The sequence below is a fragment of the Clostridium sp. SHJSY1 genome (genome assembly GCF_031626875.1).
Lineage (GTDB): Bacteria > Bacillota > Clostridia > Clostridiales > Clostridiaceae > Clostridium.
The window spans coordinates 1-55,721 of sequence record NZ_JANDMF010000030.1 but is presented as its reverse complement, the minus strand read 5'-3'; the positions used below and the strand labels follow the sequence as shown (position 1 = coordinate 55,721).

At 32.6% G+C, this 55,721-nt stretch carries 72 protein-coding genes, 1 tRNA gene and 2 other annotated features (1 of these 75 running past the window's edge); of the genes, 69 read left to right on the top strand and 4 right to left on the bottom strand.

Annotation, left to right across the window (positions count from 1 at the left end):
- The 3 genes in view from trxB to NNC19_RS14185 are tightly spaced (at most 16 nt apart) and all read left to right on the top strand, a layout consistent with a single transcriptional unit that may run on beyond the window.
- Positions 1-713 carry the 3' portion of a thioredoxin-disulfide reductase gene (trxB, locus tag NNC19_RS14195; protein ID WP_310939320.1) on the top strand. It extends 211 nt beyond the left edge of the window, so the window shows 713 of its 924 coding nt (coding positions 212-924); its start codon lies off the left edge, out of view; it ends in the stop codon at positions 711-713.
- A gap of 16 nt (positions 714-729) precedes the next feature.
- A complete protein-coding gene (locus tag NNC19_RS14190) occupies positions 730-954 on the top strand; it encodes a glutaredoxin domain-containing protein (RefSeq protein ID WP_310939319.1) in 225 nt (74 codons plus the stop codon).
- Between the two features lie 15 nt (positions 955-969).
- Entirely contained in the window at positions 970-2,430 is a 1,461-nt protein-coding gene (locus NNC19_RS14185) for an NADP-dependent glyceraldehyde-3-phosphate dehydrogenase (protein ID WP_310939318.1), read from the top strand.
- Between the two features lie 41 nt (positions 2,431-2,471).
- On the opposite strand, the gene NNC19_RS14180 is transcribed toward NNC19_RS14185, so the two are convergent.
- The gene (locus tag NNC19_RS14180) at positions 2,472-2,699 is read right to left on the bottom strand and encodes a glutaredoxin family protein (protein ID WP_310939317.1); all 228 of its coding nucleotides are present in this window, start codon (positions 2,697-2,699) and stop codon (positions 2,472-2,474) included.
- 430 nt (positions 2,700-3,129) lie between these two features.
- On the opposite strand from NNC19_RS14180, the gene radA reads away from it, so the two are divergent.
- Both radA and disA read left to right on the top strand, forming a co-directional pair.
- Positions 3,130-4,497 carry a DNA repair protein RadA gene (gene radA / locus NNC19_RS14175; RefSeq protein WP_310939316.1) on the top strand — a complete coding sequence of 456 codons (1,368 nt, stop codon included), beginning with the start codon at positions 3,130-3,132 and terminating at the stop codon, positions 4,495-4,497.
- A 13-nt stretch (positions 4,498-4,510) separates the two neighbouring features.
- Positions 4,511-5,575, top strand: coding sequence for a DNA integrity scanning diadenylate cyclase DisA (disA, locus tag NNC19_RS14170; protein WP_310939315.1), 1,065 nt, complete (start codon positions 4,511-4,513; stop codon positions 5,573-5,575).
- A gap of 59 nt (positions 5,576-5,634) precedes the next feature.
- Here disA and NNC19_RS14165 read toward each other — a convergent pair whose 3' ends face one another.
- The gene (locus tag NNC19_RS14165) at positions 5,635-6,030 is read right to left on the bottom strand and encodes a DUF1573 domain-containing protein (RefSeq protein WP_310939314.1); all 396 of its coding nucleotides are present in this window, start codon (positions 6,028-6,030) and stop codon (positions 5,635-5,637) included.
- Between the two features lie 281 nt (positions 6,031-6,311).
- On the opposite strand from NNC19_RS14165, the gene NNC19_RS14160 reads away from it, so the two are divergent.
- The 62 genes from NNC19_RS14160 (at position 6,312) to rpsI (ending at position 52,173) form a co-directional block, all read left to right on the top strand.
- Positions 6,312-7,406 carry a PIN/TRAM domain-containing protein gene (locus NNC19_RS14160; protein WP_310939313.1) on the top strand — a complete coding sequence of 365 codons (1,095 nt, stop codon included), beginning with the start codon at positions 6,312-6,314 and terminating at the stop codon, positions 7,404-7,406.
- Positions 7,407-7,425: 19 nt separating this feature from the next.
- Positions 7,426-8,103, top strand: coding sequence for a 2-C-methyl-D-erythritol 4-phosphate cytidylyltransferase (ispD, locus tag NNC19_RS14155; protein ID WP_310939312.1), 678 nt, complete (start codon positions 7,426-7,428; stop codon positions 8,101-8,103).
- 44 nt (positions 8,104-8,147) lie between these two features.
- Positions 8,148-8,328, top strand: a binding site (T-box leader).
- 56 nt (positions 8,329-8,384) lie between these two features.
- Complete coding sequence (locus NNC19_RS14150) at positions 8,385-10,100, top strand: proline--tRNA ligase (protein WP_310939311.1); 1,716 nt, start codon at positions 8,385-8,387, stop codon at positions 10,098-10,100.
- 17 nt (positions 10,101-10,117) lie between these two features.
- Positions 10,118-11,515 (top strand): cysteine--tRNA ligase, encoded by a 1,398-nt coding sequence (gene cysS, locus NNC19_RS14145; RefSeq protein ID WP_310939310.1) that lies wholly within the window; start codon positions 10,118-10,120, stop codon positions 11,513-11,515.
- Positions 11,516-11,570: 55 nt separating this feature from the next.
- Positions 11,571-11,984, top strand: a complete 414-nt coding sequence (locus tag NNC19_RS14140; protein WP_310939309.1) for a ribonuclease III domain-containing protein — start codon at positions 11,571-11,573, stop codon at positions 11,982-11,984.
- Positions 11,985-12,003: 19 nt separating this feature from the next.
- A complete protein-coding gene (gene rlmB / locus NNC19_RS14135; RefSeq protein ID WP_310939308.1) occupies positions 12,004-12,804 on the top strand; it encodes a 23S rRNA (guanosine(2251)-2'-O)-methyltransferase RlmB in 801 nt (266 codons plus the stop codon).
- 18 nt (positions 12,805-12,822) lie between these two features.
- A complete protein-coding gene (locus NNC19_RS14130) occupies positions 12,823-13,335 on the top strand; it encodes an NYN domain-containing protein (RefSeq protein WP_310939307.1) in 513 nt (170 codons plus the stop codon).
- A 100-nt stretch (positions 13,336-13,435) separates the two neighbouring features.
- Positions 13,436-14,056 (top strand): RNA polymerase sporulation sigma factor SigH, encoded by a 621-nt coding sequence (gene sigH, locus NNC19_RS14125; protein ID WP_310939306.1) that lies wholly within the window; start codon positions 13,436-13,438, stop codon positions 14,054-14,056.
- A gap of 76 nt (positions 14,057-14,132) precedes the next feature.
- Positions 14,133-14,208, top strand: a tRNA-Thr gene (locus NNC19_RS14120).
- A 57-nt stretch (positions 14,209-14,265) separates the two neighbouring features.
- Complete coding sequence (gene tuf / locus NNC19_RS14115; protein ID WP_310939297.1) at positions 14,266-15,459, top strand: elongation factor Tu; 1,194 nt, start codon at positions 14,266-14,268, stop codon at positions 15,457-15,459.
- Between the two features lie 175 nt (positions 15,460-15,634).
- Positions 15,635-15,784 carry a 50S ribosomal protein L33 gene (rpmG, locus tag NNC19_RS14110; RefSeq protein ID WP_027099171.1) on the top strand — a complete coding sequence of 50 codons (150 nt, stop codon included), beginning with the start codon at positions 15,635-15,637 and terminating at the stop codon, positions 15,782-15,784.
- A gap of 51 nt (positions 15,785-15,835) precedes the next feature.
- Positions 15,836-16,066: a preprotein translocase subunit SecE gene (gene secE, locus NNC19_RS14105; RefSeq protein ID WP_310939305.1), complete on the top strand. Its 231-nt coding sequence runs from the start codon at positions 15,836-15,838 to the stop codon at positions 16,064-16,066.
- Positions 16,067-16,098: 32 nt separating this feature from the next.
- Positions 16,099-16,620: a transcription termination/antitermination protein NusG gene (gene nusG / locus NNC19_RS14100; protein ID WP_310939336.1), complete on the top strand. Its 522-nt coding sequence runs from the start codon at positions 16,099-16,101 to the stop codon at positions 16,618-16,620.
- Positions 16,621-16,700: 80 nt separating this feature from the next.
- Positions 16,701-17,126: a 50S ribosomal protein L11 gene (gene rplK, locus NNC19_RS14095; protein ID WP_143318568.1), complete on the top strand. Its 426-nt coding sequence runs from the start codon at positions 16,701-16,703 to the stop codon at positions 17,124-17,126.
- 53 nt (positions 17,127-17,179) lie between these two features.
- Positions 17,180-17,869, top strand: coding sequence for a 50S ribosomal protein L1 (rplA, locus tag NNC19_RS14090; RefSeq protein ID WP_310939304.1), 690 nt, complete (start codon positions 17,180-17,182; stop codon positions 17,867-17,869).
- Positions 17,870-17,911: 42 nt separating this feature from the next.
- Positions 17,912-18,040, top strand: a sequence feature (ribosomal protein L10 leader region).
- A 36-nt stretch (positions 18,041-18,076) separates the two neighbouring features.
- A complete protein-coding gene (gene rplJ, locus NNC19_RS14085; protein ID WP_310939303.1) occupies positions 18,077-18,571 on the top strand; it encodes a 50S ribosomal protein L10 in 495 nt (164 codons plus the stop codon).
- Between the two features lie 47 nt (positions 18,572-18,618).
- Entirely contained in the window at positions 18,619-18,984 is a 366-nt protein-coding gene (gene rplL / locus NNC19_RS14080) for a 50S ribosomal protein L7/L12 (protein WP_310939302.1), read from the top strand.
- A 296-nt stretch (positions 18,985-19,280) separates the two neighbouring features.
- The gene (rpoB, locus tag NNC19_RS14075; RefSeq protein WP_310939301.1) at positions 19,281-22,988 is read left to right on the top strand and encodes a DNA-directed RNA polymerase subunit beta; all 3,708 of its coding nucleotides are present in this window, start codon (positions 19,281-19,283) and stop codon (positions 22,986-22,988) included.
- Between the two features lie 21 nt (positions 22,989-23,009).
- Entirely contained in the window at positions 23,010-26,543 is a 3,534-nt protein-coding gene (gene rpoC, locus NNC19_RS14070) for a DNA-directed RNA polymerase subunit beta' (protein ID WP_310939300.1), read from the top strand.
- Between the two features lie 153 nt (positions 26,544-26,696).
- Positions 26,697-26,933 carry a ribosomal L7Ae/L30e/S12e/Gadd45 family protein gene (locus NNC19_RS14065; RefSeq protein ID WP_310939299.1) on the top strand — a complete coding sequence of 79 codons (237 nt, stop codon included), beginning with the start codon at positions 26,697-26,699 and terminating at the stop codon, positions 26,931-26,933.
- 57 nt (positions 26,934-26,990) lie between these two features.
- A complete protein-coding gene (gene rpsL / locus NNC19_RS14060) occupies positions 26,991-27,368 on the top strand; it encodes a 30S ribosomal protein S12 (RefSeq protein WP_143318561.1) in 378 nt (125 codons plus the stop codon).
- 146 nt (positions 27,369-27,514) lie between these two features.
- On the top strand, positions 27,515-27,985 hold the full coding sequence (rpsG, locus tag NNC19_RS14055; RefSeq protein ID WP_143318560.1) for a 30S ribosomal protein S7: 471 nt from the start codon (positions 27,515-27,517) through the stop codon (positions 27,983-27,985).
- A gap of 77 nt (positions 27,986-28,062) precedes the next feature.
- Entirely contained in the window at positions 28,063-30,129 is a 2,067-nt protein-coding gene (fusA, locus tag NNC19_RS14050; protein ID WP_310939298.1) for an elongation factor G, read from the top strand.
- Positions 30,130-30,303: 174 nt separating this feature from the next.
- Entirely contained in the window at positions 30,304-31,497 is a 1,194-nt protein-coding gene (gene tuf, locus NNC19_RS14045; protein WP_310939297.1) for an elongation factor Tu, read from the top strand.
- Between the two features lie 475 nt (positions 31,498-31,972).
- A complete protein-coding gene (gene rpsJ / locus NNC19_RS14040) occupies positions 31,973-32,281 on the top strand; it encodes a 30S ribosomal protein S10 (protein ID WP_143316941.1) in 309 nt (102 codons plus the stop codon).
- An 80-nt stretch (positions 32,282-32,361) separates the two neighbouring features.
- Positions 32,362-32,991 (top strand): 50S ribosomal protein L3, encoded by a 630-nt coding sequence (gene rplC, locus NNC19_RS14035; RefSeq protein WP_310939296.1) that lies wholly within the window; start codon positions 32,362-32,364, stop codon positions 32,989-32,991.
- A gap of 25 nt (positions 32,992-33,016) precedes the next feature.
- Entirely contained in the window at positions 33,017-33,637 is a 621-nt protein-coding gene (gene rplD / locus NNC19_RS14030; protein ID WP_310939295.1) for a 50S ribosomal protein L4, read from the top strand.
- Positions 33,637-33,936, top strand: coding sequence for a 50S ribosomal protein L23 (gene rplW, locus NNC19_RS14025; RefSeq protein ID WP_310939294.1), 300 nt, complete (start codon positions 33,637-33,639; stop codon positions 33,934-33,936). The genes rplD and rplW overlap by 1 nt, the downstream gene beginning before the upstream one ends.
- Positions 33,937-33,998: 62 nt before the next feature.
- On the top strand, positions 33,999-34,832 hold the full coding sequence (gene rplB, locus NNC19_RS14020) for a 50S ribosomal protein L2 (protein ID WP_310939293.1): 834 nt from the start codon (positions 33,999-34,001) through the stop codon (positions 34,830-34,832).
- Between the two features lie 68 nt (positions 34,833-34,900).
- Positions 34,901-35,179, top strand: coding sequence for a 30S ribosomal protein S19 (rpsS, locus tag NNC19_RS14015; RefSeq protein WP_310939292.1), 279 nt, complete (start codon positions 34,901-34,903; stop codon positions 35,177-35,179).
- Positions 35,180-35,207: 28 nt separating this feature from the next.
- A complete protein-coding gene (rplV, locus tag NNC19_RS14010) occupies positions 35,208-35,543 on the top strand; it encodes a 50S ribosomal protein L22 (RefSeq protein ID WP_310939291.1) in 336 nt (111 codons plus the stop codon).
- Positions 35,544-35,561: 18 nt separating this feature from the next.
- Entirely contained in the window at positions 35,562-36,227 is a 666-nt protein-coding gene (rpsC, locus tag NNC19_RS14005) for a 30S ribosomal protein S3 (RefSeq protein WP_310939290.1), read from the top strand.
- Positions 36,228-36,243: 16 nt separating this feature from the next.
- Positions 36,244-36,678 carry a 50S ribosomal protein L16 gene (rplP, locus tag NNC19_RS14000; protein WP_143316949.1) on the top strand — a complete coding sequence of 145 codons (435 nt, stop codon included), beginning with the start codon at positions 36,244-36,246 and terminating at the stop codon, positions 36,676-36,678.
- Positions 36,678-36,887, top strand: a complete 210-nt coding sequence (gene rpmC / locus NNC19_RS13995) for a 50S ribosomal protein L29 (protein WP_310939289.1) — start codon at positions 36,678-36,680, stop codon at positions 36,885-36,887. The genes rplP and rpmC overlap by 1 nt, the downstream gene beginning before the upstream one ends.
- A 22-nt stretch (positions 36,888-36,909) precedes the next feature.
- Positions 36,910-37,164, top strand: coding sequence for a 30S ribosomal protein S17 (gene rpsQ / locus NNC19_RS13990; protein ID WP_310939288.1), 255 nt, complete (start codon positions 36,910-36,912; stop codon positions 37,162-37,164).
- 29 nt (positions 37,165-37,193) lie between these two features.
- On the top strand, positions 37,194-37,562 hold the full coding sequence (rplN, locus tag NNC19_RS13985) for a 50S ribosomal protein L14 (RefSeq protein ID WP_143316952.1): 369 nt from the start codon (positions 37,194-37,196) through the stop codon (positions 37,560-37,562).
- 18 nt (positions 37,563-37,580) lie between these two features.
- Positions 37,581-37,895, top strand: a complete 315-nt coding sequence (gene rplX, locus NNC19_RS13980) for a 50S ribosomal protein L24 (RefSeq protein WP_310939287.1) — start codon at positions 37,581-37,583, stop codon at positions 37,893-37,895.
- A 23-nt stretch (positions 37,896-37,918) separates the two neighbouring features.
- Positions 37,919-38,458, top strand: coding sequence for a 50S ribosomal protein L5 (gene rplE, locus NNC19_RS13975; protein ID WP_310939286.1), 540 nt, complete (start codon positions 37,919-37,921; stop codon positions 38,456-38,458).
- A gap of 15 nt (positions 38,459-38,473) precedes the next feature.
- On the top strand, positions 38,474-38,659 hold the full coding sequence (locus NNC19_RS13970) for a type Z 30S ribosomal protein S14 (RefSeq protein WP_209796879.1): 186 nt from the start codon (positions 38,474-38,476) through the stop codon (positions 38,657-38,659).
- A 30-nt stretch (positions 38,660-38,689) separates the two neighbouring features.
- On the top strand, positions 38,690-39,088 hold the full coding sequence (gene rpsH / locus NNC19_RS13965; RefSeq protein ID WP_310939285.1) for a 30S ribosomal protein S8: 399 nt from the start codon (positions 38,690-38,692) through the stop codon (positions 39,086-39,088).
- Between the two features lie 60 nt (positions 39,089-39,148).
- Positions 39,149-39,691 carry a 50S ribosomal protein L6 gene (gene rplF, locus NNC19_RS13960; protein ID WP_310939284.1) on the top strand — a complete coding sequence of 181 codons (543 nt, stop codon included), beginning with the start codon at positions 39,149-39,151 and terminating at the stop codon, positions 39,689-39,691.
- 18 nt (positions 39,692-39,709) lie between these two features.
- A complete protein-coding gene (gene rplR / locus NNC19_RS13955) occupies positions 39,710-40,069 on the top strand; it encodes a 50S ribosomal protein L18 (RefSeq protein WP_310939283.1) in 360 nt (119 codons plus the stop codon).
- Between the two features lie 19 nt (positions 40,070-40,088).
- On the top strand, positions 40,089-40,586 hold the full coding sequence (rpsE, locus tag NNC19_RS13950) for a 30S ribosomal protein S5 (protein WP_310939282.1): 498 nt from the start codon (positions 40,089-40,091) through the stop codon (positions 40,584-40,586).
- A gap of 13 nt (positions 40,587-40,599) precedes the next feature.
- Positions 40,600-40,779 carry a 50S ribosomal protein L30 gene (gene rpmD, locus NNC19_RS13945; RefSeq protein WP_310939281.1) on the top strand — a complete coding sequence of 60 codons (180 nt, stop codon included), beginning with the start codon at positions 40,600-40,602 and terminating at the stop codon, positions 40,777-40,779.
- Between the two features lie 21 nt (positions 40,780-40,800).
- Positions 40,801-41,241, top strand: coding sequence for a 50S ribosomal protein L15 (gene rplO, locus NNC19_RS13940; RefSeq protein WP_310939280.1), 441 nt, complete (start codon positions 40,801-40,803; stop codon positions 41,239-41,241).
- Position 41,242: 1 nt separating this feature from the next.
- Positions 41,243-42,517 (top strand): preprotein translocase subunit SecY, encoded by a 1,275-nt coding sequence (gene secY / locus NNC19_RS13935; protein WP_310939279.1) that lies wholly within the window; start codon positions 41,243-41,245, stop codon positions 42,515-42,517.
- A 23-nt stretch (positions 42,518-42,540) separates the two neighbouring features.
- Entirely contained in the window at positions 42,541-43,188 is a 648-nt protein-coding gene (locus NNC19_RS13930) for an adenylate kinase (protein ID WP_310939278.1), read from the top strand.
- Positions 43,188-43,937, top strand: coding sequence for a type I methionyl aminopeptidase (gene map, locus NNC19_RS13925; RefSeq protein WP_310939277.1), 750 nt, complete (start codon positions 43,188-43,190; stop codon positions 43,935-43,937). Before NNC19_RS13930 ends, map begins: the two co-directional genes overlap by 1 nt.
- A 71-nt stretch (positions 43,938-44,008) precedes the next feature.
- Positions 44,009-44,290, top strand: a complete 282-nt coding sequence (locus NNC19_RS13920) for a hypothetical protein (protein WP_310939276.1) — start codon at positions 44,009-44,011, stop codon at positions 44,288-44,290.
- Positions 44,291-44,297: 7 nt separating this feature from the next.
- Positions 44,298-44,516: a translation initiation factor IF-1 gene (infA, locus tag NNC19_RS13915; RefSeq protein ID WP_310939275.1), complete on the top strand. Its 219-nt coding sequence runs from the start codon at positions 44,298-44,300 to the stop codon at positions 44,514-44,516.
- 46 nt (positions 44,517-44,562) lie between these two features.
- Positions 44,563-44,676 (top strand): 50S ribosomal protein L36, encoded by a 114-nt coding sequence (rpmJ, locus tag NNC19_RS13910; protein ID WP_039312872.1) that lies wholly within the window; start codon positions 44,563-44,565, stop codon positions 44,674-44,676.
- A gap of 208 nt (positions 44,677-44,884) precedes the next feature.
- Positions 44,885-45,253, top strand: coding sequence for a 30S ribosomal protein S13 (gene rpsM, locus NNC19_RS13905; RefSeq protein WP_310939274.1), 369 nt, complete (start codon positions 44,885-44,887; stop codon positions 45,251-45,253).
- A 15-nt stretch (positions 45,254-45,268) separates the two neighbouring features.
- Positions 45,269-45,664, top strand: a complete 396-nt coding sequence (gene rpsK, locus NNC19_RS13900; RefSeq protein ID WP_310939273.1) for a 30S ribosomal protein S11 — start codon at positions 45,269-45,271, stop codon at positions 45,662-45,664.
- 27 nt (positions 45,665-45,691) lie between these two features.
- The gene (rpsD, locus tag NNC19_RS13895; RefSeq protein ID WP_310939272.1) at positions 45,692-46,312 is read left to right on the top strand and encodes a 30S ribosomal protein S4; all 621 of its coding nucleotides are present in this window, start codon (positions 45,692-45,694) and stop codon (positions 46,310-46,312) included.
- Positions 46,313-46,409: 97 nt separating this feature from the next.
- Positions 46,410-47,357 carry a DNA-directed RNA polymerase subunit alpha gene (locus NNC19_RS13890; RefSeq protein WP_310939271.1) on the top strand — a complete coding sequence of 316 codons (948 nt, stop codon included), beginning with the start codon at positions 46,410-46,412 and terminating at the stop codon, positions 47,355-47,357.
- A 12-nt stretch (positions 47,358-47,369) separates the two neighbouring features.
- Positions 47,370-47,711: a 50S ribosomal protein L17 gene (rplQ, locus tag NNC19_RS13885; RefSeq protein WP_310939270.1), complete on the top strand. Its 342-nt coding sequence runs from the start codon at positions 47,370-47,372 to the stop codon at positions 47,709-47,711.
- Between the two features lie 195 nt (positions 47,712-47,906).
- Positions 47,907-48,746, top strand: coding sequence for an energy-coupling factor transporter ATPase (locus NNC19_RS13880; protein ID WP_396136433.1), 840 nt, complete (start codon positions 47,907-47,909; stop codon positions 48,744-48,746).
- Complete coding sequence (locus NNC19_RS13875; RefSeq protein WP_310939268.1) at positions 48,731-49,591, top strand: energy-coupling factor transporter ATPase; 861 nt, start codon at positions 48,731-48,733, stop codon at positions 49,589-49,591. Before NNC19_RS13880 ends, NNC19_RS13875 begins: the two co-directional genes overlap by 16 nt.
- Positions 49,592-49,603: 12 nt before the next feature.
- On the top strand, positions 49,604-50,407 hold the full coding sequence (locus tag NNC19_RS13870) for an energy-coupling factor transporter transmembrane protein EcfT (protein ID WP_310939267.1): 804 nt from the start codon (positions 49,604-49,606) through the stop codon (positions 50,405-50,407).
- A gap of 12 nt (positions 50,408-50,419) precedes the next feature.
- Complete coding sequence (gene truA, locus NNC19_RS13865) at positions 50,420-51,154, top strand: tRNA pseudouridine(38-40) synthase TruA (RefSeq protein ID WP_310939266.1); 735 nt, start codon at positions 50,420-50,422, stop codon at positions 51,152-51,154.
- 165 nt (positions 51,155-51,319) lie between these two features.
- Entirely contained in the window at positions 51,320-51,754 is a 435-nt protein-coding gene (gene rplM, locus NNC19_RS13860) for a 50S ribosomal protein L13 (RefSeq protein ID WP_310939265.1), read from the top strand.
- 26 nt (positions 51,755-51,780) lie between these two features.
- Positions 51,781-52,173 carry a 30S ribosomal protein S9 gene (rpsI, locus tag NNC19_RS13855; protein WP_310939264.1) on the top strand — a complete coding sequence of 131 codons (393 nt, stop codon included), beginning with the start codon at positions 51,781-51,783 and terminating at the stop codon, positions 52,171-52,173.
- 125 nt (positions 52,174-52,298) lie between these two features.
- On the opposite strand, the gene NNC19_RS13850 is transcribed toward rpsI, so the two are convergent.
- The gene (locus NNC19_RS13850; protein ID WP_310939263.1) at positions 52,299-53,093 is read right to left on the bottom strand and encodes a tyrosine-type recombinase/integrase; all 795 of its coding nucleotides are present in this window, start codon (positions 53,091-53,093) and stop codon (positions 52,299-52,301) included.
- 111 nt (positions 53,094-53,204) lie between these two features.
- Here NNC19_RS13850 and NNC19_RS13845 point away from each other — a divergent pair, with 111 nt between their 5' ends.
- Positions 53,205-53,483, top strand: coding sequence for a GH25 family lysozyme (locus NNC19_RS13845; protein ID WP_310939262.1), 279 nt, complete (start codon positions 53,205-53,207; stop codon positions 53,481-53,483).
- Between the two features lie 22 nt (positions 53,484-53,505).
- Positions 53,506-53,670, top strand: coding sequence for a hypothetical protein (locus NNC19_RS13840; protein WP_310939261.1), 165 nt, complete (start codon positions 53,506-53,508; stop codon positions 53,668-53,670).
- A 260-nt stretch (positions 53,671-53,930) separates the two neighbouring features.
- Here NNC19_RS13840 and NNC19_RS13835 read toward each other — a convergent pair whose 3' ends face one another.
- The gene (locus NNC19_RS13835; protein ID WP_310939260.1) at positions 53,931-55,541 is read right to left on the bottom strand and encodes an IS1182 family transposase; all 1,611 of its coding nucleotides are present in this window, start codon (positions 55,539-55,541) and stop codon (positions 53,931-53,933) included.
- Positions 55,542-55,721 lie beyond the last annotated feature (180 nt).

The window sequence follows — 55,721 nt, the reverse complement described above, 5'->3', positions numbered from 1 at the left end:
AACAAGCAGAACAAGCAGGAGCTTTAATTGATGAGTTTGATCCAATATTAAATCTAGATTTATCTGAAGATAAAAAAATAATAGAAACTGAAAATTATATTTATAATACTAAGTCAGTTATTATAGCAACAGGTGCAACACCTAAAAAGTTACCTATTCCAAGTGAAGAAAAATTTTCAGGAAAGGGAATTCATTATTGTGCTGTTTGTGATGGGGCAATATATTCAGATAAAATTGTAGGGGTTGTAGGTGGTGGAAATGCAGCCTTAGAAGAAGCTGTGTTTTTATCAAAATTTGCAAAGAAAGTTTATATAATAAGAAGGTATGATTATTTTAGAGGTGAGAGATCTGTATTTGATGAAGCTGTAAATAATCCTAAAATAGAAATTTTGTACAATGAAGACCTTGTAGATGTTACAGGTGAAAATTTTGTTAAGAAAGCAATATTAAGAAATACTCTTACAAATGGAGAACGAGAGATAGAAATAGATGCTGTATTTGGATATATTGGAACAGAACCTAAGACTAAGGAAGTAGAAGAATACATTGATTTAACTTCAAATGGATATATTATAACAGATGAAAGTATGAAGACTAATATACCAGGTGTATTTGCAGCTGGTGATGTTAGAGATAAAGTGTATAGACAGATAACTACTGCAGTGGCAGATGGAACTATAGCAGCATTAGAGGTAGAAAAATATATAAAGTAGATTAGGAGAGCATATTATGATAAAAATTTATTCAACATCTTGGTGTCCATGGTGTGTAAAATTAAAGAAATATTTAGATATCAAAGGGGTAAAATTTCAGGAAATAAATGTTGCAGATAAACATGAAGATAGAGAGGAAGTATTTAAAGTCTCAGGACAAAGGTCTGTACCAGTTATGGAGTATAATGGAAAAGTTGTGGTTGGCTTTGATAAAGATAAAATAGATAAAATTTTAGGTTAAGATTGAGGTGAAAAAATGTTTAATAATTTATGTAGCAAAGATAAAATTTATAAAAATTTAATTGGAGGAGATTGGGTAATTGCAGATGATAGTAAGTTGATTGAAATTAATTCACCAGTTGATGGAAGCTTGGTTGGAAAAGTTGGAGCTATGAATACTGGGGAAGTTGATAAAGCTATCAGAGTCGCAAAAGAAGCACAAAGGGCTTGGAAATTGGTTCCGATAAGTGAAAAGGCAAAAGTTCTCCATAAGGTTGCAGATATTTTAGAAGATACAGTAGAAGAGTTAGCTAATATAATGATGCATGAAGTTGCAAAAGATAAAAAAAGTGCTAAGTCAGAAATTATAAGAACTGCAGATTTTATTAGATTTACTGCAGATACAGCTAAAAATATTGCAGGAGAAAGTTTGCCTGCTGAAAGTTTTCCGGGATATAAAAGAGATAAGGTATCTGTAGTAACTAGGGAACCTTTAGGAGTAGTTCTTGCTATATCTCCATTTAACTATCCTCTTAATTTGGCAGCATCTAAAATAGCTCCAGCACTTATGGCTGGGAATACAGTAGTATTAAAACCAGCAACACAAGGGAGTATTACAGCTTTACATTTAGTAAAGATATTTCAAGAGGCAGGTCTTCCAAGTGGAGCGTTAAATTCCATAACAGGTAAAGGAAGTGAAATTGGAGATTATGTTGTAACTCATCCAGAAATAAATTTTATAAACTTTACAGGAAGTACTGAAGTAGGAAAAAGAATTTCTTCTATAACTAATATGGTTCCATTACTTATGGAACTTGGAGGAAAAGATGCTGCAATTGTTTTAGAAGATGCAGATCTTGAATTAACAGCTAAAAATATAGTAGCAGGTGCATTTTCTTATTCAGGACAAAGATGCACAGCAGTTAAGAGAATTTTAGTTATAGATACAATTGCAGATAAGTTAGTTGATATTTTAAAGAGAGATATTAAAAAACTTAAGGTAGGCAACCCTCTTGAAGGTGATGCTGACGTTGTCCCTTTAATTAATGAAAAAGCAGTTGATTTTGTAGAAGGACTTATTAAGGATGCTAGAGAAAAGGGAGCAACTCTTGTGGTTGGTGGGAATAGAGAGGGAAATATAATATATCCTACACTATTTGATAATGTAACAAGAGAAATGAGATTAGCTTGGGAAGAACCATTTGGCCCCGTTTTACCAATAATAAGGGTAAAGGATAAGGATGAAGCAATAGAAATAGCCAATCAGTCAGAATATGGGCTTCAATCAGCTGTTTTTACTAATAACATAAATGAAGCTTTTTATGTTTCAGATAGATTAGAGGTAGGAACTGTTCAAGTGAATAATAAAACAGAAAGAGGGCCTGATCATTTTCCGTTTTTAGGAGTTAAAGCATCAGGATTAGGGACTCAAGGTATTAGGTATTCTATAGAAGCTATGTCAAGACCTAAGGCAGTTGTAATAAATATTAACAATTAAAAAAATAAGACTAGAGCAATAACGGCTCTAGTCTTATTTTTTTATTTATCTAATGCTGTATCAATAGCTGGTTTATCAAAACCAATAATAACAGTCCCATTTATGTCTAAAACAGGTACTCCCATTTGCTTAGATTTTTTTAGCATTTCTTCTCTTGCAGACATATCTTCGCCTACATTATATTCTTCAAATGCTATATTCTTTGATTTTAAATAATTCTTAGCCTTAACACACCAAGGACAGGAATTAGTAGTATATACTTTTATCATATTAAATACCTCCTTAATTACAATTATTATTTAATAATAGATTACTCTTTTTTTTTGACTTTTACAATATATAATATGTATATTAATAACTTTTGACATGTTATTAATAGAATTTTTTTAATGTGAATAAAAATTAATTATATTTTTTTATTATACCTTAGAAATTTAATAATATTTCTATAAATAGTAATATCATTCTTTAGTATTTGTTTGTAATTTAATTTTTATTCTATTTAATGTATATTAACTTATTGAAAGAATATATTGATATTTTAATAATTTATGGTAATATATAAGAAATTTATTTTATTATTTAATAATATTTAAATAAATTGATGTAATAACTATTAATGGTTTCAGAATTTATGTTATTATTAAAGGGAAAATAATGTTATAGTTTTCTTAGTTTTATTAGAGAAGAGGAGTATTAATGGCAAAAATTAAATCAATATTTACATGTCAACAATGTGGATATGAGTCACCAAGATGGCTTGGGAAGTGCCCTTCTTGTAATGCTTGGAATACCTTTGTTGAAGAAGTTAAAGAAAATTTAACAAGTAATAAAGCTAAGGTAACCAAAAAAATTCTTCCAGAGAATATGCCAAAAAGCATTATGGATATCAAATCTGGAAATAAAGAACGATTCAAAACAAATTTAAAAGAATTAGATAGGGTTTTAGGTGGAGGACTAGTAAAAGGATCATTGACTCTTATATCAGGAGATCCTGGTATAGGAAAATCAACATTGCTACTTCAAACTGCCAATAATATAGCAACTAGTTATGGTAAAGTATTATATGTATCAGGTGAGGAATCAGAAGAGCAAATAAAAATTAGAGGAGATAGATTAGGGGCAACATCTAACAACTTATATATAGTATCAGAAACGAATTTGGATACTATAGAAGCATATATAGATGAAGTTAAGCCTATATTTGTAATAATAGATTCTATTCAAACTATATATAAAGAAGGGGTTACATCTGCACCAGGAAGTGTCTCTCAAGTAAAAGAGTGTTCAAATCAGATTATGAGAATAGGAAAGAATAATAATATACCACTTTTTATAGTAGCTCATGTAACTAAGCAAGGAGAATTGGCAGGACCTAGGGTTTTGGAACATATGGTTGATACTGTTTTATATTTTCAAGGTGAAAGAACAGAAGAATTTAGAATACTAAGAACGATGAAGAACCGTTTTGGAACAACAAGTGAAATAGGGGTGTTTGAAATGCAACAAGAGGGACTTGTTGAGATATATGATCCTTCTAAAATGTTCTTAGAAGATACTACCTTTAATCAAGAAGGTTCTGTTGTAATAGGAATTATGGAAGGAACTAGGCCTATATTAGTAGAAATACAAGCATTAGTTACTCAAACTAATGCACCAATGCCAAGGCGAACTGCAGTAGGGATAGATAATCAAAGGTTAAGTTTAATACTTGCAGTTTTAGAGAAAAAATTAAGAGTCCCATTTTATAATCATGATGTTTATGTTAATGTGGTAGGTGGATTAAATATAGAAGGAACAACTGCAGATTTAGGTTTAGCAATAGCTTTATTATCAAGTGCTAAGAACAAGGGTGTCTCTTTGCCAAAGGTAATGATAATTGGAGAAGTAGGGTTGACAGGAGAAATACGACCTATCAATTCTGCTGATAGATTAGTAAATGAAGCTGAAAAAATGGGCTTTGAGTATGCAATTTTACCTTATAGAAATAAAGATAAAATAAAAAATGTAGGAATAAATATAATAGGGGTTAATAACTTAAGAGAAGTAATAGGAAAAGTTTTATAAGTGAGGTGGGTATATGAGGTTAGAAAAAGATTTAGAAATACAAAAGATATTGAAAATAATGTGTCCAGGAACAGCCTTAAGAGAAGGTCTTGAAAATATTTTAAAAGCTAAGACTGGAGGGTTATTGGTTTTAAGTGATAGTGAAGAGATTATGAAAATTGCTGATGGTGGTTTTTTAATAAATTCTGAATATACTGCTGCATATGTTTATGAACTAGCTAAGATGGATGGAGCAATAATTTTAAGTAAAGATTTAAAGAAAATAATCTCTGCGAATATACAGTTGTTACCAGATTCATCTATAGCAACTTTTGAAACAGGAACTAGACATAGAACAGCTCATAGAGTTGCTAAACAAACAGGAGATATTGTAGTAGCTATTTCACAAAGAAGAAACATGATAACTGTTTATAAAGGTGATATTAAGTATGTCTTGAGAGAAAGTAGTGTAATATTAGAGAAAGCAAATCAAGCAATTCAAACACTTGAGAAATATGTTACTGTATTAGAACGATTAGTTAATAACTTGAATTTATTGGAATTTCAAGACTTAACTACATTATTTGATGTTGTAACAGCTATTCAAAGAACAGAGATGGTGTTGAGAATTGTTGAAGAAATAGAAATTTACATATTAGAACTTGGAAATGAAGGTAGATTGATTTCTATGCAATTAAATGAATTAGCCAAAAATATAGAACGAGATGGAATTTTATTAATAAAAGATTACCTAGTAGATGGAATGAAGTCGAATGATGTATATAAAAATATTCAAAAATTGTCTCAAAGTGAATTATTAGATTTAGAAGCTATTGGCAGAGTGATTGGTTATGGGGGAGAGCCTTTGGTTGAAACGCTAATATCTCCAAAAGGATATAGAGTATTAAGTAAGGTTCAAAGAATACCTTCTAATGTAATAGAAAATTTAATTAGAGAATTTAAAGATCTGACAAGTATAATAGAAGCAGAAATAGATGATTTAGATAAAGTAGAAGGAATTGGAGAAGCTAGAGCAAGAACAATACGATCAGGCTTAAAAAGAATAAGTGAACAAGTTTATCTTAACAAGCAATTATAATTCTTTATTAAGGATTGTTATAAAATGAATTAAAGTAATTTTATAACAATCCTTCTTGATTATCTAAATGTAAATTTACCTAAAGTATTAATTTTATCCTGTTCCTTTATTAATATATCATATAAGCTAATGTCCAAATCATTGCAAAGTGAGGTTAAATAAAATAAATTGTTTCCCATCTCTCGTTCAATTACTTCACGACAATTATCACATAACTTACCTTCAACGTGTGTATTTAAACAATCAGATATATATTCTATGGAGTTTTCTTCTAATAAGTGTTGTTTTGCTGCATTAATTTTAATACAACCACAGTTTGTAACAGCTTTAGCAATAGCTCTATTTACTCTTGCACTGGATTCAGTATATTTTGACATTAAGTCCACAATACTTTTGTGTCTAAGTAATGATTCGTTTACTGAATTTTGAAATTCATCAAAAATTATATCCTTCATGAGTATCAACTCCTCTGTATTTTTAAAGATGTGATTGTAGCTATATTACAGTAATAAAAATACTTTACTGAAAATATACGGTTTAAGTTTTATGTCATTACTATATTATAATAAACAAGGATTTGTAAAATTCATAGGGGGTAAAAAATTAAAAAAATCTGAATTTATTAATTATTGATTTGAGACTTAAATTCAGTATGTTATAATAAAATTGGATTAAATATTATGTTAATTGATTTATTGTAAGAAAAATGTCAATAATTATATAGGGAGGTGAAGAAATGTTAAAAAAATTAACAAGAGGGATTTTTTCAATAGCTGGATTAATAACAGGTTATGTAATTGGAGCAGCTATTCTATCTGTTTCTTCAGTACAAAAATTAGGATTTTTTTCAGATTCCTATGGAGGAATTCTATTTTTAATTCTTATTTCTTTGATATTCGGTATTATTCTTTATTTGTTATCTCCAAGAATTTATACAGCTATAGCAGAACTTATTGAATATGTAGAAAAAAATATACAAAAATTGACAATAAGTGAAATACTATATGGAGCTGTAGGTGCATTAATTGCATTAATTATAACTAGTATATTATCTAAACCATTATTATCCATTCATAGAGTTCTTGGGCCATTAGCAGTTATATTGTTAAATATTATAGTGGCGATAATTGGAATGGATATTATGATTAAGAAGAAAAATGATATTAATAATATACTTTTAAATTTAAAGAAAAGTAGCACAACAAAGGAGAAAAAGTCAAAAAATACTGTTAAAGCAATTCCAAAAGTGTTAGATACATCAGTAATAATAGATGGTAGAATATTTGATATATGTGAAACTGGTTTTATAGAAGGGCCATTAGTGATTCCTAATTTTGTTTTGGATGAATTACGACATATTTCGGATTCATCAGATTCATTGAAAAGAACAAGAGGAAGAAGAGGCTTAGATATATTAAACAAGATTCAAAAAGAATTAACTATAGAGACACAAATATGGGAAGGTGATTTTCCAAAGATTGCAGAAGTTGATAGTAAACTTTTGAAACTTGCACAAAATTTAAATGGAAAAGTTATAACAAATGACTATAATTTAAATAAAGTAGCAGAAGTTCAAGGAGTACCAGTACTAAATATAAATGAATTATCAAATGCAATAAAGCCTGTAGTTATACCTGGTGAAGAAATGACCGTTGATGTAGTTAAGGATGGAAAAGAATCAAGTCAAGGAATAGCATATTTAGATGATGGTACAATGATTGTTGTTGAAAATGGTAAGAAGCTTATTGGCGAAAGAATAGATGTAATAGTTACATCAGTTCTTCAAACTGCTGCAGGAAGGATGATTTTTGCTAAACCTAAAGAAAGTTAAAGACAAGGAGAATAAAACAATGGTTTCTGCAATAATTTTAGCAGGTGGAAGAGGAAAACGAATAGGTAAAGATATAAGTAAACAATTTATTCATATAAATGGGAAACCTATTTTATATTATACAATAAAAAGATTTTTAGAGTGTAATCAAATAGATGAGATAGTGCTAGTACTTCCTAAAGATGAAATTGAGTATTGTAAAAAAGAAGTGTTGGATAAGTATTCTTTAAAAGTTAATAATATAGTAGAAGGTGGTAAGGAGAGGCAAGATTCAGTTTATAATGGATTGAAATCGTTAAAAAAAACTGATATTGTGTTGATTCATGATGGCGCAAGGCCTTTTACTTCTAAAGAGATAATTAATAAAGGGATAGAATATGCTATTAAATATGGAGCAGCAGCTTCAGGGGTTATGCCGAAAGATACAATAAAGATTAAAGGAGAAAAATCTTTCGCTAAAGAAACTCTTAATAGGGCGGAGTTAGTATCCGTACAAACTCCTCAAGTTTTTAAATTTGAGATTATAAAGGAATGTCATGAAAAGGTGAAAAAAGATAAAATTATAGTAACCGATGATACTATGGTAGTTGAAAACTATGGATATAAAGTATATCTTTATGATGGAGAATATGAAAATATAAAGATAACAACTCCAGAAGATTTACTATTAGCAGAGTATATATTAAAGCAATATTGACATTGAAATACCAAGAGGATATAATATTAATAAAATTTTTATGAGTAAAAGTTATGAGGAAGAATAGTAAGAATCACCTTTGCAGAGAGAAAGTCCTAGGCTGAAAGATTTTCAATAGATTTTGAACCTGCTTCTGAACTATAGTTAAAAACTATCGGTTTAAAACCGTTAACATTATTTAGAGAACAAATTTAGGTGGTACCGCGAGTAAAATTCGCCCTAATTAATTAGGGTGAATTTTTTTTATTGAAAAATATAATATTTAGAGAGGATGTTCTAATATGAAAATGTCAAAAATGTTAGTGTCAACATTGAGAGAAGTTCCAGCAGAGGCTGAAATAGCAAGTCATAAACTTATGTTAAGAGCTGGCCTTATGAGAAAAATGGCATCAGGAGTATATAATTATATGCCTTTAGGATTGAGGGTGTTGAAGAATATACAAGATATAGTTAGGGAAGAAATGAATAATGCAGGAGCGCAAGAATTTTTGGCATCTGCAATGTTGCCAGCAGAATTGTGGCAAGAATCAGGTAGATGGGATGCATATGGAGCAGAAATGTTCAGATTAAAAGATAGAAATAATAGAGATTTTTGTTTAGGGCCTACACATGAAGAAGTATTTACTGATATTGCTAGAAATGAAATAAAATCATATAAGCAACTACCAGTTAATTTATATCAAATACAAACAAAGTATAGAGATGAAAGAAGACCAAGATTTGGAGTTATGAGAAGCAGAGAATTTGTTATGAAGGATGCTTATAGCTTTGATAAAGATGAAGAAGGATTAGATAAATCATTTAATGATATGCATGATGCATATGTTAAAATATTTAATAGATGTGGTCTTGATGCAAAATGTGTAGAGGCAGATTCTGGTGCTATAGGTGGAGCTAATTCAGCTGAATTTATGGTTAAATCAGAAGTTGGTGAAGATGATGTTGTTTTTTGCAATCATTGTGATTATGCAGCTAACATAGAAAAAGCACCATCTACTCCAGAGGAGGCTGAAAAGGAAGTTTCTAAAGAAGTTAATAAGGTTGAAACTCCAAATACTAGAACTATTGAGGAATTAGTAAAGTTTTTTAATACAACAGAAAAGAAATTTGTAAAAACTTTAATTTTTAATGCTGATGATAAAATAGTAGCAGTTATGGTTAGAGGAGATAGAGAAGTAAATGAAGTAAAGGTTACTAATGCGCTTGGTGGTGTAATAAATCTAAATATGGCTACAGCAGAAGAGGTTTCAGGAGCAACTTCTGCAGCAGTTGGTTTTGCAGGACCAATAGGATTAAAAGTTTCAAGAATACTTGTAGATGAAGAAGTTACTAAGATGTATAATTTTATTGTAGGAGCAAACGAAACTGGGTACCATCTTGAAAATGTTAATTATGAAAGAGATTTTTCAGGTGAAATTGGAGATTATAGAAATATAACAGAAGGAGAAAAGTGTCCTGTATGTGGTAAAGAAGTAACTATTTCAAGAGGAACAGAAGTTGGTCATATATTTAAACTTGGAACTAAGTATTCTGAATCTATGAATGCTAAGTTTATAGATGAAAATGGAAAAGAAAAACCTTTTATAATGGGATGTTATGGAATAGGTATAACAAGAACAATGGCATCTGTTATTGAACAGCACAATGATGAAAACGGAATTATATGGCCATTGTCAATAGCGCCATATCATGTATCAGTAATTCCTGTTAATGTAAAAGATGAAGAGCAAATGAAAGTTGCAGAAAATATATATAATTCGTTAAAAGAATTAGGAATACAAGTAGTAATGGATGATAGAAATGAAAGAGCAGGAGTTAAATTTAAAGATACAGAGCTAATAGGAATTCCAATGAGAGTGACAGTGGGTAAGAAGGTTACTGAAGGAACAGTAGAATTTAGAGTAAGAACATGTCAGGATAATGAAATAATTAATATTGAAGATGTTTGTGAAAGAGTTAAAGTAGAATTTGAAAAAAGCAACCTAAAAATAAAATAGTTTAGGAGGGATGTTTAGTGAAAATATATAATACTCTAACCAGAAAAAAAGAAGAATTTAAGACTATAACACCTGGTGAAGTGAAGATGTATGTATGTGGGCCTACTGTATATAACTTTTTTCATATAGGCAATGGTAGAACATTTATCGTATTTGATACCATAAGAAGATATTTTGAATATAGAGGATACAAGGTAGACTTTGTGCAAAATTTTACTGATATAGATGATAAGATGATTAATAAAGCAAATGATGAGAGTACTTCAGTAAAAGAGGTTGGAGATAGGTATATTGATGAATACTACAAGGATGCAGATGCCTTAAATATAGAAAGAGCTACAGTTAATCCAAGAGCTACAGATTATATTGATGAAATAATTAAATTTGTAAGTGAATTGATTGAAAAAGGATATGCATATGAAGTTGATGGTGATGTATATTTTAATACAAAGAAGTTTGAATCATATGGAAAATTATCAGGACAAAATTTGGACGATTTACAAGCAGGAGCAAGAATAAGCGTAGATGAACGTAAAAGGGATCCGATGGATTTTGCAATCTGGAAAGCACAAAAACCAGGAGAACCAGCTTGGAAAAGTCCTTGGGGAGCAGGAAGACCAGGATGGCATATAGAATGCTCGTGTATGGCTAAAAAAATATTAGGTGATACAATAGATATTCATGCTGGTGGAATGGATTTATCTTTTCCACATCATGAAAATGAAATTGCACAAAGTGAAGCATTAACAGGGAAAACATTTGCTAATTATTGGATGCATTCTGCATATATAAATGTTGACAATAGAAAAATGTCTAAGTCTTTAAATAATTTTTTTACTGCTAGAGATGTGTTAAAAGAATATGATGCAGATGTAATTAGATTTTTCATGTTATTAGCTCACTATAGAATACAAATTAATTTTAGTAAAGACTTACTTGATTCAGCTAAGGCTTCCATAGAAAGGTTATACAATACAATTGGAATATTAGAAAATCTTTTGGAAGAAGTATATATAGAAAAGATAAGTGATGAAGAAGCAAAATATCTTGAATCTTTAGATAAGTATAGAGAAAAATATATTGAAAAGATGGATGATGATTTTAATACTGCAGATGCAATAACTGTATTATTTGAGTTATCAAAGGATATAAATACTAATGTTTCAATAGATTCATCAAAAGAATTAATAATTAAGGCTTTAGAATTAATAAGAGAATTAGGAAAGCCTTTAGGAATACTTCAAAATACGACCAAAGTAAGTATAGAAGATGAAATAGAAGAATTAATAGAACAAAGACAGCAAGCTAGGAAAGATAAGAACTTTGCATTAGCAGATAAGATTAGAGATGATTTAAAAGCTAGAGGAATTGTATTAGAAGATACCCCTCAAGGTGTAAGGTGGAAAAAAGTTTAACAAAAACATTTTAAGGGTTGCAAAGTTTTGCAACCCTTATTTAGAGGAGAATAAAATGTTAGATGATTTAAGAGTTAGAGAATTTTCAAGAGATGAGGCAAAGCAATTTAATCCACTCCAACTAGCACTGATTGGAGATGGGGTATATGAGGTTTTTATAAGAAATTATATATTATCTTCAAATACAAGTTTATCAGCGCATAAAATGCATGTAAAAGCTATAAGTTTTGTAAAGGCTAAAAGTCAATCTTTAATAATGCATGAAATAGAGGATACACTAACAGAAGAAGAAGGGTATATATTTAAAAGAGGTAGAAATGCAAAATCAGCTACAGTACCTAAGAATGCTAATGTTAGAGATTATAGAGTTGCAACGGGATTTGAAGCTTTAATAGGTTACCTATATTTAATTGGAGATAGTGATAGATTAAAATTTATATTAGAAAAGAGTATAAGTATAGATATATAGCATGGTAGGAGGTACTTTTGTGGATAAGAAAGTAAAGGAAAAACATATAAGAGGAAATCTTAAAAAAAGAGATGATCGAGAAGAAAGAGAAGATTTAATTATTGGAAGAAATGCAGTTATGGAAGTTGTCAAAGGAAATAGAACTATAGAGTGTATTTATGTATACAAAGGTTCTATGGAAGGATCAATCAATACAATACTTAAAATAGCAAAAGAGAAGAAGCTAGTAATTAAAGAGGTTGATAGAAAAAAGTTGGATTTAATGAGTGATGGAGCTGTTCATCAAGGTGTTATTGCAAGAGTAACTTCATATGAGTATTGTGAAGTTAATGATATATTAGAATATGCAAAGAAAAAAGGAGAAGCACCATTTATAGTGATTTTAGATGAAATTGAAGATCCTCATAATCTAGGATCGATAATAAGAACTGCAGAGTTATGTGGAGTTCATGGAATAATAATTCCAAAGAGAAGGAATGTAGGTGTTACAGCAACAGTATATAAGTCATCTGTTGGGGCTATAGAACATGTAAAGGTGTCAAAGGTTACTAATATTAATGCGGCTATTGAAGAGCTTAAAGAAAGCGGTATATGGGTGTATGGAGCGGATATAACTGGAGAAGAATATAGTTATGAAGTAGACTTTTCAGGCCCTTGTGCAATTATCATAGGAAGTGAAGGAAGAGGTATTTCGAAATTAACTTTGAAAAAGTGTGACAAACTAATTAAAATACCTATGGTGGGCAAGATTAACTCTTTAAATGCATCTGTTGCTGGTGGTATAATTATGTATGAAATACTAAAGGGAAGATTGAAGTAAATTCAAAAGGGGGACTCCATGAAGATATTTTTTATAGATGGATATAATGTCTTAAATAGTTGGCCTAATCTAAAAGAAGGAAAAAATGATAGCTTTGATGGGCGAAGGTTAAAATTGATTAATATATTGCATAATTATGGATCGTATAATGACTCAAAAATTATAGTGGTATTTGATGGGCATAAGGTTGCAGGAAATATTGAAAATAAGGAAAATGTAAATAAAAATCTATCTATAATCTTTACAAAGGATGGAGAAACGGCAGATAGTTATATAGAGAGAGAGGTCCATAATTTAGGTAGAAGATATGAGGTTTATGTTGTTACTTCAGATTGGTTAGAACAACAAACTATATTTCAAAGAGGTGCTGTTAGGATTGCATCCTTAGAATTTTATAATGAAGTTATGTCTACAGAACATAGAATAAGGAAACGAACATCAAAGGATGGGATATTAAACAAAAATCATTTGCAAGACAATTTAGATGGGGATATAGTACAAAAGCTTGAAAAAATTCGTAGAAGCAAGTGAATAGTTGAAATAGTTTGACTTGAGAGATTTAGGTAGAGTATAATTTAGATTGTAATTGACATAGTTCGGAGGGGGAGCAGTGTACGATAAGAGATATTCAATGGGTAATTATTCGGAATTTGAAGAAAAATTAGATGAAGAAATTGTATTGGAAGCTAAAGATGGGAATGCTAGAGCTCAAGAATATCTTATTACAAAGTATGAGAATTTTGTTAAAGCAAAGGCTAAATCTTACTTCTTAATAGGTGCAGATAAAGAGGATATATATCAAGAAGGAATGATAGGGTTATATAAGGCTATAAGAGACTTTAAACCTGATAAACTTACATCGTTTAGGGCTTTTGCTGAGCTATGTGTGACAAGACAAATTATTACAGCTATCAAAACTGCAACTAGGCAAAAACACATACCTTTAAATACATATGTTTCACTTAACAAACCTATATATGAAGAAGAGTCTGAAAGAACCTTATTAGATGTGCTTGCTGGATTTAAAATAACTAATCCTGAAGAGTTAATAATAAGTCAAGAACAGATGGAGCATATAGAAAGTGAAATTGCCAAGGTGTTATCAGAACTAGAACTAGAAGTGCTTACGTCCTATTTAGATGGGAAGTCATATCAAGAAATTGCATGTGATTTGGATAGACATGCAAAATCTATAGATAATGCATTGCAAAGAGTTAAAAGAAAATTGGAGAAATGCTTAGATTTAAAGTAGTATTTTTTATTGACAAATAAAATGATTGATAGTAAACTTTATAATTGGTATATTGAGAAAAAATTAATATACGAGTGCTCACGTAGCTCAGTCGGTAGAGCGTCGCCTTGGTAAGGCGGAGGTCGTCGGTTCAATCCCGATCGTGAGCTCCAAAATTTAAACAAAACGCTAGGCAAAGTTTATCAACAAATAGAAGGAGGAATTTTACAATGGCAAAGGAAAAATTCGAAAGAAGTAAACCACACGTAAATATTGGAACAATTGGTCACGTAGACCACGGTAAGACAACATTAACAGCAGCTATTACAACAGTATTAGCAAAGAAAGGGTATGCTGAAGCATTTGATTATGCATCAATAGATAAAGCACCAGAAGAGAAAGAAAGAGGAATTACAATCAACACAGCACATGTTGAATATCAAACAGATAACAGACACTATGCGCACGTTGACTGTCCAGGACATGCTGACTATGTTAAGAACATGATTACAGGAGCAGCACAAATGGATGGAGCAATCCTAGTATGTTCAGCAGCAGATGGACCAATGCCTCAAACAAGAGAACATATACTACTAGCATCAAGAGTTGGTGTTGACTATATCGTAGTATTCTTAAACAAAGCAGATATGGTAGATGATCCAGAATTATTAGAATTAGTAGAAATGGAAGTTAGAGAATTATTAAGCGAATACAACTTCCCAGGAGATGATATTCCGGTAGTAACAGGATCAGCATTAAAAGCATTAGAAAACCCAACAGATGAAGAAGCAACAAAATGTATAATGGAACTAATGGATGCAGTAGATAGCTATATCCCAACTCCAGAAAGAGCAACAGATAAGCCTTTCTTAATGCCAATCGAAGATGTATTCACTATCACAGGTAGAGGAACAGTTGCGACTGGAAGAGTAGAAAGAGGAATTCTTCACGTAGGAGACGAAGTAGAAATCGTAGGATTAAGTGAAGAAAAGAAGAAGGTAGTAGTAACAGGAATAGAAATGTTCAGAAAGTTACTAGATGATGCTCAAGCAGGGGATAACATAGGAGCATTATTAAGAGGTGTACAAAGAACTGATATTGAAAGAGGTCAAGTAATCTCTAAGCCAGGATCAGTACACCCACATAGCAAGTTCGTAGGTCAAGTATACGTACTTAAAAAAGAAGAAGGTGGAAGACATACACCATTCTTTGATGGATATAGACCACAATTCTATTTCAGAACAACAGACGTAACAGGATCAATTAAGTTACCAGAAGGAATGGAAATGGTAATGCCAGGAGATCACATAGATATGAATGTTGAATTAATAACTCAAGTAGCAATGGATGAAGGATTAAGATTTGCTATAAGAGAAGGTGGAAGAACAGTAGGATCAGGTGTTGTTACTAGCATAGTGGAATAATTTACTTGATTTTTAAGGACTGGGTATTGATGCCTAGTCCTTTGAAAAGAGACAACATATTGACAGTATGTGACTTTTATGTTAATGTGGAAAAGTAACTCACAATTACGTAATTAGTTGAAGTGTTAAGAGTATTGTCTCTTAAATATATATGAATAACTGGAGGTGCAGACCCGTGAGAGTAAAGATAACTTTAGCATGCACAGAGTGTAAACAAAGAAATTATAACTCAATGAAGAATAAAAAGAACAACCCAGACAGAATGGAAATGCAGAAGTATTGTAAATTTTGTAAGAAGCACACTCTTCATAGAGAAACAAAATAATTGGCGATTGAGTAGAGACACAGACTTACTAAATTTAAGGATGTGAGAGAAATGGCTGTAAACAGTAGTGCAAAAATTGAGAGTAACGCTAAAAAAGGCGGAATATTGAAATTTTTTAGAGAAATGAAGGCAGAAGTGAAAAGAATAACTTGGCCTACTAACAAAGAAACCAAAAAAGCATTTATTGCTGTTGCTGTAGTCTCCATAATTTATATAATTATGGTTGGCGGATTCGATTATATTTTTCAAAACCTCTTTGAAGTGATTTTGAAACTTAAGTAAGGGAGGTTTAGGTGGAATTTCACCAGACAAATATGAGTGAAAGAGCAAGATGGTATGTAGTACATACATATTCAGGATATGAAAACAAAGTTAAGGCTAGTATTGAGAAGATTGTAGAAAATAGAAATCTTCAAGATTTATTGTTAGATCTTCAAGTTCCTATGGAAGAAGTAATTGAAGAAAAAGATGGTAAACAAAAAGTCACTTTAAAGAAAAAATTTCCAGGATATGTGTTGGTTAAAATGTTTATGTCAGACGAATCTTGGTATGTTGTAAGAAATACTAGAGGAGTGACAGGGTTTGTTGGGCCTGGATCTAAGCCGGTTCCTCTTACCGATGAAGAGATTGAATCTATGGGGGTTGTAGAACTTCCTGAAGATGTAGACTTAGAGGTAGGGGAAAGCGTTAGAGTGATTTCGGGACCTTTAAGGGAGTTTGTTGCAATAGTGCAAGAGATTAACCTTGAAAAACGTAAAATTAAGGCGTCAGTGGATATGTTCGGTAGAGAAACTCTAGCTGAACTAGACTTTAATCAAGTTGATAAATTAGTTTAATAATTATATTATATAACTGGTTTTTAATTAAGTGGGAGGACTTTAAAGTCCGTAATCACCACAGTATAGGAGGAATAACAATGGCTAAGAAAGTAACTGGAATGATCAAACTTCAACTTGCTGCGGGTAAAGCAACACCAGCACCACCAGTTGGACCAGCATTGGGTCAACATGGGGTGAACATAATGGGATTCTGTAAGGAGTTTAATGCTAAGACTGCAAATCAAGCGGGATTAATAATACCGGTAGTAATTACAGTATACCAAGATAGATCTTTTAGTTTCATATTAAAGACTCCTCCAGCTGCAGTTCTAATCAAGAAGGAATTAGGATTAGAAAGTGGTTCAGGAGTGCCTAACAGAACTAAAGTTGGTAAGTTAACTAAGGATCAAGTTAAGAAGATCGCAGAATTAAAAATGCCAGACTTAAATGCTGCAACAATTGAAACTGCTATGAGCATGATCGAAGGAACAGCAAGAAGTATGGGCGTAACTATTGAAGAGTAATTCATAAAATCGTGGGAGGTCAAGACCGTTATTACCACAAAGGAGGCTTATTAATGGGAAAGAAATATGTTGAAAGTGCAAAGTTAATAGATAAGAATACTTTATACAATCCAGCAGAAGCTTTAGAATTAAGTGTAAAGACTGCAAAAGCTAATTTTGATGAAACTATCGAACTACATGTAAGACTTGGGGTAGATCCAAGGCATGCAGATCAACAAGTTAGAGGAGCTGTTGTTTTACCAAATGGAACAGGTAAGACTGTAAGAGTATTAGTATTCGCTAAAGGTGATAAAGCTAAAGAAGCGGAAGCTGCAGGAGCAGATTATGTTGGAGCTGAAGATTTGGTTCAAAAGATTCAGTCAGAAAACTGGTTTGACTTTGATGTAGTTGTTGCAACTCCAGATATGATGGGTGTTGTTGGTAGAATCGGTAGAGTTTTAGGACCTAAAGGTTTAATGCCAAATCCAAAGTCAGGTACAGTAACGTTTGATGTTGCTAAAGCTATAGCAGAAATTAAAGCTGGTAAAGTTGAATATAGAGTGGATAAAACTTCTATAGTTCACTGCCCAATTGGTAAAAAATCATTTGGTTCAGAAAAGCTAAAAGAAAACTTTCATGCATTAATGGAAGCTTTAATAAAAGCAAAACCAGCTGCTGCTAAAGGACAATATGTTAAATCGGTAACTGTTTCAAGCACAATGGGGCCTGGAGCAAAAATTAATCCAACAAAAGTTTTAGATTAATATTGACTTGTGTAAAGTAAAGTGATATAATTTAATTCGTTGTTAAAAAGAATAATAATTCCGTAGACAGTAGGTGCATAAAAGCGTAACGTATAACAACCTACCGAGGTAGCGTATAATGATTATTATAGGTCTTCCTTTGTCTACGGGAAGACCTTTATTAATATATAAAGCAGTTAAAAACTGTGAGGAGGTGGACACACAGTAATGAACAAGAACAGACAAATTAAAGAAGCAAAAGTTGCTGAAATTAAGGGAAAGTTAGAAAAGGCTCAAGCTGTTATTCTTGCGGACTATCAAGGACTTACTGTTGAAGAAGATACTCAATTAAGAAAGTCTTTAAGAGAAAATGGTGTAGAATATAAGGTGTATAAAAACACTTTGGTTACATTAGCAGCAAATGAATTGGGAATTAATGGTTTGGAAACATATTTAGAAGGGCCAGTGGCTATAGCTTTTGGATATGAAGATGCTACAGCTGCAGCAAGACTTCTTAATGATTTTGCAAAAGATCACAAGAAACTTGAATTGAAAGCTGGTATTGTTGAAGGTGAAGTCTATGATACAGATAAGGTTGTACAACTTGCTTCAATACCATCAAAAGAAGTTCTTATTGCGAAACTTCTTGGAAGTATCAAGGCTCCATTATCAAACCTTGCATACTTATTAAGTGCAATAAAAGATCAAAAAGAAGCTGAATAAGCTAAAAAATAAAATGATTGTTAAGTAAATTTGGAGGTGCAATTAAAATGACAAGAGAAGATATCATTCAAGCTATAAAAGAAATGAGCGTTTTAGAATTAAATGAATTAGTAAAAGCTTGCGAAGAGGAATTTGGAGTAAGTGCTGCTGCTCCTGTAGCAGTTGCAGGTGGTGCAGTTGCAGGTGGTGCAGCTGAGGAAAAGACAGAATTTGATGTAGTATTAACTAGTGCTGGTGCTAGCAAAATTAAGGTTATTAAAGTTGTTAGAGAATTAACTGGTTTAGGATTAAAGGAAGCTAAGGAAATAGTTGATGGAGCTCCTAAGACATTAAAAGAAGCTGTTGCTAAGGAAGAAGCTGAAGATATTAAAGCTAAATTAGCAGAAGTTGGAGCAGAAGTAGAAGTTAAGTAATATTTTTACTTATAACATAAAAAGGTGCTAATATAGCACCTTTTTTATTGCCTATTTAGAAGTCTATGGGAAAATTAAAAAACGGATTTTTTTTCTTAAAAATATTGACAATGTTTTTATGTTGTGTTACCATATTTCAATGTACTGTTCAATATGGATAAGTATATAAAAATGGAAAAAGAAGTATAACTAATGAAATAGTTGGTTATACTAAAATGATGATGCTCTCCGAAAGCACAAGTCCTTAGGGATAGTGTGTTTTTGGTTATTTTAGTTTATACAAGGGGTGAAAAATCATGGTACATCCTGTCCAAGTTGGAAAAAGAACAAGAATGAGTTTTGCTAAAGTTAAAGATGTAACTGAAATGCCAAACTTAATTGAAGTGCAATTGGATTCTTATGAATGGTTTTTAAGGGAAGGACTTCATGAAGTTTTTGATGATGTAAATCCTATAAGCAATTTCACAGGAAATCTAATGCTAGAATTTATTGACTATAAGCTTGATATGGAAAATATTAAGTATTCAGTTGAAGAGTGTAAAGAGCGTGATGCTACTTATGCTGCACCATTAAAGGTTTCTGTAAGATTACAGAATGAAGAAACGGGAGAAATAAAGGAACAAGAAGTATTTATGGGAGATTTCCCATTGATGACTGAACAAGGAACTTTTGTTATTAATGGAGCTGAAAGAGTTATAGTAAGCCAATTAGTAAGATCTCCAGGAGTATATTATAGTAGTAGTAGAGATAAAAGTGGTAAAAAGTTGTTTTCAGCAACAGTAATACCAAATAGAGGAGCCTGGTTGGAGTATGAAACAGATTCTAACGATATTATATATGTTAGAATTGATAAGACAAGAAAGCTTCCGATAACTATACTTGCAAGAGCTATGGGATTTGGAAATGATCAAGAGTTGCTTGACTACTTTGGTGAAGATGAGAGATTTAAAGCTACAATAGAAAAGGATAATACAAAGACTAAAGAAGAAGCACTATTAGAAATATATAAAAGATTAAGACCAGGGGAACCACCAACGGTTGATAGCGCTATATCTTTGATTGATTCATTATTCTTTGATGCAAAAAGATATGATTTATCAAGAGTAGGAAGATACAAATTTAATAAGAAACTTGCTTTAAACTTAAGAATAGCAAATCAAATTGCAGCAAGTGATATAATAAACCCTTCTACTGGGGAAATCTTGGTAGAAAAAGGTGGAAAAATTAGTAGGTTAGTAGCGGAAAAAATTCAAAATGCTGGTATTAATACAGTTGATATTTTAGTTGAAGATAAAGTTCTAAAAGTAATAGGAAATCATTTTGTAGATATACATAAGTATATTAACTTTGATATTTCTGATTTACACATAAAAGAACTAGTTCATTATCCTACATTAAAAGAAATACTTGATAACTTTACTGATGAAGATACAATCAAGGAAGAGATAAAGAAGAATATAACAAGGTTGATACCTAAACATATAATCAAAGAAGATATATTTGCAACTATATCATATGAAATAGGTCTTGTGTATGATATTGGGTATGTTGATGATATTGACCATTTAGGAAATAGAAGATTAAGGTCAGTTGGAGAGTTACTTCAAAATCAATTCAGAATAGGTTTATCTAGAATGGAAAGAGTAGTTAAAGAAAGAATGACTATTCAAGATCAAGAATCAATCACTCCACAGATGTTAATAAATATAAGACCAGTAGCAGCTGCTATTAAAGAATTTTTTGGGAGCTCACAATTATCACAATTCATGGATCAGACTAATCCGCTTTCAGAGTTAACACACAAGAGAAGATTATCTGCTCTAGGGCCAGGAGGATTATCTAGAGAAAGAGCTGGTTTTGAAGTTAGAGATGTTCACCATTCACATTATGGTAGAATGTGTCCGATAGAGACACCAGAAGGACCAAATATAGGACTAATTAATTCGTTGGCAACTTATGCAAAGGTTAATGAATATGGTTTTATGGAAACTCCATATAGAGTTGTTGATAAGGAAAATATGAGAGTTACTTCGAAAATAAGATATTTTACAGCTGATGAAGAAGATCAATTTTTAGTGGCTCAAGCAAAGGAACCAATAGATGAAAATGGTCACTTTGTAGATAGTAAGATTACTGTTAGGAATAAGGAAGAATTTTTTGTTGTTCCGGCACAAGATGTTGATCTAATGGATGTATCTCCAAGACAAATTGTATCTGTAGCAACAGCAATGATACCATTCTTAGAAAATGATGATGCGTCAAGAGCTCTTATGGGATCTAACATGCAGCGTCAAGCGGTGCCGTTGTTAAAGCCTCAAGCGCCAATTGTTGGTACTGGAATTGAATTTAAAGCTGCTGTTGATTCAGGAGTTCTTCCGAAAGCTAAAAATGCTGGGGTAGTTTGTTATGTTTCAGGTAATGAAGTAAGAGTCAAGAGGGATTCAGATGGAGGAGTAGATACGTATAGACTTCGTAAGTTTAAGAGAAGTAACTCAGGTACATCTATAAATCAAAGACCAATAGTAAGTAGTGGGGAAATAGTATTTAAGAATCAAGTGCTAGCAGATGGACCTTCAACTGACTTAGGTGAAATCGCATTAGGTAAAAATATAAGAATGGGATTCATTACTTGGGAAGGTTATAACTATGAGGATGCTATGCTTATATCAGAAGAGCTGGTAAGAGAAGATGTATTTACATCAATTCATATTGAAGAATATGAATCAGAGGCTAGAGATACAAAACTTGGACCAGAAGAAATTACAAGAGATATACCAAATGTTAGTGAAGATGCACTAAAAGATATTGATGATAGAGGAATAATTAGAATAGGTGCTGAAGTTAGGTCTGGAGATATACTAGTTGGTAAGGTAACTCCAAAGGGGGAAACAGAACTAACAGCTGAAGAAAGACTCTTAAGAGCGATTTTTGGTGAAAAAGCAAGAGAAGTAAGAGATACTTCACTAAGAGTTCCACATGGAGAAGCTGGGATAATAGTAGATATTAAAGTATTTACTAGAGAAAATGGAGATGACTTAAATCCAGGAGTAAATGAGCTTGTAAGATGTTATATTGCTCAAAAGAGAAAGATATCAGTTGGAGATAAGATGGCTGGGCGTCATGGTAATAAGGGTGTTATTTCAAGAGTTCTTCCTGAAGAAGATATGCCTTTCTTACCGGATGGTAGACCACTACAAATATGTTTAAATCCACTAGGGGTTCCTTCTCGTATGAATATTGGGCAGGTTCTTGAAGTTCACTTAGGATGGGCTGCAAGTCAATTAGGATGGCATATTGCAACTCCAGTATTTGATGGAGCAACTGAAAAAGATATAGAAGAATGTCTTGAAAAGGCAGGTTATAATGCTCACGGAAAAACAGTTTTATACGATGGTAGAACTGGAGATGCATTTGATAATGAAGTAACTGTTGGTATAATGTATATTTTAAAGCTAGCTCACTTGGTTGATGATAAGATTCATGCCAGATCAACAGGACCTTATTCATTGGTTACACAACAACCACTAGGAGGTAAAGCTCAGTTTGGTGGTCAAAGATTTGGGGAAATGGAAGTTTGGGCATTGGAAGCATATGGTGCAGCTCATACACTCCAAGAAATATTAACAGTTAAATCAGATGATGTTGTTGGTAGAGTTAAAACTTATGAAGCAATAGTTAAAGGTGAAAATATTCCTGAACCAGGAGTACCAGAATCATTTAAAGTTCTTATTAAAGAGCTTCAAGCATTATGCTTAGATGTAAGGGTTTTAAATGAAAATCACCAGGAAGTTCAGTTAAAGGAATTTTCAGAAGATGATTCTGAAGAATTAGAAGTTAATATAGAGGGTACAGAAGAACTTGCGAATGAACAAATTGTGGATGCTGATGATAGTTACACAATAGAGGATGAAGTTGATCCAGATTCAGAAGATGATTTGGAAAGTTTTGAATTAGATGGATTACAAGAAGATTTGGTACTTGATGATTTTAATGACGAACACTAATTTTGAAGGGAGGATATACCCTTGTTTGAATTAAATAATTTTGATGCAATGCAAATTGGGTTGGCTTCTCCAGGGCAAGTTAGACAATGGTCTAGAGGAGAAGTAAAGAAGCCGGAAACAATTAACTACAGAACCTTAAAACCTGAAAGAGATGGTTTGTTCTGTGAAAGAATATTTGGACCTATGAAAGACTGGGAATGTCACTGTGGTAAGTACAAAAGAGTAAGATATAAGGGTATCGTCTGCGACAGATGTGGCGTAGAAGTTACTAAAGCTAAAGTAAGAAGAGAGAGAATGGGGCATATAGAACTTGCAGCTCCTGTGTCTCACATATGGTATTTCAAAGGAATTCCATCAAGAATGGGATTGATTCTTGATATGTCACCAAGAGCGTTAGAGAAAATTTTATACTTTGCTTCATATGTGGTAATTGATCCAAAAGAAACACCACTTTTAAAGAAACAACTTCTTAATGAAAAAGAATTTAGAGAAGCTGCTGATAAATATGGAGAAGAGAGTTTTGTAGCTGGAATGGGTGCAGAAGCTGTAAAACAACTTTTAGGAGAAATTGATTTAGAAGCACAATCAATAGAACTTAAAGAAGATTTAAAGCAAAGCACTGGGCAAAAGAAAATTAGAATAATAAGAAGACTTGAGGTTATTGAATCGTTTAAGAAATCAGGAAATAATCCGGAGTGGATGATTATTGATGTTATTCCAGTTATTCCACCAGATTTAAGACCAATGGTTCAATTAGATGGTGGTAGATTTGCCACATCAGATCTTAATGATCTATATAGAAGAGTTATAAATAGAAATAATAGATTAAAGAAGCTATTAGATTTAGGTGCACCAGATATTATTGTTAGAAATGAAAAAAGAATGCTTCAAGAAGCAGTTGATGCACTTATAGATAATGGTAGAAGAGGAAGGGCTGTAACAGGACCTGGAAACAGAGCTCTGAAGTCTCTATCTGATATGCTTAAAGGTAAGCAAGGTAGATTTAGACAAAATTTACTTGGAAAAAGAGTTGACTATTCAGGAAGATCAGTTATAGTTGTTGGACCTGAACTTAAAATGTATCAATGTGGGCTCCCAAAAGAAATGGCTATTGAGTTATTTAAACCTTTTGTAATGAAGAAGTTAGTTGAGGATGGGGTAGCTCATAACATTAAGAGTGCCAAGAGAATGGTTGAAAGATTGATGCCAGCAGTATGGGATGTTCTTGAAGAAGTAATAGCAGACCATCCAGTGTTACTTAACCGTGCTCCTACTCTTCATAGATTGGGAATTCAGGCGTTCCAACCAGTATTGGTTGAAGGTAGAGCTATAAAGTTACATCCATTAGTGTGTACTGCATATAATGCTGACTTTGATGGAGATCAAATGGCTGTACATTTGCCATTATCAGTAGAAGCGCAAGCAGAAGCAAGATTTTTAATGCTTGCAGCAGGAAATATATTGAAGCCATCTGATGGTAAACCAGTTTGTGTACCTACTCAAGATATGGTATTGGGGTCTTACTATTTAACAATGGATAAAGAGAATGGAGAAGGTGCAGGAAAGCATTTTTATTGTAAAGAAGAAGCAATAATGGCTTATGAACTTAAAAAGATTGATATTCATTCAGAAATATTCGTTAGAGTGTCTAAGATTGTAGATGGTGTTAAAAAGTCAGGAATAATTAAGACAACTGTTGGTAAAATAATATTTAATGAATCAATACCTCAAGATTTAGGATTTGTTGATAGAAGTAATTCTAATGATGAGTTTAATTTAGAAGTTGATTTCCTAGTTACTAAGAAAACATTAGGTAAAATTATAGATAAATGTTATCTAAAGCATGGACCAACTAATACATCAATAATGCTTGATAAAATTAAAGCGTTAGGTTATCATTATTCATCAGTTGGAGCTGTTACTGTTGCTGCATCAGATATGATAGTTCCTCAAGCTAAGTATGACTTGCTAAAAGAAGCAGATGAAACAGTTGATAAGATTGAAAAGATGTATAAAAGAGGATTTATATCAGATGATGAAAGATATGAAAGAGTTATTGAAAAATGGACTAAAACAACAGAAGATGTTGCAGATGCATTGATGGAAAGTTTGGATAAGTTCAATCCTATATACATGATGGCAGATTCAGGAGCCAGGGGTTCTAAGTCTCAAATTAAGCAATTAGCAGGTATGAGAGGACTTATGGCCAGTCCGTCAGGGAAGATTATTGAGTTGCCTATTAGAGCATCATTTAGAGAAGGGTTAGATGTATCAGAATACTTCTTATCTACTCATGGTGCGAGAAAAGGTAATGCTGATACAGCCTTGAAAACAGCAGATTCAGGATATTTAACAAGAAGACTTGTAGATGTTTCTCAAGATGTTATTGTTAGAGAAGAAGATTGTGGTACTAAAGAAGGAATGTATGTATCAGAAATTAAAGAAGGTAATGAGGTAATTGAAGGTCTTGAAGAAAGATTAACTGGTAGATATTTAGCAGAAGATGTTAAGGATGATAAAACAGGACAATTAATTGCAGAAAATGATAGTTATGTTGATGCGGATATGGCAAAAGTTATTGCATCTACTGGAATTAAGAGAGTTAAAATTAGATCAGTGTTTACATGTAGCTGTAAAACAGGCGTATGTGCAAAGTGTTATGGAATGAATATGGCTACAGCAAAGCAAATTAATATAGGTGAAGCTGTTGGAATAATTGCAGCACAATCTATTGGTGAACCAGGAACACAACTTACAATGAGAACATTCCATACTGGAGGGGTTGCTGGGGCTGATATAACTCAAGGTCTTCCAAGAGTTGAAGAACTTTTTGAGGCAAGAAAACCAAAGGGGCTTGCAATTGTAAGTGAAATTAATGGAACAGTAAGAGTTGAAGAAACTAAGAAGAAGAGAACTGTACACATAATGGATGCTGATGGTGAAGAAAAAAGTTATGATATACCATTTGGTTCAAGACTTAAGGTTAGTAATGATGATGTAATTGAAGCTGGAGATGAAATTACAGAAGGTTCTGTTAATCCACATGATATAGCAAGTATTAAAGGGATTGATGGAGCAAGAAGATATCTTCTTTCAGAAGTTCAAAAAGTTTATAGACTTCAAGGTGTTGATATTAATGATAAACATCTAGAAGTTGTTGTTAGACAAATGACTAGAAAAATTAAAGTTTCCGATTCTGGTGATACAGAACTTTTACCAGGAACTATGATAGATATATTTGACTTTGAAGAAGCTAATTCAAAAGTTAGAGAATTCGGAGGAGAACAAGCAATTGGAGAACAAGCGTTATTAGGAATAACTAAAGCGGCGTTAGCAACAGATAGTTTCTTATCAGCAGCTTCATTCCAAGAAACAACAAGAGTTCTTACAGAAGCTGCAATTAAAGGGAAGATAGATCCATTAGTAGGATTGAAAGAAAATGTTATTATTGGTAAGTTGATTCCAGCAGGTACAGGTATGATGAGATATAGATCTGCGAAACTTGATGTTAAAGGTAATAACGAAGAAGAAGAGTATATAAATACGATAGAATAGTATAATGCAATTTTATTGACATGTGTATGCTTAAATGATAAAATACCAATTGTGTGATTTTTAAAGCTACACTACAGTATGATTGTCTACATGACTCGATGAAGACAAAGTCTATTTCTTTGTCTTCATGGGTTTGATATAAGGAGGGATCCCATGTTAGACAGACTTGTAGGGAAAAAGGTAATAGGTATAAAACAGTGTTCAAAGTTCATAAATAGTGGAGAAGGACATATTTTATATATAGCAAAAGATGTAGATGAAAATTTAATCGCACCCTTAATAGTTTTGGCTACAAATAAAAATATCAAAGTTGAGTATGTTGATACTATGAAGGAATTGGGCAAATTATGTGGAATTGAAGTTAAATCTTCAGCCGCATTAATGCTATAAAATAGTTTTATCTTTTTATATTTAAAATAGATAAATAAAAATTCAGGAGGTGAAGAAATGCCAACTATAAGCCAATTAGTAAGAAAAGGAAGAAAAGTAGTTACAACTACTTCAACTGCGCCAGCACTTAAAGAGTGCCCTCAAAAGAGAGGTGTTTGTACTGTAGTTAAGACTACTACTCCAAAGAAGCCTAACTCAGCGTTAAGAAAAATTGCTAGGGTAAGACTAACAAATGGATATGAAGTTACTGCATACATTGGTGGTGTAGGACATAACTTACAAGAACATAGTGTTGTTCTTATAAGGGGTGGTAGAGTTAAGGACCTTCCTGGTGTTAGATACCATATCGTAAGAGGTGCATTAGACTGCGCTGGAGTAGCTAACAGAATGCAAGGAAGATCAAAGTATGGAGCTAAGAGACCAAAGGCAAAATAGTCTCTTAACCAAAGTTAGTGCTTATCTTCAGCGTTTACATAGATTTTAAGTTGAGTTTATATAGATGAAGAAGTTAGCACTTTGCGGTATGAAAGTAATACCGAGTACCGATGAACTTAAATTATCATGTTAAGGAGGGAAGAAAAGTGCCAAGAAAAGGACATATAGCAAAAAGAGATGTATTACCAGATCCAATGTACAACTCAAAGGTTGTTACAAAGCTTATAAACAGCATAATGGAAGATGGTAAAAGAGGAGTAGCACAAAAAATATGCTACGCAGCTTTTGAAACAATGGCTGAGAAAACTGGTAAGGATGCATTAGAAGTGTTTGAAGAAGCAATGAATAATGTAATGCCTTTACTAGAAGTTAAGGCTAGAAGAATAGGTGGAGCTACATATCAAGTTCCAATAGAAGTTAGAGCTGAAAGAAGACAGACTTTAGGTATCAGATGGATGTTAGCAGCAGCTAGAAAAAGAGGCGAAAAGCTTATGAGTGAAAGATTAGCTGGAGAATTATTAGATGCATCTAATAATACAGGAGCAGCTGTTAAGAAGAGAGAAGATACTCATAAGATGGCTGAAGCAAATAAGGCTTTTGCTCATTACAGATACTAATAAAAAACTGTTTTGGTTCTTTTACCAAAACAGTTTTCTCGAATTTAATAATAACTCATTGAGAGGAGGACTAGTAAATGGCTAGAAAATATCCGTTAGACAAATTTCGAAATTTTGGTATAATGGCACATATTGATGCTGGAAAAACTACTACTACTGAACGTATTTTATTTTATACAGGAAGAAGTCATAAAATAGGAGAAGTTCATGAAGGTGCTGCTACAATGGACTGGATGGTTCAAGAACAAGAAAGAGGTATAACAATTACTTCTGCGGCAACTACTTGTTTCTGGGAAGGACATGAATTAAATATTATTGATACTCCAGGACACGTAGACTTTACAGTTGAGGTTGAAAGATCTCTAAGAGTACTTGATGGAGCTGTTACAGTTTTAGATGCAAAAAGTGGAGTTGAACCACAAACTGAAACTGTATGGAGACAGGCAGATAAGTATGGAGTACCAAGAATGATCTATGTTAATAAGATGGATGCAACTGGTGCTGATTTCTTTAGATGTGTAAACACTGTAAGAGATAGATTAAAAGCTAATGCGGTTCCAATACAAATTCCAGTAGGAGCTGAAGATAAATTTAAGGGAATGGTAGACCTTATAGATAATAAGGCAATACTATTCTATGATGATTTAGGTCAAGATGTAAGACGTGAAGAAATTCCAGCTGATTTAAAAGATCAAGCAGAAGAGTATAGAAACTCTATGATTGAAGCAATAGCTGAAACAGATGAAGAATTAATGATGAAGTATCTTGAAGGTGAAGAAATTACTGCTGATGAATTACATGCGGCATTAAGAAAAGCTACTATAGCTAATGAAATTTATCCTTGTATTTGTGGTTCTTCATACAAAAATAAGGGAGTTCAAGAAATGATTAATGGGGTTGTAGCATATTTGCCATCACCATTAGATATTCCAGCAGTTCAAGGAACTACTTTAGATGGAGAACAAGATTCGAGAGAAGCATCAGATGAATCTGGAATGTCAGCTCTAGCATTTAAGATTGCTACTGATCCTTTCGTAGGAAAACTTGCATTCACAAGAGTGTACTCAGGTGTTATGGAAAGTGGTTCTTATGTTCTTAACTCAACAAAGGGTAAGAAAGAAAGAATTGGAAGACTTGTTAAAATGCATGCTAATCATAGAGAAGAAGTTGATTCTTTAGAAGCAGGAGAATTAGGTGCTGTTATAGGATTAAAAAATACTACAACTGGAGATACTTTATGTACTGAAGATAATCCAATTATTCTTGAATCTATGGATTTCCCAGATACAGTTATCAATGTAGCTATCGAGCCAAAAACTAAAGCAGGTCAAGAAAAGATGGGATTGGCATTAGCTAAACTTGCTGAAGAAGATCCAACTTTTAAGACTTGGACTGATCAAGAAACTGGTCAAACAATAATTGCTGGTATGGGAGAACTTCATTTAGAAATTATTGTTGATAGATTACAAAGAGAATTTAAAGTTGAATGTAATGTTGGAGCGCCACAAGTTGCTTATAAGGAAACAATTAGAGCAGCTGTTAAAGCGGAGGCTAAGTATGCTAAGCAATCAGGTGGTAAGGGTCAATATGGTCACGCTGTTATTGAAATGGAACCAACTGAAGGAGAATATTCATTTCAAAATGCTGTTGTTGGAGGAGCTATTCCTAAGGAATATATCCCAGCAATAGATGCAGGTATACAAGAAGCTGCTTTGAGTGGTATTATAGCTGGATACAATGTTATTAACTTTAAAGTTAAGTTAGTACATGGGTCATACCATGAAGTTGACTCATCTGAAATGGCGTTTAAGATTGCAGGATCTATGGCATTTAAGAATGCAATGGCTAAAGCAGATCCAGTATTACTTGAACCAATGATGAAGGTTGAGGTTACTGTGCCAGAAGAATATATGGGTGATGTTATAGGTGATATCAACTCAAGAAGAGGTAGAATGGAAGGTATGGAAGCTGTTAATGGTGCACAAATCATTAGAGCGTTTGTTCCACTATCAGAAATGTTTGGATATGCAACAACTTTAAGATCAAGATCTCAAGGTAGAGGTAACTATTCAATGGTATTTGATCACTATGAAGAAGTGCCAAAGAGCGTACAAGAAAAGATAGTTGGAGAAAAAAAGAAATAATCTAAATTACAACTATCTCTTAATAGGATTAAGAATCTAATGATATTAGATAATTAATTTATATAATTGAAAAATTAAAGTTAAGGAATTAAGCTAGATATTGGAATCTTTTTAAGTTATAATATTTTCAAAAAGATTTTATATCAATTGCTATTATGAAGGAGGAATTTTACAATGGCAAAGGAAAAATTCGAAAGAAGTAAACCACACGTAAATATTGGAACAATTGGTCACGTAGACCACGGTAAGACAACATTAACAGCAGCTATTACAACAGTATTAGCAAAGAAAGGGTATGCTGAAGCATTTGATTATGCATCAATAGATAAAGCGCCAGAAGAGAAAGAAAGAGGAATTACAATCAACACAGCACATGTTGAATATCAAACAGATAACAGACACTATGCGCACGTTGACTGTCCAGGACATGCTGACTATGTTAAGAACATGATTACAGGAGCAGCACAAATGGATGGAGCAATCCTAGTATGTTCAGCAGCAGATGGACCAATGCCTCAAACAAGAGAACATATACTACTAGCATCAAGAGTTGGTGTTGACTATATCGTAGTATTCTTAAACAAAGCAGATATGGTAGATGATCCAGAATTATTAGAATTAGTAGAAATGGAAGTTAGAGAATTGTTAAGCGAATACAACTTCCCAGGAGATGATATTCCAGTAGTAACAGGATCAGCATTAAAAGCATTAGAAAATCCAACAGATGAAGAAGCAACAAAATGTATAATGGAACTAATGGATGCAGTAGATAGCTATATCCCAACTCCAGAAAGAGCAACAGATAAGCCTTTCTTAATGCCAATCGAAGATGTATTCACTATCACAGGTAGAGGAACAGTTGCGACTGGAAGAGTAGAAAGAGGAATTCTTCACGTAGGAGACGAAGTAGAAATCGTAGGATTAAGTGAAGAAAAGAAGAAGGTAGTAGTAACAGGAATAGAAATGTTCAGAAAGTTACTAGATGATGCTCAAGCAGGAGATAACATAGGAGCATTATTAAGAGGTGTACAAAGAACTGATATTGAAAGAGGTCAAGTAATCTCTAAGCCAGGATCAGTACACCCACACAGCAAGTTCGTAGGTCAAGTATACGTACTTAAAAAAGAAGAAGGTGGAAGACATACACCATTCTTTGATGGATATAGACCACAATTCTATTTCAGAACAACAGACGTAACAGGATCAATTAAGCTACCAGAAGGAATGGAAATGGTAATGCCAGGGGATCACATAGATATGAATGTTGAATTAATAACTCAAGTAGCAATGGATGAAGGATTAAGATTTGCTATAAGAGAAGGTGGAAGAACAGTAGGATCAGGTGTTGTTACTAGCATAGTAGAATAATTTACTTGATTGAATAAATGTGGAGAAAGGAGTAAGACGTCACTCTTTTCTTTGTGTGAAAATAAGAGTAGAGATATCTTTACTCTTATTTTTTTGCAATAAAATGTATTAAAAAATATGTTTGGTAAATAATATAAGTGGTATTAAACATTTTGGAAATTCAACTAATATAAATATGTGAGTTAATTCAAGTGGGTGAAAATATTATATAATGTGCAAAAAAATAATATTATTATGAAAAAAACTTGAAAACAATAATTAAAAATAGTATAATAAAGAAGTTGCAGAGCAAACAGCGATGAATCAAGAGGTTGCCGGACTTCCGGGTAATTCTTGATGAGTATGTCTGGATCTAGAATCCGACGACAGGGATCTATAATTTTGTCTAAGTGATATGAAACACCAGGAACAGTTTATAGAATGACCGCTGTTGTGCGCTCGAAGTAAAGCGTACATGAAAAGGAGGGAAACCAATATGGCAAAACAAAAAATTAGAATCAGATTAAAAGCATTTGATCATACAATATTAGATCAATCAGCTGAAAAAATCGTAGAAACTGCTAAGTCAACAGGAGCTAAGGTTGCAGGTCCAGTACCACTACCTACAGAAAAGGATGTTGTTACAATATTAAGAGCAGTTCATAAGTATAAGGACTCTAGAGAGCAGTTCGAAATAAGGACTCACAAGAGACTAATTGATATCGTTAATCCATCACCAAAAACTGTTGATGCATTAATGAGATTAAATCTACCAGCTGGAGTAGATATTGAAATTAAGCTTTAGTAGCAAATAGTTTTATAATAGACAATGAACTATTATGATTGCATAGCAATCCGCTAATTAGTTTAGGAGGTGCAAGTATAATGAAAAAAGCTATTATTGGTAAGAAAATAGGGATGACTCAAGTGTTCGATGAGAATGGAAAAGTAGTTCCTGTTACAGTAGTAGAAGCTGGTCCATGTGTTGTTATTCAAAAGAAAACAATAGAAAAAGACGGCTATGAAGCAATAAAAGTAGGTTTTGGTGAGGTAAGAGAAAAATTACTTAACAAGCCAGCTAAAGGACAATTTGTAAAAGCAGGAGTTTCATTAAGAAGAACTCTTAAAGAATTCAGATTAGAAAACTCAAGTGAATATGAAGTAGGGCAAGAAATCACTGCTGATGTATTTGCTGCAGGAGAAAAAGTTGATGTATCAGGAGTTTCTAAAGGTAAGGGATTCCAAGGTGTTATAAAGAGATGGAATGCGCAAAGAGGACCTATGTCACATGGTTCTAAGTTCCACAGAGCTCCAGGTTCTATGGGAGCATCATCAGATCCATCAAAGACATTTAAGAATAAGAAAATGCCAGGACATATGGGTGCAGTTAATACAACTGTAATGAATTTAGAAGTGGTTAAGATTATAGCTGAAAAGAACTTAATACTAATTAAGGGTGGAATCCCAGGACCTAATAAAGGTACAGTAGTAATAAGAAACGCAGTTAAGGCTTAATTTCTGTAAGAAAGGAGGAAGCAGGATGCCTACAGTAGGATTATTTAATAAAGAAGGAAAGCAAGTTGGCGATTTTGAATTAAATGAAGAAATTTTTGCGGTTGAAGTAAATGAAAACGCAATTCATCAAGTAGTTGTTGCATTACTTGCAAACAAGAGACAAGGAACTCAATCAGCTAAAACTAGAGCTGAAGTAAGAGGAGGCGGAATCAAGCCTTGGAGACAAAAAGGAACTGGTAGAGCAAGACAAGGTTCAATCAGAGCACCTCAATGGATTAAAGGTGGTATTGTATTCGCACCAAAACCTAGGGACTACAGAGTATCAGTGCCTAAGAGCATGAGAAGAGTAGCACTTAAATCTGCTTTAACTAGTAAGGTTCAAGCAGGTGAAATGATTGTTATGGAAGATTTAGCTTTTGGAGCTATTAAGACTAAACAAGTTGCTGAAATGATTAAAACATTAGGTTTTAAGAAAACATTAATAGTAACTGCAGAATCTGATGAAGTAGCTTACAAATCAGCTAGAAATGTAGCAGGAGTTGCTGTAATCCCTGCAAACAACATCAATGTTTATGATCTACTAAAGTTTGAAAAAGTAATCATGACAAAGGATGCTGTATCAAAGATTGAGGAGGTGTACGCATAATGAAAATGACAAGCCATGATATAATCAGAAAACCTGTTATAACTGAAAAGACTATGACAGCTATGGCAGAAAATAAGTACACTTTCATAGTTCATATCAATTCAAACAAATCTCAAATAAAGAGAGCAGTTGAAGAAGTGTTTGGAGTTAAAGTATCTAACGTTCAAACTATAAGAACTATGGGAAAAACTAAGAGAATGGGCGTACATGTAGGGAAGAGAGCTGACTACAAGAAAGCTATCATAACTCTTGCAGAAGGAAGCAAGGGTATTGAGTTCTTTGAAGGTTTACAACAATAGTGAAATTAAAGTGATTTATTGGTGCGAGGCACCAGATAAGCTGTAAAAAGGAGGGAAAACCAATGGCAGTTAAGAAGTTTAGACCAACTACCCCTTCAAGAAGAGAGATGACAATGGCAACTTTTGAAGAAGTTACTTCAAGTTCACCAGAAAAATCACTTCTTGTTTCATTAAAGAAAACAGGTGGTAGAAATGCACAAGGTAAAATAACTGTTAGACACCATGGTGGTGGCGCTAAGAGAAAATATAGAATTATAGATTTTAAGAGAAATAAAGATGGAGTTCCAGCAAAGGTTGCAACAATAGAGTATGATCCAAATAGATCTGCTTACATAGCATTAGTTGTATACACAGATGGAGATAAGAGATATATAATAGCTCCAGTTGGATTGAAGGTTGGAGATGTTGTAGTATCTGGAGTAGGTGCTGATATTAAACCAGGTAATGCTCTTCCATTAAAAAATATCCCTGTAGGTACAGTAGTTCATAATATAGAACTACAAGCTGGTAAGGGTGGTCAATTAGTTAGAGCTGCAGGTAACTCAGCACAATTAATGGCTAAAGAAGGTAACTATGCAACATTAAGATTACCTTCAGGAGAGATGAGATATGTAAGAATTGAATGTAGAGCTACTATCGGAACAGTATCTAACACAACTAATGATATAGTTAACTTAGGTAAGGCTGGTAGAAAGAGACATTTAGGATGGAGACCTACAGTAAGAGGTTCTGTAATGAACCCTAATGATCACCCTCATGGTGGTGGTGAAGGTAAGTCGCCAGTTGGTAGACCAAGTCCAGTAACTCCTTGGGGTAAACCTGCACTTGGATACAAAACAAGAAAGAATAAGAAGTATTCAGATAGATTCATTATTAAGAATAGAAACGCCAAGTAGCATGAGGAGAATAGTAGATTCTCTTCATATCTTGTCGGGACTGATATTAATGAAGGGAGGCAATGTTAGTGAGTAGATCAACAAAAAAAGGACCTTTTGTTCAAGAAGGACTACTAAAAAAGGTTGAAGAAATGAATGCAAGTGGTGATAAGAAGGTTGTTAAGACTTGGTCAAGAAGTTCGACAATTTTCCCACAAATGATAGGACATACAATTGCTGTTCACGATGGTAGAAAGCATGTTCCAGTATATATATCTGAAGATATGGTTGGACATAAGCTTGGTGAGTTTGCATTAACAAGAACTTACAGAGGACACGTAAACACAGACAAGAAATCAAAGAGATAATTAGTTAGCCTGGAAAGGAGGAACATGAATGGAAGCTAAAGCTATAGCTAAATATGTAAGAATGTCTCCAATTAAAGTAGGAGTTATTACTGATTTAATAAGAGGAAAAGATGTTAAAGAAGCTTTTGCTATTTTACAATACACTCCAAGAGAAGCTGCAGTAGTTATTAACAAAGTGTTAAAGTCTGCTGTTGCAAATGCAGAAAATAATTTTGCACTTGATACTGATAAGTTATATGTATCAGATGTGTTTGTTGGTCAAGGTCCAACTCTTAAAAGATTTAGACCTATGGATCATGGTAAAGCATTTAAAATTCTTAAGAAAACAAGCCATATAACAGTAATTGTTAAAGAAAGAGCTTAGAGAAGGAGGGAAAGATAAGTGGGTCAAAAAGTAAATCCTCATGGACTTAGAGTCGGAGTTATTAAAGATTGGGATGCAAAATGGTTTGCTAACAAGAAGAATTTTGCTGATAATCTAGTTGAAGATAATAAGATTAGAACATTTGTTAAAAAAGAACTTTTCGTAGCTGGTATTTCAAAGATTGAAATTGAAAGAACAGCTAAAAGAGTTAAGTTGAATATACACACTGCAAAGCCAGGAGTTGTTATAGGAAAAGGTGGATCAGGTATAGAAGCTTTAAAGAAGAAGTTAAGTAGCTTTATAAGTGAAAACAATGTTTTAATAAACATTGTTGAAGTTAAAAATGCTGAAGCATCTGCTCAATTAATGGCAGAAAACATTGCAGCTCAATTAGAAAAGAGAGTTTCATTCAGAAGAGCAATGAAGCAAACAATCCAAAGAGCAATGAAGCATGGAGTGAAAGGTGTTAAGACTGCTTGCTCAGGTAGACTTGGAGGGGCAGAAATAGCAAGAACAGAACAATATCATGAAGGAACAATTCCACTACAAACATTAAGAGCAGATATTGAATATGGATTTGCTGAAGCAGACACAACATACGGTAAAATTGGAGTTAAAGTTTGGGTTTATAATGGAGAAGTACTTCCAACTAAAAAGGTTGAAAAGGAAGCAGCTCAAGCATAGAAAGGAGGAATAGATCATGTTAATGCCTAAAAGAGTAAAGCATCGTAAGGTACAACGTGGTAGAATGAAAGGTAAAGCAACAAGAGGAAATTTCCTAGCTTATGGAGATTTCGGTATTCAAGCTACTACTTGCGGTTGGATTACAAGCAATCAGATAGAATCTGCCAGAATTGCTATTAATAGATATATCAAAAGAGGTGGAAAACTTTGGATTAAGATTTTCCCAGATAAGCCGGTAACTAAGAAACCAGCTGAAACAAGAATGGGTAAAGGTAAAGGAGCTCCTGAGTACTGGGTAGCAGTAGTTAAACCTGGTAGAGTTTTATTTGAATTATCAGGAGTAAATGAAGAAGTTGCAAGAGAAGCAATGAGACTTGCATCACACAAACTTCCTGTAAAAACTAAGTTTGTTACAAGAAGAGATTTTGAGGAAATGGGTGGTGAAGAATAATGAAGGCTAGAGAATTTAAAGAATTAAGAGCAAATGATCCTCAAGATTTAGTTGTTAAATTAGGAGAGCTTAAAGCTGAATTATTCAACTTAAGATTCCAATTAGCTACAGGACAATTAGAAAATCCTATGAGAATAAGAGAAGTAAAGAAATCTATAGCCCAAATAAAAACCATCTTAAGAGAAGAAGAGTTAAGGGTTCAACAGTAATTCTGGAAGGAGGTAAAACCTAATGGAAAGAGGATTAAGAAAAAAGAAAATTGGTAGAGTTGTTTCAGATAAAATGGATAAGACTATTGTAGTTGCTGTTGAAACTAAGGTTAGACATCCACTATACGGAAAAACTATGAACAGAACTACTAAGTTTAAAGCTCATGATGAAAATAATGAAGCTAAGATTAATGATAGAGTATTAATAATGGAAACTAGGCCATTATCTAAAGATAAGAGATGGAGACTTGTTGAGATAGTTGAAAAAGCTAAATAGGCTTTAAGACTGAAAGGAGGGTAAATTCAATGATACAACAACAAACCTTATTAAAGGTAGCAGATAACTCAGGTGCTAAAGAAATTATGTGTATCAGAGTTTTAGGCGGATCTAAAAGAAAGTTCGGTAACATTGGAGATATAATAGTTGCTAGCGTTAAAAGTGCAACACCAGGCGGAGTTGTTAAAAAAGGCGAAGTAGTAAAGGCTGTTATAGTTAGATCTGTAAGAGGACTAAGAAGAGCAGATGGGTCATATATTAAATTTGATGAAAATGCTGCAGTTATAATAAAAGATGATAAGCAACCAAGAGGAACTCGTATCTTCGGACCAGTTGCAAGGGAGCTAAGAGATAAAGAATTTAATAAAATATTATCATTAGCACCTGAAGTTCTATAATAGAAGGAGGTGGCTTACTTGAAGGTACATGTAAGAAAGAACGATACAGTTGTAGTTATTTCAGGAAAAGATAAAGGTAAAACTGGAGAAGTTTTAAAAGTATATCCTAAAACAGGAAAAGTTCTTGTTCAAGGAGTTAATATAGTTAAGAAGCACCAAAAAGCTACTAAAAATCAAGCTGAAAGTGCTATTATAGAAAAAGAGGCTGCAATAAACAGCTCAAAGGTAATGTTATATTGTACAAAATGCAAATCAGCGACAAGAATTAGCACTAAGCTATTAGAAGATGGAGCTAAGGTTAGAGTTTGCAAGAAGTGCGGCGAAACATTCTAAGATCTGAAAGGAGGTAACTCAATATGACAAGACTTCAAGAGAAGTATGAAAAAGAAATTATACCAGCAATGATAGAAAAGTTCGGATATAAAAACATAATGGAAGTTCCAAAACTTGAAAAAATAGTAATCAACATGGGTGTTGGTGAAGCTAAGGAAAATCAAAAGGTTTTAGAATCAGCAGTTAGCGATTTAACTATAATATCTGGTCAAAAGCCAATATTAACTAGAGCTAAGAAATCTGTTGCTAACTTTAAGATAAGAGAAAACATGGCTTTAGGGTGTAAGGTTACATTAAGAAAGGCAAATATGTATGAATTTGCTGATAAGTTAATGTCAATTGCTCTACCAAGAGTTAGAGATTTCAGAGGTGTTTCAAGTAAGGCTTTTGATGGAAGAGGAAATTATTCTCTAGGAATTAAAGAACAATTAATATTCCCAGAAATTGAATACGACAAAATCGATAAAGTAAGAGGAATGGATATTATCTTCGTAACAACAGCTAACACTGACGAAGAAGCAAGAGAATTATTAAGATTCTTTGGAATGCCATTTGCTCAATAATAAGGAGGAAAAACTGTGGCACGTAAAGCTATTATTGAAAAGTGGAGCAAAGCACCTAAGTATAAGACAAGAGCTTATACAAGATGTAGAATATGTGGAAGACCACACTCAGTACTTAAAAAATTCGGTATTTGCCGTATTTGCTTTAGAGAACTTGCTTACAAGGGCCAAATCCCTGGATGCAAGAAAGCAAGTTGGTAATACTAAGTTAGGCGAAAGGAGGCACAATTAATGGTTATGACAGATCCTATAGCAGATTTGCTAACTCGTATTAGAAATGCAAATGCTGTTAGACATGAAGTAGTAGAGGTACCTTCTTCAAATGTAAAGAAGGCCGTTGCAAATATATTATTACAAGAAGGATACATTAAGGAAATTGATGAATATAACGATGGAGTAGTTCCTATGTTGAGAATTTCTCTTAAGTATGGTTCAAATAAAGAAAGAGTTATAACTGGTATAAAGAGAATATCTAAGCCAGGGTTAAGAGTTTACTGTAAGAAAGATGAGACTCCTAAGGTTCTTAACGGATTAGGAATCGCTGTAATATCAACATCTAAAGGAATTATGGTAGATAGAGAAGCTAGAAAGAATGGACTAGGCGGAGAAGTAGTTTGCTACGTTTGGTAGTATTTTTATAGAAATTTGATTAGAAAAATGTTTGTATAAATAACAACAGGAGGTGCAATTATGTCAAGAGTAGGTAGATTACCAATAGCTATACCTGCTGGCGTAACTGTTACTGTAGCAGCAGATAATGTTGTTACAGTTAAGGGCCCAAAGGGCGAGCTAGTAAAAGCTATGCACAAAGACATTAATATAGCGGTTGAAAACAATGAAATAGTTGTTACTAGACCAAGTGATGATAAAAATCACAGAGCTCTTCATGGATTAACAAGAGCACTTATTAACAACATGGTAATTGGAACAAATGAAGGTTACCAAAAAACTTTAGAACTAGTTGGTGTTGGTTATAGAGCTCAGTTACAAGGAAGTAAACTTGTAATGAACCTTGGATATTCACACCCAGTTGAAGTTGAACCAATGAATGGAATTACTTTCGAAACTCCAGCGCCAACAAAGGTTGTAATTAAGGGTATCGATAAGCAAGTCGTTGGAGCACAAGCTGCTGATGTAAGACGTTGGAGAAAACCAGAACCATATAAGGGTAAGGGTATTAAATTTGAAGGCGAACATATCAGACGTAAAGAAGGTAAGACTGGTAAGAAATAATAGAAAGGAGTGAGTTTTATGTTCAAAAAGGCTGACAGAAAAGCAAGTAGAGTAAGACGTCACCTTAGAGTTCGTAAGAAAGTTTTCGGTACTCCTGAAAGACCAAGACTTTCAGTATACAGAAGTGAAAAAAATATATATGCACAAATTATTGATGATATAAATGCTGTAACTTTAGCTGCTTCATCAAGTGTAGAAAAAGATTTTTCTGCTAATGGTGGTAACAAAGAAGGTGCTAAACTTGTAGGAGAATTAGTAGCTAAGAAAGCTTTGGATAAAGGAATAAACGAAGTTGTATTTGATAGAGGTGGATACATTTATCACGGAAGAGTGCAACAATTAGCTGAAGCTGCTAGAGAAGCAGGGTTAAAGTTCTAATAAATAAGGAGGGAAATAAATGAGAATCGATCCTAGTACACTAGACCTTAAAGAAAAGGTTGTTTTTATAAACAGAGTTACTAAGGTTGTTAAGGGTGGTAGAAACTTCAGATTCAGCGCACTTGTAGTTGTCGGTGACGAAAACGGGCATGTTGGTGTTGGAATGGGTAAGTCTATCGAAATACCTGTAGCAATTAGAAAAGGAATAGAAGATGCTAAGAAGAACCTAGTAGAAGTTGCAATGGTTGGAACAACAGTTCCTCACGAGATCTATGGAACTTTTGGAACTGGTAAGGTTCTTATAATGCCAGCTAAGGAAGGTACTGGAGTTATTGCTGGAGGACCAGCAAGAGCTGTACTTGAATTAGCAGGACTAAAGGATGTTAGAGCTAAGTCATTAGGTTCAAACAATCCAAGAAACATGGTTAATGCAACAATAAACGGATTAGCAAGCTTAAGAACAGCTGAAGATATAGCTAGATTAAGAGGAAAATCTGTAGAAGAGATATTAGGTTAGGAGGTATATTGCGATGGCAAAGTTAAGAGTTACATTAGTAAAGAGCTTAATAGGTAGAAAAAAAGACCATATCGCTACTGCAAATGCCCTTGGACTTAAGAAAATCGGTAAAACAGTAGAACATGAGGGAACTCCTCAAATACAAGGTATGATTAACAAAGTAAATTACTTATTAAAAGTAGAAGAAGTATAATATAGAGGAGGTGTACTGAATATGAAGCTTCATGAATTAAAACCAGCAGCTGGTAGCAAGAAGGCTCCTAAAAGAGTTGGAAGAGGAACTGGTTCTGGATTAGGAAGAAATGCTGGTAAGGGTGAAAAAGGACAAAACGCTAGATCTGGCGGTGGAGTTAGACCTGGATTTGAGGGAGGTCAAATGCCTCTATACAGAAGACTTCCAAAGAGAGGTTTTACAAATATATTTGCTAAAAAGATTGTTAGCATAAATGTTGACAGATTAAATATATTTGAAAACGGAACAGAAATTACTCCTGAAGTACTACTAGAAACAAGAGTAGTAAGTAAAGTTATGGATGGAGTTAAAATATTAGGAAACGGAAACTTAGAAAAGAGCTTAACAATAAAAGGATGTAAGCTTTCAAAGTCTGCTGTTGAGAAAATCGAAGCAGCTGGAGGAAAAGTTGAGGTGATTTAATATGCTATCAACCCTACGTAATGCCTGGAAGGTACCAGAATTGAGGAAAAAGTTTTATTGGACTATAGTATTAGTTGCTATATTTAGAATTGGCGCTCATATACCTGTTTCAGGAGTTGAACCTGATTTTCTAAAACAAATGACTCAGTCTGGATTATTTGGATTCTATGATCTAATATCTGGAGGTGCGTTTAGTAGCTTCAGTATATTAGCTTTAGGTGTAATGCCATATATTAATGCATCAATTATAATGCAATTACTTACAATTGGAATACCTTCTTTAGAACAACTTCAAAAAGAAGGAGAAGAAGGTAAGAAAAAGATACAAAAAGCTACACGTTATTTATCAATAGTGATAGCTATATTATTAGCATTTGGTATTATGGCTACTCTATCACAAAAAGGTGGAGCAGCAGGGTTAACTACTGTTGAGTATGCAATTGTAATACTTTCTTTAGTAGTTGGTTCAACATTTTCTATATGGCTAGGAGATCAAATAACAGTTAAGGGATTTGGAAATGGAACATCAATTTTAATTTTTGTTAATATTATTTCCAGAATACCTATGACTGTAGGAAGAATATATCAACTTAAAGAAGCTGAAACAGTTAATATTGTTCAAATGGCGCTTTTTGTAGTTGGATTTGTTATACTTTTGGGACTATCGATTTTCTTTAGTTTAGCTGAAAGAAGAGTTCCAGTTCAATATGCAGGAAAAGCTGTTGGCAGTAAAGTTATGAAGGGACAATCAACTAATATACCACTAAGTATAATTAGTGCAGCAGTTATTGCAATAATATTTGCAATGTCTGTTATGGGAACTCCAGATGCTGTGGCTAACTTCTTTCCAGATAAAGATTGGGCTAAATGGATATTAACAAGCCCTTATAGTGTATTCAATAAAAGTACATGGATGTATCCAGTAGTATATGCTCTTTTAACTATTTTCTTTACTTGGTTCTATAATGAAGCAACATTAAAACCAGAAGAAATTGCAGAGAACTTAAATAAATCTGCAGGATTTGTAGTAGGTGTAAGGCCAGGAGAGCAAACTACAAGATATTTTGAAAGAGTAATTTTGAGAATATCAATAATTGGAGGAGTATTTGCAGCTATTTTGGCAGTTATTCCTATATTGGTAGATCAATTTACTTCATTTTCAAATGTATCCTTCGGTGCAACTACTTTATTAATAGTAATAGGTGTGGCATTAGATTTCTCAAGAAGACTTGAGTCTCAAATGGTTATGCGTCACTATGAAGGATTTCTTAAATAGATTATAAATTGGAGATGATGCCCGTGAAGATTATATTATTAGGTCCTCCAGGAGCAGGAAAAGGAACACAGGCAAAATCAATTAGTAATAGATACTCAATACCACACATTTCAACGGGAGACATTTTCAGAAAGAATATTTCGGAAAATACTCCTCTTGGGATTGAGGCAAAGCAGTATATAGATAACGGGCAATTAGTTCCAGATGAAGTTACGATTAACATGGTTAAGGATAGACTTCAACAAGAAGATTGTAAAAATGGATATCTATTAGATGGCTTTCCAAGAACGGTTAGCCAAGCAGAATCACTTCAAAAATTCTTAGAGAATAGAAAAGAATCTCTAGATACAGCTTTATTAATCGAAGTTCCTAGAGACTTTATACTTGAAAGAATGACTGGAAGAAGAGTATGTCCTTCATGCGGAGCAAGTTATCATATTAAATTCAACCCAGCTGTTGATAGTAAATGTGAGCTTTGTGGTTCAGAAGTAATCCAACGAAAGGATGATACTGAAGAAACAGTAAAAGAAAGACTTGATGTTTATGAAAGACAAACACAGCCACTAATTGATTTCTATAAAAATGAAAACTTACTTTCAGTAGTGGAAGGAACAAAGGCTATTAATGAAGTGTTTGAAAGTATTTGTGATATATTAGGAAGTGCTATATAATGATTATAATCAAAAGTAATGATGAAATAGAACTTATGCGCAGTGCTGGAAAAATAGTAGCTGAAACTCTACTACTTGTAGAGAAAAAGATTAAACCTGGTATAACTACTGCAGAATTAGACAGAATTGCAGAAGAATTTATAACTAAGCATGGAGCTAGACCATCCTTTAAAGGATTATATGGTTTTCCTTCGTCATTGTGTATATCTGTTAATGAGCAAGTAGTTCATGGAATACCAGGAGCCTATGTTTTAAAGGAAGGCGACATAATTAGTACTGATTGTGGCGTTTGCCTTAATGGATTCCATGGAGATGCAGCAAGAACATTTCCAGTAGGAAAGGTATCAGATGAAGCAAAAACATTAATAGAAGTAACGAAGGATTGTTTTTTTGAAGGAATTAAATTTGCTCAAGTTGGCAATAATTTAACAGATATTTCGAATGGAATACAACGTTATGTGGAAAGTTCAGGTTTCTCAGTAGTAAGAGAGTTCGTTGGACACGGGATAGGCAAAAATGTTCACGAAGATCCTGACGTACCAAACTTCGGTAAACCAGGTAAAGGGCCTAAACTTGCAAAAGGAATGGTTTTAGCAATAGAACCAATGGTAAATGTAGGTGGATTTAAGGTGAGAACTTTAGAAAATAAATGGACTGTTGTAACAAGTGATAAAAGCCTATCAGCACATTATGAAAATACTGTTGCAATTTTACCAGATGGACCGGAAATATTAACACTAATTAAATAAAGTGTTGCTTAGTTATAAATTTACATATTAGATATGTGATTTATACTAAGGTAATCATCGAGGTGAATAATTTGCAAAACAATGACTTGATTGGAAAAGTAGTACTTTCGAAAGCAGGAAGAGATACAAATCATTTATATATTGTAATTAAGCAATTAGATAATGAATATGTTTTATTATGTAATGGCATAACAAAGACATTAGATAAGCCTAAGAAAAAGAAACTTAAGCATTTAGACTTTGTAGATACTGTAGATGATGAAATCAAATTAGCTATCGTTTCAAACGATAAAAGTACTGATTTAAAAATTAAGAGGCTTCTAAAATTTAAAGGCATTGTTAAGGAGGGTTGATTACCTTATGTCAAAAGATGATGTTATAGAAATGCAAGGTACAGTCCTAGAATCTTTACCAAATGCTATGTTTCAAGTTGAACTTGAAAGTGGGCATACGATTCTAGCACATATATCAGGAAAGTTAAGAATGAACTTCATAAGAATTCTACCAGGAGATAAAGTTACAGTAGAACTTTCTCCATATGATTTAACTAGAGGTAGAATTACATGGAGAGCAAAATAAGATAGTAAAAATAATTCTATCAGGACTAATACAAGGAGGGTTAGCTATGAAAGTAAGACCATCAGTTAAGCCTATTTGCGAAAAGTGCAAAGTTATAAGAAGAAAAGGAAGAGTAATGGTAATCTGTGAAAATCCAAAGCACAAGCAAAAACAAGGCTAATTAATAAATAATATTAGACAAAAAAATAAGGCGTTTAAAATTTATTGACTTTTTTATTAAAGTCAAATATGATTATATAGGCATTAATTTAATAATTAGGTTTTAGGGCGGCTGCTTAGAGAGGTATCTCTCTAATGCCTAAAATTTTATTATATACTATAAAATCAACTTTTTAAGGCATTTTAATTACCAGGAGGTGTAAATTTTAATGGCAAGAATAGCAGGTATTGACCTACCAAGAGAAAAAAGAGTTGAGATAGGTTTAACATATATATTTGGAATAGGATTAGCTACTTCTCAAAAGATTTTAGCTACAACTGGAATAAGCCCAGATGCAAGAGTTAAAGATCTTACAGAAGAAGAAGTTAATGAAATAAGAACCTATATCAACAAGAATTTAAATGTTGAAGGTGACCTAAGAAGAGATGTTGCTTTAAACATAAAGAGATTACAAGAAATAGGATGCTATAGAGGAATAAGACATAGAAAAGGTCTTCCAGTAAGAGGACAAAAAACTAAGACTAATGCGAGAACAAGAAAAGGTCCTAAAAAGACTATCGCAAACAAGAAGAAGTAGTAAGGAGGGAAGATAATGGCAGCTCAAAAAGTTAAAAAAACTAGAAGAAAAAAAGAAAGAAAAAATGTTGAGCATGGTGCAGCACACATCAAATCAACTTTTAATAACTCAATAGTTACTTTAACAGATGCAGTAGGAAATGCATTATCATGGTCAAGTGCAGGAGCTCTTGGATTTAGAGGTTCAAGAAAGAGTACTCCTTTTGCTGCACAAATGGCAGCTGAAACAGCAGCTAAAGCAGCAATGGAACATGGATTAAAGAGCATTGAGGTATATGTAAAGGGACCTGGTTCAGGTAGAGAAGCAGCTATAAGATCCCTACAAGCTGCAGGATTAGAAGTAACTTTAATTAAAGATGTTACTCCAATCCCACACAATGGATGCAGACCACCAAAAAGAAGAAGAGTCTAGTACAACCATAACAGGAGGTGTAATTTAATGGCAAGATATACTGGAGCTACATGTAGATTATGTAGAAGAGAAGGTATGAAACTATTCCTTAAGGGAGATAGATGTTATACAGATAAATGTGCTTTTGCTAGAAGAAGCTATGCACCAGGACAACATGGAGCTAACAAAAAGAAAGTTTCAAACTATGGTGTTCAATTAAGAGAAAAGCAAAAAGCTAAGAGAATATATGGTGTGTTAGAAAGCCAATTCAGAAATTACTATGAAAAAGCTGAACACATAAAAGGTATTACAGGTGAAAATTTATTAAAATTACTAGAATTAAGACTTGATAACGTAGCATTTAGATTAGGTTATGGTTCATCAAGAAGTGAAGCTAGACAATTAGTAACTCATGGACATTTCTTAGTAAATGGTAAGAAGGTTGACATTGCTTCATATAAAGTTTCTGTTAACGACGTTATAACTGTTTGTGAAAAGAGCAGAGCTAGCGAGAAATTTAAAACTTTTGCTGAAAATCCAAAGACATTACCAAAATGGTTAGAAGCAAATGTTGAAAACTACGAAGGCAAAGTAGTTGCTGAACCAACAAGAGAAGATATTGACATTCCAGTTAATGAAACTCTTATTGTTGAGTTATACAGCAAGTAATATATAAATATTTGCTGTATAAAATTTATTTTTATAGTGAATATAGAATCAGTTGCCCTCAAAAGGTTGCCATTTTAAAAATAAGGAGGGTTTGTGTATGTTAGAAATAGAAAAGCCAATAATCGAATGTGTAGAAGCGAATGAAGATGGTACTTATGGTAAGTATGTAGTTGAACCTTTAGAAAGAGGTTATGGAATTACTTTAGGAAATGCACTTAGAAGAATTTTATTATCTTCTTTACCAGGAGCAGCAACTACATCTGTAAAAATTGATGGAGTACTTCATGAATTCTCTACTGTACAAGGGGTTAAGGAAGATGTTACTGAATTAATTCTTAATATCAAAGCCTTAGCTTTAAGAATGAATGGTGAAGGTTCAAAGACTATCTATATAGATGCAAAGGGTCCTGGCGTCATTACAGGCGCTGATATAAAGAGTGACGGAGATGTTGAAGTTGTAAATAAGGATTTACATATTGCAACGCTTGATAATGACGGAAGACTTTATATGGAACTAACAGTAAATAAGGGAAGAGGATATGTTACTCAAAATAAAAATAAGAGTGAAGATTTACCTATTTCTGCAATTGCTGTGGACTCAATATACACACCAGTAAAAAGGGTTAACTTTACTGTTGAAAATACAAGAGTTGGTCAAATTACTGATTATGATAAGTTAACTTTAGAAATATGGACTAATGGTACTATAAAAATCGATGAGGCTATAAGTTTATCAGCTAAGATTCTTATAGAACACTTTAAATTATTCATGTCATTAACTGATAACACTAATGATGTTGAAATAATGATAGAAAAAGAAGAAGATAAAAAGGAAAAAGTCCTAGAAATGACTGTAGAAGAACTCGATTTATCAGTTAGATCATATAACTGCTTAAAGAGAGCTGGTATCAATACTGTTCAAGAACTTGCAACAAGATCTATGGATGATATGATGAAAGTTAGAAATCTAGGAAAGAAATCCTTAGAAGAAGTTGAACATAAACTTAAGGAATTAGGTTTGAGTTTAAAACTAAACGACGAGTAAGGAGGTAAATCCATGGCAGGTTATCGTAAGTTAGGTCGTCCTACTGACCAAAGAAGAGCAATGCTAAGAGGGCTTGTTACAAGCTTCTTAAAATATGGTAAAATAGAAACAACTGAAACTAGAGCTAAGGAAACTAGAAGCCTTGCAGAAAAGATGATTACTCTTGCTAAGAGAGGCGATCTTCACGCTAGAAGACAAGTTTTATCTTTTGTTCAAGAAGAAGCAGTTGTTAAAAATCTTTTTGAAAATATAGCTCCACAATACATTGAAAGAAACGGTGGATACACAAGAATGTATAAGAAAGGTCCTAGAAGAGGGGACGGAGCTGAAGTAGTTATACTTGAATTAGTATAATAATTAGGGGATTAAGTATATGCTTAATCCCCATTTTACAATATAAAATTATTTATCCATATATTATAGAGAAGAAACAAGAAGAATAGTAATTGATAAAGGATTAATATGGTATATAATTATATTAATTAAGTTCTTTTGTATAATATATAGAAGTTTTCATTTAGTAGGGAGGAAAGTAGTGTGTACGATAGTATGGTGAGTTTAGATAGTTTGACATATAAATATACATCTTTTGAGGAAGGGAAAAATGTAGAAAAATATGCAGTTAATGGCGTTAACTTGGAAGTAAAAAAGGGCGAATTTCTTGTTGTTCTTGGACATAATGGGTCAGGAAAGTCTACTATAGCAAAGCATATAAATGCATTACTTACACCTACTGAAGGGAAGGTAATTGTTGACGGTTTAGATACCGCAGATGAAAAAAATTTGTGGAGAATTAGAAGTAAAGCAGGGATGGTATTTCAAAATCCTGATAATCAGTTAGTAGCAACTATAGTAGAAGAAGATGTCGCTTTTGGACCAGAAAATTTAGGCGTGAAGCCAGAGGAGATAAGAAAACGTGTAGATGAAAGTCTTGCAAAGGTTGGAATGACTGAATATAAAAGACATGCTCCACATCTTTTATCAGGGGGACAAAAACAGAGAATAGCTATTGCAGGTGTTTTAGCAATGAAGCCAGAATGTATAGTTTTTGATGAACCTACAGCTATGCTAGATCCAAGTGGTAGAAAAGATGTGATAAAAAGTATTAAAGAATTGAATAAGCAGTATGGTATGACTATAATTCTTATAACTCATTATATGGATGAAGCTGCAGAAGCAGATAGAATTATAGTTGTAGATAGTGGAAAGATTATAATAGAAGGAACACCTAGAAAAGTGTTTTCTAAAGTTGAAACAATGAAGAAAATAGGACTAGATGTTCCACAAGTTACAGAATTAGCCTATGAATTACAAAAAGTAGGTATTGATATAAGTACCGAAATATTAAATGTTGATGAAATGGTGGAGGCGTTATGTCGATTAAAATAGAAAATTTAACTCATATATATATGCCTAAAGGCCCATTTGAAAAAATTGCACTTGATAATGTTAATATAGAGATAAAAGATGGTGAATTTGTAGCACTTATAGGGCATACAGGTTCAGGAAAATCTACTCTTATACAGCATATGAATGGTCTTTTAGATGCTACTAGTGGAAAGATAATAATAGATGGGATTGATATTACAAAGAAAGGTGTAAAATTAACTGATGTAAGAAAAAAAGTAGGCTTGGTTTTTCAATATGCGGAATATCAATTATTTGAAGAAAGTATTGCGAAAGATATTGCGTTTGGTCCTCAGAATTTAGGCCTTACAGAAGATGAAATTAAAGAAAGAGTAAAAAGTTCAATGGAGATGGTTGGACTTGATTATGAAACATATAAAGATAAGTCACCATTTGATTTAAGCGGAGGCCAAAAGAGACGAGTTGCCATAGCAGGTGTAATAGCGATGAAACCTAAGACATTGATTTTGGATGAGCCAACTGCTGGATTAGATCCAAAGGGGCGAGAGGATATATTAAGTCAAATAAAAAAATTACATAAGGAATATGGAATGACAATAATTTTAGTAAGTCATAGTATGGAGGATGTTGCTAAGATAGCCGAAAAGGTAATTGTAATGAATCATGGGAAAGTTGCATTACAAGGAACACCAGAAGAGGTATTCAAAGAGATAGAAACTTTAGAAAATATAGGACTTGGAGTACCTCAAGTTACTTACCTTATGAAAGCATTGAAAAATAAAGGATTTAATGTTTGTGAAAATTTATATACAATAGAACAAGCACGTAAAGAATTGCTTAGTATATTAGGACAAAGTAACAAGTAAGGAGGGGTATGAATGTTAAAAGATATAACTATAGGTCAATATTTGCCAGGAGAATCATTCACTCACAAACTTGACCCAAGAACTAAAATAATAATCTCCTTATTGTTTATTGTTGCATTATTTGTTATTAATAAATTCATTGGATATATTTTAGTAGTAACTTTTTTAGCTGCAGTTATAATAAATTCAAGAGTACCATTAAATTTTATTTTTAAGGGCCTTAAGCCTATATTATTACTAATAATTATTACAGGAATTTTAAATTTATTTATGATTAAAGGTCCTGATGAGACATTAGTAGCACAGATAAGTTTTCTAAAGATATATGAAGAAGGCATAAGAACAGCTATATTTATGGCTTTAAGACTAATATTTTTGATTGTAGGGACTTCATTATTAACTTTAACTACATCACCAATTGAACTTACAGATGGAATAGAGCGGTTATTAAGACCAATAGGAAAGGTATTAGCACATGAGTTAGCTATGATGATGACAATAGCATTAAGATTTATCCCTACATTAATGGAAGAAACGGATAAAATAATGAAAGCCCAAAAGGCAAGAGGTGCAGATTTTGAAACTGGTAATATAATTCAAAAAGCAAAAAGTTTAGTTCCACTTTTAGTTCCACTTTTTATAAGTTCATTTAGAAGAGCAGATGAGTTAGCAATGGCTATGGAAGCTAGATGCTATAGAGGTGGTGCAGGTAGAACCAGAATGAAAGAATTAAAGTATACAACAAGAGATATTATAGCATATGGTATATTTTTGTTGTTATTAATTTCAAGTTTTGTTGTTAGATTTGTGTTATAGAGTAGAGGAAGTATGAAAAATATTAGATTAAGAATTGAATATGATGGAACTGAGTATAGTGGTTGGCAGAAACAGAATAATGGAAAAACAATTCAAGGAGTTATTGAAAAAGCGTTAAATGATGCTACTGGCGAAATTATTGAATTAGTAGGTAGCTCAAGAACGGATGCAGGAGTACATGCTAGAGGTATGGTTGCAAATTTTAAAACAAATAGTAGTATACCTCCAGAAAAGTTTAGAGAAGCAGTTAATAGAAGATTACCTGATGATATATCCATAGTGAGGTCAGAGGAAGTAGATGAAAATTTTCACTCGAGATATAATAGTAAAGGAAAAGTTTATAGTTATACTATAATTAATAGGCATGAAAAAATAGCTATAGGAAAAGATTATGTCTATCAAGTTAAAGATACACTTGATATTTATAGTATGCAAGAAGCTTGTAGCTATTTTTTAGGAAAACATGATTTTTCTGCTTTCAAGAGTAGTGGAAGTTCAGTTAAAACATCTATAAGAACAATATCAGAATTATATTTAATAAATCATAATGAAAAGATAACAATATATATATCAGCAGATGGCTTTTTGTATAATATGGTTAGAATTATAGTTGGGACATTAATAGAAGTTGGAAAAGGTAAAATTAATGCTAAAGATATCAAAGATATCATTGCCTCAAAAGATAGAAATAAGGCAGGGCCATGTGTTAGACCAAATGGATTAGTGTTGGAAAAAGTTTTTTATTAACTAAAAAATTATGAAAATATGTTGACACGCCCGTAAGCGTGTATTATAATAAGTTTGTTTGTTAGAAATATTTATGTGTAAAAGATCCACTAGCCCCGGGTCTTGACATAAAAGCAATACTTCAAAGAAGTAAAGCAAGAGATGTAAGTTCAGGGAGGGAAATAGATGAAATCATACATTGCAAAAGCACAAGACGTTGAAAGAAAATGGTATGTTGTAGATGCTGCTGGTAAGCCACTAGGAAGAGTAGCTAGCCAAGTTGCTTCAATATTAAGAGGTAAGAATAAACCAACATTTACACCAAATGTTGACTGTGGAGATTTCGTTATAGTAATCAATGCAGAAAAAGTTGTTTTAACTGGTAAGAAGTTAGATCAAAAATTCTTCAGAAAATACAGTGGTTACGTAGGCGGATTAAAGGAAACTCCTTACAGAGAAGTTTTGGCAAAGAAGCCAGAATTAGCTTTCGAAGAGGCTGTTAGAAGAATGCTTCCAACAGGTGTTTTAGGAAGACAAATGCTTAAGAAGCTAAAAGTTAATAGAGGAGCTGAACATGATCACGAAGCTCAAAAACCAGAAGTGCTTGAGTTAAAGTACTAATATCAGCTCGGGAGGAGGAATAGAAAATGGCAAAAGTTCAATACATGGGAACTGGAAGAAGAAAAAAATCAGTTGCAAGAGTAAGACTTGTACCAGGAAGTGGTAAAGTTGTTATAAATAAGAGAGAGATAGAAAACTTTTTTGGTTTAGAAACATTAAGAATGATAGTAAACCAACCATTAGTTTTAACAGGAACTAAGGATAAGTTTGATGTTTTAGTTAATGTACATGGTGGTGGATTCACAGGGCAAGCTGGAGCTATCAGACATGGAATAACTAGAGCATTAGTTAAAGCTGATGAAGCTTTAAAGCCAGAATTAAAGAAGGCAGGTTTCTTAACAAGAGATCCAAGAATGAAGGAAAGAAAGAAATACGGTCTTAAGAAGGCAAGAAGAGCTCCTCAATTCTCAAAGAGATAATTTTTGGAGTTATGCAAAACCCACAAACTCAGTGTTTGTGGGTTTTTCTTATATATAAAATTGTTTAAAAATGTACTATTTTTTTGATGTAACTAACAAGTAACTAACAGGTAACTAACAAATTTCTATATTAATTCTATGGCTTTTCTAAGTTCTTCGACATCTTTATGAGTATATATTTTTTCTGTTGTAGTATAACTACTATGTCCAATTATTTTCTTTATTGAAGTTGGATTAGCATCTGCATTATTCATTAAAGTTGCAAAAGTATGACGTGCATCATGGGGTTTGTGATTCATATTTAATTGCTCCATTATATATATCCAGATATCCCTATAATAATTTGAATACTTCATTTGTTCATTTTTAGAATTAACAATAAGATATTCATGACCTAAAGATTTTCTTTTTGCAATCATATAAAATATTTTAGAATTAATAGGGATGATTCTATCTTTTCCTGCATCTGTTTTTATACCACCTTTTATTATTCGAGCATTAAGATCTACATCTTCATTTTTAATTAGTAGAAGTTCTCCTATTCTAAGTCCAGAAAAAATCATTATTAATATGGTATCAACAAAAGGAATTGCAGGTTCAACTTCAAATAATCTTTTAACTTCATCTTTAGTAAATGGAATACGAGTATTTTGATTAGTTTTTTTACCTAGATCAACATAGTCTGCATAATTTTTTGATATAATATCATTTTCCATAGCATACTTAAAAAGTTGATTATATAAATTTTTTATTTTATGAAGAGTTCCATAACCTTTTTCACAGTTAACGATTATATCTTGTAGATGCATTGTTTTTATATCAATAAATCTCATTTCATGAAGCTTTTTAGAAATTTGAAAGGCTGCATTATATCCATTAATAGCAGATCTTGAAATTCCATCAAATTTATTTTTTTCCATTTATCAAAAATTTCAGCAAAAGTTATTGTAGTTACATCAACTGAATAAGGATTAACATTAAATTCAGCTAAAGCATTAATTGCATCTTGCCTTTTTTCATAATAGCCTAGCTTGGATATAGAAACAAATAGTTATGGTAGAAGTGCTTTTGAAATAACCAATAGATGCTTAGAATTTATACAAACTTTTAAAAATTTATATAATCAAAATGTAATGATCTATAGTGGAGCATATTTTGCTAGGGATAACGTAGACATGAGAATTAAGACACAGTCTTTAGGGGTCGCACATTATGGAGTAAATTCACCAATGACAACAGGCTTTATTAATGCAGTTGGACACCAGTATACAGAAACAGGCTTAATGGGTGGTGTAAAAAGGTTATTGTGATGTAAATAACTTTAATGACAATATGTTATTAGAGAATAGTAGTTATTCTAATATAACTACAGTAAATTATAGTTCTGATTCTAACAGTAATTTAGATACTAATATATATAGTCAATTGCAAGAAGAGTTTAATAGGCAAGGCTTTGGTGAGTTAGACGTAGATGGGATTATAGGAAAAGATACTTGACATGAGTTATTAGGGATGTAATGCAAATATATTAAGGCAATATATTTACATTATTTCTTGTAAGATTTTATAAGGAAATATTTAAGATAAAAAATAAAAAGGAGGTGTTGCAAAATGATTTTTCAAATCATTTCAAGCAACACCCTCTTTTTATATATTTTAAATAAACAGAGTGAAAATCTTTGATAAAAGTTAGTATATTTTGAGTTGATAATTATTTTTGAATATGACAAAAAGGAGATTTCAAAACCTCCAATTTTTTATGCAATTTCTTTTTTATGTAATAATGAACCACATCTATTTTTTTGAATCTTGTTATGTAATTTATTTATATTATAACCAAAGCATAATAGTGTAAATTCAATCTTTACATTATTTTTCCCTTTGGTTAAAAATCTTCTGAATCCATAATTCTCTTTTAAAACTCCAAAGGCACCCTCAACTTGAATTGACCTGTTCATTCTTAATAGAATTCCTTCTGGTGTTGTTATATTATCTAAAGATTTTTGCCTTTTTTCAATAAATGTTTTAGATACTTGCATTTTTCTATTATCTTTAGCTTTTGTACATTTTGATTTATACTCACAATCATTACAGCTTTCGCATTCGTAGATGGTTACATCTGCTTCATATCCTGATTTTGACTTTCTTATTTTAGTTCCAATCGGCTTTAATTTTTTATTGTTATGACAAGTATATTCGTCATTTATCTCATCATAAATCATATTTTCACGTTTACTTATGTTATTCTTGAAATTTTTCTTTTTCATTCCTTCATATGCTTGTGGCTTTATAAAAGTATTTTGATTATTATCTTCTAAATAAACATAATTTTCTTCACTCTCGTAGCTGGCGTCAGCCACTATATTTTCAAACTTTTGAGGTAAATCTTTTTGTAACTTTTCAAGAAAAGGAATTAGTGTAAGTTGATCTGATCGTTCATTTGATATATCCACGCCTACAACATATTCACCTTCAACTCCAATCTGGACATTATAACCAGGTTTTAATTGTGAGTTTCTCATATGATCTTCTTTCATATGCATAAATGTTGCATCCTTATCAGTTTTAGAAAAGCTATTTCTTCCATTAAAAGTTTCATTATAATCATCATATTTACTTTGTTTCTCAATAAATTCTTCAATATTTTCTATAAATCTTTGAATCTGAGTTTTTCTTTTTCCCTTGCCATTTACAAATTCTATTTTAGCTTCAAGCTTTTTATTGTCTAAAAATACTTTAATTTTTTCAAGTTCATTTATTGTAATTTTAGAGTCACTGAAATCATATGTAGTCTTAAATTCCTTATTAATTGATTGAATTAAATTGCTTATTTTTATTTGTAACTTTGCCTCAAACTTATTGGTTGCTTTTTTCCAAACAAAAGTATATTTATTGGCATTCGCTTCGATTTTTATTCCATCTATAAAAATATTTTTATATTGAATTTCACCTAATTCACTTAGTTTAGTGACTAGTTGACCAAATAGATTATCTATTATTCCATCTTTAAGTCTTTCAGTTCTAAATCTTGCAATAGCACAATGATCTGGTGCTTTTTGTCCTTGCAAAAGCCAAATGAAATTTATATCTCTTTTGCAAGCAGTTTCAATTTTTCTGCTGGAATAAATATCATTCATATAAGCATAAACTAATATTTTGAATAGATTTTTCGGTTCAACATCTGGATTTCTACCTTTGGTAGAGTACGCCTTATACAATTCTTTGTAGTTTAATTCCTCCATAACTTGGCTTAGAAGTCTAACTGAATCATCTTCTGCAATTAGCATTCCTGTTTCTACTGGAAAAACTAATTGATAAACATTTGTATTATTGTTATAATTATTTTGTATTAATTTGTTAGTTAACATGAATAAATTATACAACAAAGAGCGGATTCTTAGGAGTCCGCTCTTAACTTTTTTGTAAAAAGGTGAGCTGTCCAAAATAGAAATTTTATATTTCTATTTTGCAACAGCCCCTTGTATGATTAAGTTATAAAATTCATTAGAGAATTCTTATCTCTTTATACGAATATTATAGCTTAATTT

Bases quoted from the DNA above. Each gene is read 5' to 3' on its own strand.
- rplN (WP_143316952.1), top strand. From the start codon at position 37,194: ATGATACAACAACAAACCTTATTAAAGGTAGCAGATAACTCAGGTGCT.
- rpsH (WP_310939285.1), top strand. From the start codon at position 38,690: ATGGTTATGACAGATCCTATAGCAGATTTGCTAACTCGTATTAGAAAT.
- truA (WP_310939266.1), top strand. From the start codon at position 50,420: ATGAAAAATATTAGATTAAGAATTGAATATGATGGAACTGAGTATAGT.
- nusG (WP_310939336.1), top strand. From the start codon at position 16,099: ATGAGTGAAAGAGCAAGATGGTATGTAGTACATACATATTCAGGATAT.
- rplM (WP_310939265.1), top strand. From the start codon at position 51,320: ATGAAATCATACATTGCAAAAGCACAAGACGTTGAAAGAAAATGGTAT.
- NNC19_RS14160 (WP_310939313.1), top strand. From the start codon at position 6,312: ATGTTAAAAAAATTAACAAGAGGGATTTTTTCAATAGCTGGATTAATA.
- infA (WP_310939275.1), top strand. From the start codon at position 44,298: ATGTCAAAAGATGATGTTATAGAAATGCAAGGTACAGTCCTAGAATCT.
- NNC19_RS14180 (WP_310939317.1), bottom strand. From the start codon at position 2,699: ATGATAAAAGTATATACTACTAATTCCTGTCCTTGGTGTGTTAAGGCT.
- rplD (WP_310939295.1), top strand. From the start codon at position 33,017: ATGCCTACAGTAGGATTATTTAATAAAGAAGGAAAGCAAGTTGGCGAT.
- tuf (WP_310939297.1), top strand. From the start codon at position 30,304: ATGGCAAAGGAAAAATTCGAAAGAAGTAAACCACACGTAAATATTGGA.
- rpsE (WP_310939282.1), top strand. From the start codon at position 40,089: ATGAGAATCGATCCTAGTACACTAGACCTTAAAGAAAAGGTTGTTTTT.
- NNC19_RS14190 (WP_310939319.1), top strand. From the start codon at position 730: ATGATAAAAATTTATTCAACATCTTGGTGTCCATGGTGTGTAAAATTA.
- rplF (WP_310939284.1), top strand. From the start codon at position 39,149: ATGTCAAGAGTAGGTAGATTACCAATAGCTATACCTGCTGGCGTAACT.
- disA (WP_310939315.1), top strand. From the start codon at position 4,511: ATGAGGTTAGAAAAAGATTTAGAAATACAAAAGATATTGAAAATAATG.
- rplV (WP_310939291.1), top strand. From the start codon at position 35,208: ATGGAAGCTAAAGCTATAGCTAAATATGTAAGAATGTCTCCAATTAAA.
- rpsJ (WP_143316941.1), top strand. From the start codon at position 31,973: ATGGCAAAACAAAAAATTAGAATCAGATTAAAAGCATTTGATCATACA.
- NNC19_RS13875 (WP_310939268.1), top strand. From the start codon at position 48,731: ATGTCGATTAAAATAGAAAATTTAACTCATATATATATGCCTAAAGGC.
- rplO (WP_310939280.1), top strand. From the start codon at position 40,801: ATGAAGCTTCATGAATTAAAACCAGCAGCTGGTAGCAAGAAGGCTCCT.
- rpsK (WP_310939273.1), top strand. From the start codon at position 45,269: ATGGCAGCTCAAAAAGTTAAAAAAACTAGAAGAAAAAAAGAAAGAAAA.
- NNC19_RS13890 (WP_310939271.1), top strand. From the start codon at position 46,410: ATGTTAGAAATAGAAAAGCCAATAATCGAATGTGTAGAAGCGAATGAA.
- NNC19_RS13835 (WP_310939260.1), bottom strand. From the start codon at position 55,541: ATGTTAACTAACAAATTAATACAAAATAATTATAACAATAATACAAAT.
- NNC19_RS13870 (WP_310939267.1), top strand. From the start codon at position 49,604: ATGTTAAAAGATATAACTATAGGTCAATATTTGCCAGGAGAATCATTC.
- rplE (WP_310939286.1), top strand. From the start codon at position 37,919: ATGACAAGACTTCAAGAGAAGTATGAAAAAGAAATTATACCAGCAATG.
- rplK (WP_143318568.1), top strand. From the start codon at position 16,701: ATGGCTAAGAAAGTAACTGGAATGATCAAACTTCAACTTGCTGCGGGT.
- NNC19_RS14150 (WP_310939311.1), top strand. From the start codon at position 8,385: ATGAAAATGTCAAAAATGTTAGTGTCAACATTGAGAGAAGTTCCAGCA.
- rpmC (WP_310939289.1), top strand. From the start codon at position 36,678: ATGAAGGCTAGAGAATTTAAAGAATTAAGAGCAAATGATCCTCAAGAT.
- rplA (WP_310939304.1), top strand. From the start codon at position 17,180: ATGGGAAAGAAATATGTTGAAAGTGCAAAGTTAATAGATAAGAATACT.
- secY (WP_310939279.1), top strand. From the start codon at position 41,243: ATGCTATCAACCCTACGTAATGCCTGGAAGGTACCAGAATTGAGGAAA.
- NNC19_RS13880 (WP_396136433.1), top strand. From the start codon at position 47,907: ATGGTGAGTTTAGATAGTTTGACATATAAATATACATCTTTTGAGGAA.
- rplB (WP_310939293.1), top strand. From the start codon at position 33,999: ATGGCAGTTAAGAAGTTTAGACCAACTACCCCTTCAAGAAGAGAGATG.
- rplQ (WP_310939270.1), top strand. From the start codon at position 47,370: ATGGCAGGTTATCGTAAGTTAGGTCGTCCTACTGACCAAAGAAGAGCA.
- rpsL (WP_143318561.1), top strand. From the start codon at position 26,991: ATGCCAACTATAAGCCAATTAGTAAGAAAAGGAAGAAAAGTAGTTACA.
- NNC19_RS13840 (WP_310939261.1), top strand. From the start codon at position 53,506: ATGTTATTAGAGAATAGTAGTTATTCTAATATAACTACAGTAAATTAT.
- rplW (WP_310939294.1), top strand. From the start codon at position 33,637: ATGAAAATGACAAGCCATGATATAATCAGAAAACCTGTTATAACTGAA.
- map (WP_310939277.1), top strand. From the start codon at position 43,188: ATGATTATAATCAAAAGTAATGATGAAATAGAACTTATGCGCAGTGCT.
- rpsD (WP_310939272.1), top strand. From the start codon at position 45,692: ATGGCAAGATATACTGGAGCTACATGTAGATTATGTAGAAGAGAAGGT.
- ispD (WP_310939312.1), top strand. From the start codon at position 7,426: ATGGTTTCTGCAATAATTTTAGCAGGTGGAAGAGGAAAACGAATAGGT.
- tuf (WP_310939297.1), top strand. From the start codon at position 14,266: ATGGCAAAGGAAAAATTCGAAAGAAGTAAACCACACGTAAATATTGGA.
- rpsQ (WP_310939288.1), top strand. From the start codon at position 36,910: ATGGAAAGAGGATTAAGAAAAAAGAAAATTGGTAGAGTTGTTTCAGAT.
- rpsM (WP_310939274.1), top strand. From the start codon at position 44,885: ATGGCAAGAATAGCAGGTATTGACCTACCAAGAGAAAAAAGAGTTGAG.
- rplC (WP_310939296.1), top strand. From the start codon at position 32,362: ATGAAAAAAGCTATTATTGGTAAGAAAATAGGGATGACTCAAGTGTTC.
- NNC19_RS14130 (WP_310939307.1), top strand. From the start codon at position 12,823: ATGAAGATATTTTTTATAGATGGATATAATGTCTTAAATAGTTGGCCT.
- fusA (WP_310939298.1), top strand. From the start codon at position 28,063: ATGGCTAGAAAATATCCGTTAGACAAATTTCGAAATTTTGGTATAATG.
- rpmJ (WP_039312872.1), top strand. From the start codon at position 44,563: ATGAAAGTAAGACCATCAGTTAAGCCTATTTGCGAAAAGTGCAAAGTT.
- rpsI (WP_310939264.1), top strand. From the start codon at position 51,781: ATGGCAAAAGTTCAATACATGGGAACTGGAAGAAGAAAAAAATCAGTT.
- rpoB (WP_310939301.1), top strand. From the start codon at position 19,281: ATGGTACATCCTGTCCAAGTTGGAAAAAGAACAAGAATGAGTTTTGCT.
- sigH (WP_310939306.1), top strand. From the start codon at position 13,436: ATGGGTAATTATTCGGAATTTGAAGAAAAATTAGATGAAGAAATTGTA.
- rplL (WP_310939302.1), top strand. From the start codon at position 18,619: ATGACAAGAGAAGATATCATTCAAGCTATAAAAGAAATGAGCGTTTTA.
- NNC19_RS14185 (WP_310939318.1), top strand. From the start codon at position 970: ATGTTTAATAATTTATGTAGCAAAGATAAAATTTATAAAAATTTAATT.
- rplJ (WP_310939303.1), top strand. From the start codon at position 18,077: ATGAACAAGAACAGACAAATTAAAGAAGCAAAAGTTGCTGAAATTAAG.
- radA (WP_310939316.1), top strand. From the start codon at position 3,130: ATGGCAAAAATTAAATCAATATTTACATGTCAACAATGTGGATATGAG.
- rpmD (WP_310939281.1), top strand. From the start codon at position 40,600: ATGGCAAAGTTAAGAGTTACATTAGTAAAGAGCTTAATAGGTAGAAAA.
- NNC19_RS13850 (WP_310939263.1), bottom strand. From the start codon at position 53,093: ATGGAAAAAAATAAATTTGATGGAATTTCAAGATCTGCTATTAATGGA.
- rplP (WP_143316949.1), top strand. From the start codon at position 36,244: ATGTTAATGCCTAAAAGAGTAAAGCATCGTAAGGTACAACGTGGTAGA.
- NNC19_RS14065 (WP_310939299.1), top strand. From the start codon at position 26,697: ATGTTAGACAGACTTGTAGGGAAAAAGGTAATAGGTATAAAACAGTGT.
- NNC19_RS14165 (WP_310939314.1), bottom strand. From the start codon at position 6,030: ATGAAGGATATAATTTTTGATGAATTTCAAAATTCAGTAAACGAATCA.
- secE (WP_310939305.1), top strand. From the start codon at position 15,836: ATGGCTGTAAACAGTAGTGCAAAAATTGAGAGTAACGCTAAAAAAGGC.
- NNC19_RS14140 (WP_310939309.1), top strand. From the start codon at position 11,571: ATGTTAGATGATTTAAGAGTTAGAGAATTTTCAAGAGATGAGGCAAAG.
- rplR (WP_310939283.1), top strand. From the start codon at position 39,710: ATGTTCAAAAAGGCTGACAGAAAAGCAAGTAGAGTAAGACGTCACCTT.